This is a genomic window from Acinetobacter sp. 24-47-62 (assembly GCF_056779765.1).
This window is the reverse complement of sequence record NZ_JBWYIN010000017.1, coordinates 1-57,671: the sequence shown is the minus strand read 5'-3', so window position 1 is coordinate 57,671 and position 57,671 is coordinate 1. Positions and strand designations below refer to the sequence as shown.

General features: G+C 38.4%; 57 protein-coding genes (1 of these 57 running past the window's edge). 23 read left to right on the top strand and 34 right to left on the bottom strand.

Translation table 11 applies throughout. The features are described from left to right. The 6 genes from ppk1 to AC1M87_RS13280 form a co-directional block, all read right to left on the bottom strand. On the bottom strand, positions 1 to 2,032 hold the 5' portion of the coding sequence (ppk1, locus tag AC1M87_RS13305; RefSeq protein ID WP_481593964.1) for a polyphosphate kinase 1. It extends 35 nt beyond the left edge of the window; the window shows 2,032 of its 2,067 coding nt (coding positions 1-2,032); its start codon is at positions 2,030 to 2,032; its stop codon lies off the left edge, out of view. 177 nt (positions 2,033 to 2,209) lie between these two features. Beyond that, positions 2,210 to 3,301, bottom strand: coding sequence for a porin (locus tag AC1M87_RS13300; protein ID WP_481593963.1), 1,092 nt, complete (start codon positions 3,299 to 3,301; stop codon positions 2,210 to 2,212). 219 nt (positions 3,302 to 3,520) lie between these two features. Beyond that, positions 3,521 to 3,934: an HIT family protein gene (locus AC1M87_RS13295; protein ID WP_092768455.1), complete on the bottom strand. Its 414-nt coding sequence runs from the start codon at positions 3,932 to 3,934 to the stop codon at positions 3,521 to 3,523. A gap of 29 nt (positions 3,935 to 3,963) precedes the next feature. Next, a complete protein-coding gene (locus AC1M87_RS13290; protein ID WP_035266544.1) occupies positions 3,964 to 4,230 on the bottom strand; it encodes a YARHG domain-containing protein in 267 nt (88 codons plus the stop codon). Positions 4,231 to 4,313: 83 nt separating this feature from the next. After that, a complete protein-coding gene (locus tag AC1M87_RS13285; protein WP_481593962.1) occupies positions 4,314 to 5,183 on the bottom strand; it encodes an NAD(P)-dependent oxidoreductase in 870 nt (289 codons plus the stop codon). Between the two features lie 5 nt (positions 5,184 to 5,188). Beyond that, on the bottom strand, positions 5,189 to 6,283 hold the full coding sequence (locus AC1M87_RS13280) for an alpha/beta fold hydrolase (RefSeq protein ID WP_092768451.1): 1,095 nt from the start codon (positions 6,281 to 6,283) through the stop codon (positions 5,189 to 5,191). A 141-nt stretch (positions 6,284 to 6,424) separates the two neighbouring features. Between AC1M87_RS13280 and AC1M87_RS13275 the strand changes: the two genes are divergently transcribed. The 9 genes from AC1M87_RS13275 (at position 6,425) to trpB (ending at position 14,089) form a co-directional block, all read left to right on the top strand. Then, entirely contained in the window at positions 6,425 to 7,612 is a 1,188-nt protein-coding gene (locus tag AC1M87_RS13275) for an O-succinylhomoserine sulfhydrylase (RefSeq protein ID WP_481593961.1), read from the top strand. A 24-nt stretch (positions 7,613 to 7,636) separates the two neighbouring features. Beyond that, positions 7,637 to 7,966 carry a YbaB/EbfC family nucleoid-associated protein gene (locus tag AC1M87_RS13270; RefSeq protein WP_035266548.1) on the top strand — a complete coding sequence of 110 codons (330 nt, stop codon included), beginning with the start codon at positions 7,637 to 7,639 and terminating at the stop codon, positions 7,964 to 7,966. Between the two features lie 12 nt (positions 7,967 to 7,978). Beyond that, positions 7,979 to 8,575, top strand: coding sequence for a recombination mediator RecR (gene recR, locus AC1M87_RS13265; RefSeq protein WP_481593960.1), 597 nt, complete (start codon positions 7,979 to 7,981; stop codon positions 8,573 to 8,575). A gap of 209 nt (positions 8,576 to 8,784) precedes the next feature. After that, positions 8,785 to 9,927: a ribonuclease D gene (locus AC1M87_RS13260; protein ID WP_481593970.1), complete on the top strand. Its 1,143-nt coding sequence runs from the start codon at positions 8,785 to 8,787 to the stop codon at positions 9,925 to 9,927. Between the two features lie 129 nt (positions 9,928 to 10,056). Next, positions 10,057 to 10,362: a YcgL domain-containing protein gene (locus tag AC1M87_RS13255; RefSeq protein WP_035266558.1), complete on the top strand. Its 306-nt coding sequence runs from the start codon at positions 10,057 to 10,059 to the stop codon at positions 10,360 to 10,362. A 34-nt stretch (positions 10,363 to 10,396) separates the two neighbouring features. After that, positions 10,397 to 10,768: a hypothetical protein gene (locus AC1M87_RS13250; protein WP_035266633.1), complete on the top strand. Its 372-nt coding sequence runs from the start codon at positions 10,397 to 10,399 to the stop codon at positions 10,766 to 10,768. 29 nt (positions 10,769 to 10,797) lie between these two features. Further along, a complete protein-coding gene (locus tag AC1M87_RS13245) occupies positions 10,798 to 11,649 on the top strand; it encodes an AAA family ATPase (protein ID WP_092768445.1) in 852 nt (283 codons plus the stop codon). An 8-nt stretch (positions 11,650 to 11,657) separates the two neighbouring features. Further along, positions 11,658 to 12,845, top strand: coding sequence for a vWA domain-containing protein (locus AC1M87_RS13240; RefSeq protein ID WP_481593959.1), 1,188 nt, complete (start codon positions 11,658 to 11,660; stop codon positions 12,843 to 12,845). Between the two features lie 35 nt (positions 12,846 to 12,880). Beyond that, positions 12,881 to 14,089 carry a tryptophan synthase subunit beta gene (gene trpB, locus AC1M87_RS13235; RefSeq protein WP_481593958.1) on the top strand — a complete coding sequence of 403 codons (1,209 nt, stop codon included), beginning with the start codon at positions 12,881 to 12,883 and terminating at the stop codon, positions 14,087 to 14,089. A gap of 35 nt (positions 14,090 to 14,124) precedes the next feature. Here the strand turns inward: trpB and AC1M87_RS13230 are convergent, their stop codons facing one another. From AC1M87_RS13230 to AC1M87_RS13215, 4 genes are all read right to left on the bottom strand, one after another. Next, positions 14,125 to 15,033 carry a hypothetical protein gene (locus tag AC1M87_RS13230; protein WP_481593957.1) on the bottom strand — a complete coding sequence of 303 codons (909 nt, stop codon included), beginning with the start codon at positions 15,031 to 15,033 and terminating at the stop codon, positions 14,125 to 14,127. 174 nt (positions 15,034 to 15,207) lie between these two features. Beyond that, positions 15,208 to 15,639 (bottom strand): CBS domain-containing protein, encoded by a 432-nt coding sequence (locus AC1M87_RS13225; RefSeq protein WP_035266567.1) that lies wholly within the window; start codon positions 15,637 to 15,639, stop codon positions 15,208 to 15,210. A gap of 87 nt (positions 15,640 to 15,726) precedes the next feature. Further along, entirely contained in the window at positions 15,727 to 16,110 is a 384-nt protein-coding gene (locus tag AC1M87_RS13220) for a DUF2750 domain-containing protein (protein WP_035266570.1), read from the bottom strand. A 139-nt stretch (positions 16,111 to 16,249) separates the two neighbouring features. Further along, entirely contained in the window at positions 16,250 to 16,483 is a 234-nt protein-coding gene (locus AC1M87_RS13215) for an SEL1-like repeat protein (RefSeq protein ID WP_035266572.1), read from the bottom strand. Between the two features lie 225 nt (positions 16,484 to 16,708). On the opposite strand from AC1M87_RS13215, the gene AC1M87_RS13210 reads away from it, so the two are divergent. Both AC1M87_RS13210 and AC1M87_RS13205 read left to right on the top strand, forming a co-directional pair. Beyond that, a complete protein-coding gene (locus AC1M87_RS13210) occupies positions 16,709 to 17,068 on the top strand; it encodes a hypothetical protein (RefSeq protein WP_180028945.1) in 360 nt (119 codons plus the stop codon). Between the two features lie 106 nt (positions 17,069 to 17,174). Further along, entirely contained in the window at positions 17,175 to 17,495 is a 321-nt protein-coding gene (locus AC1M87_RS13205) for a hypothetical protein (protein ID WP_481593956.1), read from the top strand. Here AC1M87_RS13205 and AC1M87_RS13200 read toward each other — a convergent pair. Continuing rightward, positions 17,492 to 19,003, bottom strand: a complete 1,512-nt coding sequence (locus AC1M87_RS13200; protein WP_481593955.1) for a M16 family metallopeptidase — start codon at positions 19,001 to 19,003, stop codon at positions 17,492 to 17,494. The two genes, AC1M87_RS13205 and AC1M87_RS13200, sit on opposite strands and share 4 nt — an antisense overlap. Before the next feature lie 7 nt (positions 19,004 to 19,010). Further along, on the bottom strand, positions 19,011 to 20,315 hold the full coding sequence (locus AC1M87_RS13195) for a M16 family metallopeptidase (protein WP_481593969.1): 1,305 nt from the start codon (positions 20,313 to 20,315) through the stop codon (positions 19,011 to 19,013). Between the two features lie 255 nt (positions 20,316 to 20,570). Between AC1M87_RS13195 and ftsY the strand changes: the two genes are divergently transcribed. The 3 genes from ftsY (at position 20,571) to AC1M87_RS13180 (ending at position 23,236) form a co-directional block, all read left to right on the top strand. Continuing rightward, complete coding sequence (gene ftsY, locus AC1M87_RS13190; protein ID WP_035266635.1) at positions 20,571 to 21,650, top strand: signal recognition particle-docking protein FtsY; 1,080 nt, start codon at positions 20,571 to 20,573, stop codon at positions 21,648 to 21,650. 237 nt (positions 21,651 to 21,887) lie between these two features. Next, positions 21,888 to 22,481: a nitroreductase family protein gene (locus AC1M87_RS13185; RefSeq protein ID WP_481593954.1), complete on the top strand. Its 594-nt coding sequence runs from the start codon at positions 21,888 to 21,890 to the stop codon at positions 22,479 to 22,481. A 113-nt stretch (positions 22,482 to 22,594) separates the two neighbouring features. Further along, the gene (locus AC1M87_RS13180) at positions 22,595 to 23,236 is read left to right on the top strand and encodes a DUF2057 family protein (protein WP_481593953.1); all 642 of its coding nucleotides are present in this window, start codon (positions 22,595 to 22,597) and stop codon (positions 23,234 to 23,236) included. Between the two features lie 59 nt (positions 23,237 to 23,295). Here AC1M87_RS13180 and AC1M87_RS13175 read toward each other — a convergent pair whose 3' ends face one another. The 8 genes from AC1M87_RS13175 to AC1M87_RS13140 all read right to left on the bottom strand — a co-directional run bounded on the left by AC1M87_RS13175 (position 23,296) and on the right by AC1M87_RS13140 (position 29,014). Then, the gene (locus AC1M87_RS13175; protein WP_092768427.1) at positions 23,296 to 23,592 is read right to left on the bottom strand and encodes a cyd operon YbgE family protein; all 297 of its coding nucleotides are present in this window, start codon (positions 23,590 to 23,592) and stop codon (positions 23,296 to 23,298) included. A gap of 1 nt (position 23,593) precedes the next feature. Further along, positions 23,594 to 23,695 (bottom strand): cytochrome bd-I oxidase subunit CydX, encoded by a 102-nt coding sequence (cydX, locus tag AC1M87_RS13170; RefSeq protein WP_035266590.1) that lies wholly within the window; start codon positions 23,693 to 23,695, stop codon positions 23,594 to 23,596. 26 nt (positions 23,696 to 23,721) lie between these two features. After that, the gene (gene cydB, locus AC1M87_RS13165) at positions 23,722 to 24,867 is read right to left on the bottom strand and encodes a cytochrome d ubiquinol oxidase subunit II (protein WP_481593952.1); all 1,146 of its coding nucleotides are present in this window, start codon (positions 24,865 to 24,867) and stop codon (positions 23,722 to 23,724) included. A gap of 1 nt (position 24,868) precedes the next feature. Beyond that, complete coding sequence (locus AC1M87_RS13160; protein ID WP_035266593.1) at positions 24,869 to 26,449, bottom strand: cytochrome ubiquinol oxidase subunit I; 1,581 nt, start codon at positions 26,447 to 26,449, stop codon at positions 24,869 to 24,871. Then, on the bottom strand, positions 26,449 to 26,640 hold the full coding sequence (gene cydP / locus AC1M87_RS13155) for a cytochrome oxidase putative small subunit CydP (RefSeq protein WP_481593951.1): 192 nt from the start codon (positions 26,638 to 26,640) through the stop codon (positions 26,449 to 26,451). Before cydP ends, AC1M87_RS13160 begins: the two co-directional genes overlap by 1 nt. A 412-nt stretch (positions 26,641 to 27,052) precedes the next feature. Beyond that, positions 27,053 to 27,667, bottom strand: a complete 615-nt coding sequence (locus AC1M87_RS13150; RefSeq protein WP_035266601.1) for an OB-fold-containig protein — start codon at positions 27,665 to 27,667, stop codon at positions 27,053 to 27,055. Positions 27,668 to 27,684: 17 nt separating this feature from the next. Further along, positions 27,685 to 27,993 carry a Rieske (2Fe-2S) protein gene (locus AC1M87_RS13145; protein WP_171076765.1) on the bottom strand — a complete coding sequence of 103 codons (309 nt, stop codon included), beginning with the start codon at positions 27,991 to 27,993 and terminating at the stop codon, positions 27,685 to 27,687. Positions 27,994 to 28,009: 16 nt separating this feature from the next. Beyond that, complete coding sequence (locus tag AC1M87_RS13140; RefSeq protein ID WP_481593950.1) at positions 28,010 to 29,014, bottom strand: adenosine kinase; 1,005 nt, start codon at positions 29,012 to 29,014, stop codon at positions 28,010 to 28,012. Positions 29,015 to 29,272: 258 nt separating this feature from the next. On the opposite strand from AC1M87_RS13140, the gene AC1M87_RS13135 reads away from it, so the two are divergent. Then, a complete protein-coding gene (locus AC1M87_RS13135) occupies positions 29,273 to 32,212 on the top strand; it encodes an insulinase family protein (RefSeq protein ID WP_481593949.1) in 2,940 nt (979 codons plus the stop codon). Between the two features lie 73 nt (positions 32,213 to 32,285). Next, positions 32,286 to 33,377, top strand: a complete 1,092-nt coding sequence (locus AC1M87_RS13130) for a phospholipase A (RefSeq protein ID WP_481593968.1) — start codon at positions 32,286 to 32,288, stop codon at positions 33,375 to 33,377. A gap of 39 nt (positions 33,378 to 33,416) precedes the next feature. Here AC1M87_RS13130 and AC1M87_RS13125 read toward each other — a convergent pair whose 3' ends face one another. From AC1M87_RS13125 to AC1M87_RS13095, 7 genes are all read right to left on the bottom strand, one after another. Then, on the bottom strand, positions 33,417 to 34,052 hold the full coding sequence (locus tag AC1M87_RS13125) for a CoA transferase subunit B (protein ID WP_092768415.1): 636 nt from the start codon (positions 34,050 to 34,052) through the stop codon (positions 33,417 to 33,419). Positions 34,053 to 34,055: 3 nt separating this feature from the next. Next, entirely contained in the window at positions 34,056 to 34,760 is a 705-nt protein-coding gene (locus AC1M87_RS13120) for a CoA transferase subunit A (protein ID WP_092768413.1), read from the bottom strand. 78 nt (positions 34,761 to 34,838) lie between these two features. Further along, on the bottom strand, positions 34,839 to 35,771 hold the full coding sequence (locus AC1M87_RS13115) for a hydroxymethylglutaryl-CoA lyase (RefSeq protein WP_481593967.1): 933 nt from the start codon (positions 35,769 to 35,771) through the stop codon (positions 34,839 to 34,841). Continuing rightward, complete coding sequence (locus tag AC1M87_RS13110) at positions 35,771 to 37,765, bottom strand: acetyl/propionyl/methylcrotonyl-CoA carboxylase subunit alpha (RefSeq protein ID WP_481593948.1); 1,995 nt, start codon at positions 37,763 to 37,765, stop codon at positions 35,771 to 35,773. The genes AC1M87_RS13115 and AC1M87_RS13110 overlap by 1 nt, the downstream gene beginning before the upstream one ends. 13 nt (positions 37,766 to 37,778) lie before the next feature. Continuing rightward, positions 37,779 to 38,579, bottom strand: a complete 801-nt coding sequence (locus AC1M87_RS13105; RefSeq protein WP_481593947.1) for an enoyl-CoA hydratase/isomerase family protein — start codon at positions 38,577 to 38,579, stop codon at positions 37,779 to 37,781. Between the two features lie 12 nt (positions 38,580 to 38,591). Next, complete coding sequence (locus AC1M87_RS13100) at positions 38,592 to 40,193, bottom strand: carboxyl transferase domain-containing protein (RefSeq protein ID WP_092768407.1); 1,602 nt, start codon at positions 40,191 to 40,193, stop codon at positions 38,592 to 38,594. Positions 40,194 to 40,219: 26 nt separating this feature from the next. After that, positions 40,220 to 41,392 (bottom strand): isovaleryl-CoA dehydrogenase, encoded by a 1,173-nt coding sequence (locus tag AC1M87_RS13095; protein WP_481592299.1) that lies wholly within the window; start codon positions 41,390 to 41,392, stop codon positions 40,220 to 40,222. A 145-nt stretch (positions 41,393 to 41,537) separates the two neighbouring features. On the opposite strand from AC1M87_RS13095, the gene AC1M87_RS13090 reads away from it, so the two are divergent. The 5 genes from AC1M87_RS13090 (at position 41,538) to AC1M87_RS13070 (ending at position 47,351) form a co-directional block, all read left to right on the top strand. Then, on the top strand, positions 41,538 to 42,164 hold the full coding sequence (locus AC1M87_RS13090; RefSeq protein ID WP_092768402.1) for a TetR/AcrR family transcriptional regulator: 627 nt from the start codon (positions 41,538 to 41,540) through the stop codon (positions 42,162 to 42,164). A 102-nt stretch (positions 42,165 to 42,266) separates the two neighbouring features. Further along, a complete protein-coding gene (locus AC1M87_RS13085; RefSeq protein ID WP_481593946.1) occupies positions 42,267 to 43,958 on the top strand; it encodes an AMP-binding protein in 1,692 nt (563 codons plus the stop codon). 98 nt (positions 43,959 to 44,056) lie between these two features. Then, positions 44,057 to 44,731, top strand: coding sequence for a class I SAM-dependent methyltransferase (locus AC1M87_RS13080; protein WP_481593945.1), 675 nt, complete (start codon positions 44,057 to 44,059; stop codon positions 44,729 to 44,731). Between the two features lie 122 nt (positions 44,732 to 44,853). Beyond that, entirely contained in the window at positions 44,854 to 45,852 is a 999-nt protein-coding gene (gene cysK, locus AC1M87_RS13075) for a cysteine synthase A (RefSeq protein WP_481593944.1), read from the top strand. A gap of 182 nt (positions 45,853 to 46,034) precedes the next feature. After that, positions 46,035 to 47,351, top strand: coding sequence for a flavin monoamine oxidase family protein (locus AC1M87_RS13070; RefSeq protein WP_481593943.1), 1,317 nt, complete (start codon positions 46,035 to 46,037; stop codon positions 47,349 to 47,351). A gap of 60 nt (positions 47,352 to 47,411) precedes the next feature. Here AC1M87_RS13070 and AC1M87_RS13065 read toward each other — a convergent pair whose 3' ends face one another. Continuing rightward, positions 47,412 to 49,034, bottom strand: coding sequence for a long-chain-fatty-acid--CoA ligase (locus AC1M87_RS13065; RefSeq protein WP_481593942.1), 1,623 nt, complete (start codon positions 49,032 to 49,034; stop codon positions 47,412 to 47,414). Positions 49,035 to 49,147: 113 nt separating this feature from the next. Continuing rightward, entirely contained in the window at positions 49,148 to 50,503 is a 1,356-nt protein-coding gene (locus AC1M87_RS13060) for a flavin-containing monooxygenase (RefSeq protein ID WP_218947418.1), read from the bottom strand. A gap of 104 nt (positions 50,504 to 50,607) precedes the next feature. Here AC1M87_RS13060 and AC1M87_RS13055 point away from each other — a divergent pair, with 104 nt between their 5' ends. After that, on the top strand, positions 50,608 to 51,225 hold the full coding sequence (locus AC1M87_RS13055; protein ID WP_035270045.1) for a TetR/AcrR family transcriptional regulator: 618 nt from the start codon (positions 50,608 to 50,610) through the stop codon (positions 51,223 to 51,225). Between the two features lie 4 nt (positions 51,226 to 51,229). Here the strand turns inward: AC1M87_RS13055 and AC1M87_RS13050 are convergent, their stop codons facing one another. Continuing rightward, positions 51,230 to 52,102, bottom strand: a complete 873-nt coding sequence (locus AC1M87_RS13050) for an alpha/beta hydrolase (protein ID WP_481593941.1) — start codon at positions 52,100 to 52,102, stop codon at positions 51,230 to 51,232. A gap of 152 nt (positions 52,103 to 52,254) precedes the next feature. Here AC1M87_RS13050 and AC1M87_RS13045 point away from each other — a divergent pair, with 152 nt between their 5' ends. Further along, complete coding sequence (locus tag AC1M87_RS13045) at positions 52,255 to 52,923, top strand: phosphatase PAP2 family protein (RefSeq protein ID WP_481593940.1); 669 nt, start codon at positions 52,255 to 52,257, stop codon at positions 52,921 to 52,923. 4 nt (positions 52,924 to 52,927) lie between these two features. On the opposite strand, the gene AC1M87_RS13040 is transcribed toward AC1M87_RS13045, so the two are convergent. The 4 genes from AC1M87_RS13040 to pcaD form a co-directional block, all read right to left on the bottom strand. Next, the gene (locus AC1M87_RS13040; protein ID WP_481593939.1) at positions 52,928 to 54,241 is read right to left on the bottom strand and encodes an ATP-binding protein; all 1,314 of its coding nucleotides are present in this window, start codon (positions 54,239 to 54,241) and stop codon (positions 52,928 to 52,930) included. Positions 54,242 to 54,256: 15 nt separating this feature from the next. Next, positions 54,257 to 54,937, bottom strand: coding sequence for a response regulator transcription factor (locus tag AC1M87_RS13035; RefSeq protein WP_179999736.1), 681 nt, complete (start codon positions 54,935 to 54,937; stop codon positions 54,257 to 54,259). A 13-nt stretch (positions 54,938 to 54,950) separates the two neighbouring features. Beyond that, positions 54,951 to 56,612: a phosphoethanolamine transferase gene (locus AC1M87_RS13030; protein WP_481593938.1), complete on the bottom strand. Its 1,662-nt coding sequence runs from the start codon at positions 56,610 to 56,612 to the stop codon at positions 54,951 to 54,953. Between the two features lie 181 nt (positions 56,613 to 56,793). Further along, positions 56,794 to 57,573: a 3-oxoadipate enol-lactonase gene (pcaD, locus tag AC1M87_RS13025; RefSeq protein WP_481593937.1), complete on the bottom strand. Its 780-nt coding sequence runs from the start codon at positions 57,571 to 57,573 to the stop codon at positions 56,794 to 56,796. Positions 57,574 to 57,671 lie beyond the last annotated feature (98 nt).

Sequence of the window (57,671 nt, the reverse complement as noted above, 5' to 3'; positions counted from 1 at the left end):
CGATAAAAATTTCTTGATCATCAGTTGGGCATACCTTGTTCCATTGATGGTCTTGATCTAATTCCCAAGCACGTTGATTATCGTTCAGATAATTCAGTAGACCATCTTTAATAATCGTTTTCTTTAGTTTTTTATCTTCAATCGGAAAACAGGTTTCTACTCTTGAAAATAAATTACGTCCCATCCAGTCTGCACTTGAACAATATAATTTCTCATTGCCTTGATCTAGAAAATAGTAGACCCGTGTGTGTTCTAAAAAACGTCCTACAATGGATCTGACGCGGATATTTTCTGATAACTGTGGTACTTGAGGTCTTAATGAACAGATGGAACGAATGATCAGATCGATTTGAACACCTACATTTGACGCTTGATAAAGTGCCGCGATTAATTTAGGTTCAGTTAAAGCGTTAACTTTGATAATAATATGCGCTTTATGACCAGACTTAGCATGGTGGATTTCATTGGCAATGAGTTTTAAAAGCTGTTCATGCAAGGTAAAAGGTGCATGGAACAGCTTTTTAGGCTTTGCCATTTTTCCCATACCTGTCAATTCTTGAAAGATTTTATGGACATCTTCACAAATGTCATCATCAGTGGTCAGAAGACCGTAATCGGTATACATTTTTGCATTACCAGCATGATAATTGCCAGTTCCCAAATGAACATACCGTTTCAGATGATCTGCTTCTCTACGAACAACCAGAATCATTTTAGCGTGAGTTTTATAGCCCACGATGCCATACACAACAACAGCTCCAGCTTCTTGCAGGAGGTTGGCGACCATGATATTGGATTCTTCATCGAATCTAGCACGTAATTCAATAATCGCAGTAACTTCTTTACCATTTCGTGCTGCTTCTGCTAAGACCTGAACGATCTCTGAATCTGGTCCGCTGCGATAAAGAGTTTGCTTAATTGCCAAGACATTAGGGTCTTTTGCAGCTTCTTTTAACAGGTTGATGACGGGTGAAAATGAGTCAAAAGGATGATGTAAAAGGACATCACGTTGTTTTAATACATCAAATATACTTTTTGATTGTCTCAATATCTTCGGTATCACGGGTTGATAGGGTTTAAACTTCAAATCTGGACAATCAAAATCTGAAAATAACCGAGCTAAATTTACAGGGCCTTGAACACGATAGAGTTGTGAAGGTTCTAAATCAAATTGTTCAAGTAGATATTGGTTAATCGTTGCTGGGCAATTGTGATCAATTTCAAGTCTAACTTCACGTCCAAATCTTCGCGAAGATAGTTCATCTTTAAGAGCAACTGCTAGATCGTCTACATCGTCAGCTAAATTTAAGTCAGCATTGCGTGTTACACGGAATTGATAGCATCCTGTCGCTTTCATTCCTGGAAATAAGTCATTGATATGTTGTTGCAGAATAGCCGACAACAGGATGTAATGTTGCTTACCTTCGCATAATTCATCAGGAATTTTGACTGCCCTTGGTAAAGTTCTCGGTGCAGGTACGATCGCGAGCTCAATCTGACGACCAAAAGCATCTTTACCTTCAAGTGTGACAATAAAATTAAGGCTCTTATTGACTAAACGGGGGAAAGGGTGGGCAGGGTCTAAACTGATGGGCGTGATTACTGGTTGAATAAATTTACTGAAGTAGTTTTGAATCCATTCTGTATATTTATCTAAAATTCCATGATATTGGATAAATTCGATACCATAAGATTTAAGTTGAGGAATGAGCTCGTTATTAAGTATCTGATATTGTTCTTGAACCGCATGATGCGTTGTTTTAGATATTTGTTCTAAAATAATTTCATTGGGAATAGCATCAGGCGCAGTAGTTATTTGATTTAATTCGATCTGTTTTAAAAGTCCAGCAACGCGTATTTCAAAAAACTCATCTAAATTCCGAGAAAAGATGATTAAAAAATTTAGTCGCTCTAATAAGGGATGGTGAGGGTCTTTAGCTTGAGCTAAAACTCGTTTATGGAATTCTAATAATGTAAGTTCGCGATTAATGTAAGTGTCTGAATTGTGTTGAAAGTTTTCAAAAGAGTGCATAGAACCAATTATTGCTTTATAAGCCGTCAGGAAAGACCTTGCAGCGATGGTACGTTTGATGTGTGACAGTAATATTACATTGATTGGTATATATTCGATAAATATATATAATTGGATTTATTTTATTTTAATCAAAAAAGCACACAATAAGTGTGCTTTTTTTAACTCAATTAGGGCTTAGAAATCGTAACGGAAACCTAAAGATAAACCTAAAGCATCCTCACCTTTGAAACCCTTCACATTATTTGTACGTGCTTGTTCCCACGGTGTAAGGCTTGAGTTTTTGTCATTAAGCACAGTTGCGACGTTACCGTAAACACGAACTGCTTTATCAAGACGATGTTCAAGTCCTAAAGCAATGAGTGTTGCGTTCGCATCTTTAGCATCTACATCACGGTGCATCACTTGACCACGGATATATGTTTTTGGTGCAAATTTATAATCAGCTGCAACACCAATGACTTGTGCATCAGGATTTTTTACGTCATTGTCATGAGTCATATATTGATATAAACCACCAATATTTAGCTCAGGTGTGATTTTATAAGCACCAGCTAAACGGAAGCCATCACGTTCGCCGCGAGTCGCATCTTCTTCATAGTGTTCATAAGCAGCTGCGAAATCAACAGGACCTTCTTTATAGGTCAATGCAAGATCGTAAGCTTTATTCTTTTTAGAGTCGCCTTTCTTTTGAATAACTTCACCAGTATCTTCATCTACAATTGTTTCAGTGAAGCCTGGAGAATTGCTTTCGTGCAATGAAAGTGCTGCTAATACATTGAACCCATTTCCGAATTTTGGTGATTTATATTCGATGGTATTTTCATTACGCTCATCAAAACGTAAGTCACCAGCACGTGTTACATTACGTAAATCACCTACTTGATCGCCGAAAAAGTTAACTGGACCACGTGCTATTTTAAAAGGGCTATCAAAACGACCGACACGAGTTTGACCGAAATTACCTTTTAAACCAACAAATGTATCACGTGTTGCAAAATCAACACCTGAATTTTGTCCACCACTAGCAAAGTTGATTTCTTGTTCAATTTGACCAAAAACGGTCATATCGTTTTCTAGTTTTTGTTCAACTTTAAAGCCTAGACGAGATGAGTTAGATGATAGACCTACTTCATTATAATCTTTACCATCATCAAGGTAATCTAATGAAACATGCGCACGACCATAAATTTTAACGTCGGCTGCCATTGCGATTGATGGTGTAATTAGTGTTGCCCCAACTGCTAATGCACAAAGTGTTTTTTTCATTTCTAGCTCCAGTAAAGACTGATTTATTGTCCTAATAATCATGATCAGTAGTTTTTTTGTAACTACTGTTCTCTATTGGTGCTAAGTATTCATTACAAATAAGTCACTAATATTAAGAATTTATTTCATTATCATGAAAATGGATAGAAACAATTTATAGTAATCAAAGGGCATAAAACAAAAAAAAGGAGCCAAAGCTCCTTTTTTTATGAGGATCTGTTATAAAGCAGCTTTAATCTTCTCAGCCAAAGCCTTGATACGCTCTTGATCACCCATTTGTGCTGCGTGTTTACCCAGTTCATGAATTGAACTTGGAATAAGATGGAAGTGAACGTGAGGCACGGTTTGCCCAGCTGCAGCACCAGATAACTGCATCAACACTATACCTTTTGCATCTAGTGCTGTTTCAATCGCTTTTGCAATTTTTTGAACGATTTGAATCGTGTACGCTGCAGTGTTTGGATCTAAGTCGAGTAAAGTTACGGCAGGTGATTTAGGGATGACTAAAGTATGACCATCTGCCTGAGGCATAATGTCCATAAATGCAAGAACTTGCTCATCCTCATACACTTTAATTGCAGGAAGTTCACCACGTAGAATTCTTGCAAAAATATTTTGATCATCGTAAGCCATAACTATTCCCAGAATGTAATTAGATTGAATTATTTACAGTTCAATTCTTTCTGACGTTGCTTAATGGAGTCAAGCTTTTGTTGCTCTTTTTCTGAGAACTTAGGTTTAGTTGTATTGCAATTTTCATTGCCGAACTTTGCCTTAGTATCTGGATCTTTAAAACAGAAGCCTTTTGATGCATAGATGATGTTGTAATCATCTTTAAGTTTTTCACACTCTTTTGTAGTATCGGCAAAAGCATTAACCCCAGCTGAAACAGATACAGCAGTAATTAAACCTAATAAAAACTTATTCATGAGTATCCTCATTTAGAAATGGACATTTGATATTGTCACATTTCAATTATATGGGCTTTATATGTGAATTCAATGGCGAAAATTTATTCTAAGGTAATTTTGCTCCATGATTCGTACATTTTAACTGCTGTCGAAAAATCACTATTAGGTTCAGCTATTGCATTAGCAGCACCAATTAGACTTTGAGTAAGCGTAATGACAGGTGCGGATAATTTTGCTTGATGAATGAGGTCTACTGCGATACCAGTGTCTTTGCTCAGTAACGGTAAGGCAAAAGTATTTGGAAAACTTCGATTTAATACCCGTTGAGGCAATACATTTTCAGTCACACCACTTTTACCACTTGAAGCATTGATGCACTCTAATGCTTCATTTAAATCCACACCATGCGCTTTAAGTGCAGTAAAACCTTCAGCAGCGGCACATAAGTGGACAGCCAAGAGCATGTTGTTCACTGCTTTCACAGCAAAACCAGATCCTGAGTCTCCTACATGCTTAATCAGTTTACCCATGGCTTGCATCGCTGGTAATACAGCTTCAAAAGCAACTTTTTCACCACCTACCATGAAGGTTAAAGTCGCGTTTTCAGCACCAATAGTTTGTCCGCTAACAGGTGCATCTAGAAAAAATACACCTTTTGATTTTAAAAAAGCTTGTTGTGCTTTAGCTGCATCAGGCACGCCACTGGTGCAGTCTACCCAAATTGATCCAGGTTTAATGTCGACTTGATGAATGATCTCATTGACTTGCTGACTCGTTGGTAAGCAACTAAAAATGATATCAGCGTGGGCAGCTTCTTGAAGTGATACAGCTTGTGTTTGATATTCAGTTGCATGTTGTTTGGCTTTCTCGAAATTTCGATTCCATACCAAAACTGATTCATAGTGTTTGGGTAAATGAGCTGCCATACGGTAACCCATTGCGCCTAATCCAATAAATGCAACTGTCGTCATTTTCTTTACTCTATTTGTGTTGAACGCTCTGCTAACCAGTGAGCAAGTTCAGGCCAAAATTGATCGGCACTTTTTTGACTCGACATTAAACCTAAATGCCCACCAGGAATAAGAGTAAACGTGACATCACGACTATTTGTCAATTCAGTCAATGGTCTAACAGCATCAGCTGTGACCATTTGATCGCTTGAACCCGCGCCAATCATAAGAGAGCAGTCTATATTTTTTAATTCGATTTTCTTATCTTGAAGTTCGATATAACCATTTTTTAGCGGATTTCTTAACCAGACATTGAATAACATATCTTGGTTTACCCCAGCAGGATAATCAATCATATGATTGAGGAAATAACCTAAAGTGGCATGTTCATGCAAAAGTTTTTTATCATCAAGATTCAGTAATAATTGTTTATGGCCTTCATACCAACCTTTTGGATCTAAAATTTTAAATCCAATTGCATTTAAAATACCTGGGGAGTGAATGAGGCGCTTAGGAATACGACCGTTATAAACTTTATGTTTGAGTAGACGAGTTCTTTCAAGATAGCGATTCATCTTAGCATATAGCTTTCCGATACTACCTGAAGCAAAGCTATCAATTGGACTACCTAAAACGATTAGATTTTTTACATGGTTCGGCTGTCTGAGCGCTGTGTACAACAGAACAAATATTCCCGCCATACTCCAGCCATGTAAAGAAATTTGATCAGATTTAGCGTGTGTGCGTATTTGATCGATACAATTCGGGATTGCATCATCAATAAAACCTAAAAAGTTGAGATCGCGATCTTTATAGCTAAAGTGTCCCCAATCCAATAAATACACATCAAAACCTTGCTCTGTATAATATTTGATAAGAGAACGGTATGGATAAAGATCATAAATATCCATCTTGATCGCTAAAGGCGCGACAAAGACCAATGGCTCAACATATTTTTTATTTTCAGATGCGTAATATCGAATTTTACTCGATTTATGAGTACCTATCACTTCATACGGCGTTGCTTGAGATAAAACCAAAGATTTACCGTAAAAAATGCGTGTCCCTAAATTTTTTAACTTGCTTTGTTTAGAACGCCAGTTAGTTTTTAAATGTTCCATGAAGGTTGAAGATCTCATAAGCATGTGATTTGAACGAAGTCTAAGCGATATTTATATATTTTACCTTGACCTTAAATGCTTTGGGCGCTCAAAATGTTGGCAATTATTCACAAAGGCAGTTTTTAGGACTGATTTAGAGCAATGAGCCAGCAAGACGACATTGAATACCAACTTGATACATTAGCACTTCGTACAGGTCATACGCGCAGTTTTGAAGGTGAGCATGCTGAACCGATGTTTCTAACTTCTTCATTTGTATATGCAAATGCAGCAGAAGCAGCAGCTAAATTCTCTGGGAAAGAGCCCGGTAATATTTATTCTCGCTTTACAAACCCAACAGTCGCAATGTTTGAAAAAAGATTGGCTGCAATGGAAGGTGCTGAACGTGCAGTGGCAACAAGTACGGGTATGGCTGCGATCATGGCGGTGGCGATGTCATTCTTAAAGGCTGGTGATCATGTTGTATGTTCTCGAGCAGTATTTGGTTCAACCGTGGCCTTATTTGAAAAATACATTTCTAAGTTTGGTGTGACTGTCAATTTTGTTGATTTAACAGATTTAGATGCTTGGAAAGCTGCGATCAAACCAGAAACTAAACTACTATTTGTAGAATCTCCGTCAAATCCATTATCGGAAATTGCTGATATTCGTGCATTAGCAGATATCGCGCATGAAAATGATGCCTTACTCGCAATTGATAATAGTTTCTGTACGCCAGTGCTACAACAACCATTAAAATTGGGCGCGGATCTAGTTGTCTATTCAGCGACAAAATATCTAGATGGTCAAGGTCGTGCGTTGGGTGGTGCTGTCGTAGGTAATCATCAATTACTTGAAGAAGTTTTTGGCTACGTTCGTACAACTGGGCCTTCTATGAGTCCGTTCAATGCTTGGGTTTTCCTAAAAGGTTTGGAAACGCTTCGTCTACGTATGAAGGCTCATTCTGAAAGTGCACAAAAGATTGCTGAGTGGCTTCATCAGCACGATAAAATCGAGAAAGTATTCTTTGCTGGCTTAGCGGATCATGTAGGTCATGATTTGGCTAAACAGCAACAAAAAGGTTTTGGTGGTATCGTTTCATTCGTGGTAAAAGGTGGGCGAGAAGCTGCTTGGAAAGTGATTGATCACACTCAATTTATTTCTATTACTGGGAATCTTGGGGATGTAAAATCAACGATTACTCATCCTGCAACGACTACTCATGGTAAATTGTCTGATAAAGCGAAGGCTGCAGCTGGCATTGCAGAAGGTTTAATTCGTCTTTCAGTAGGTTTGGAAGACGTTGATGATATTATTGCAGACATTCAACGTGGTCTTGATTTAGTCTAATTTAAATTTGTTCGGAGTATACAAATGAACATTAACATGCTTATGCAACAAGCACAGCGCATGCAAAAGGAAGTAGAGTCCAACATCAAGAAAGCGAAAGAGGAGCTTGCACAGAAAGAAGTGCATGCTGAAGCTGGTGGTGGTTTGGTAAAAGTGACAATGACTTGCCGTAATGTGGTAAAACGCATTGAAATCAATCCAGAATTACTTCAAGACGATCCAGATATGATTGAGGATTTGATTGCAGCTGCTATGAATGACGCTGCACGCCAAGCAGAAGCAATTTCAGAAGAAACAATGAAGTCTGCAAATAGTGGTATGGGATTACCTCCTGGCTTGTCAGGTTTATTTTAAGGATATTGCCGAGTGTTCAGCGAACGGTTTGACCAACTCGTCCAAGCACTGCGAATTTTACCAAGCGTTGGGCCTAAGTCGGCTCAGCGCATGGCGTTGCATTTGATCATGAAGAATAAGCAGGGTGCTTTGGCATTATCTGAAGCACTTAGCGATGCCGCTGATCATATCCATGAATGTGCTATTTGCCACTCATTGACTGAGAATGAGGTGTGTGACATTTGTCTGTCGCAAGACCGAGATGATACCTTGCTCTGTGTGGTTGAATCTCCTGCAGACGTGATGGCAATTGAGCAAAGTGGAAGTTTCAGAGGCAAATATCATGTATTGGGGGGGCATTTATCTCCTTTAGATGGTATAGGGCCTGAAGAGGTTGGCATACCTGCATTAGTTCAACGCTTAGCTGAAGGTCAGGTAGCAGAGGTTATTCTCGCTACCAATGCAACGGTTGAAGGACAGGCTACGGCACATTATTTGGTTGAAGCTACACGTCATTTGAATATCAAAATGACGCGTATTGCTCAAGGTGTACCACAAGGGGGGGAGCTTGAGTATGTCGATAGTCATACCTTAAGCCAAGCAGTTCATAATCGTATGCAAATGAAATAAGCACAAATTGTGCTTATTTTTTTGATTAGAGAAATATCACTTTTCGGAATAGTTTTTTAGTCGAAAAAAATATTAAATTTTTCATGTTCTATAACTATTTACAGTGTATACATAGATTTGCTTGACGCTTTAATTGAAAATTTATATTTAAAATTGATAATTTAAGCTAAAATACATCTCGATACCAATCTAGCACATTGTTTTTTATGATGTTTCAATTTATCCAAGAGCAAAAAGAACTCGAGCATGTTTTGACACTAATGAGTCAACAAGATGTTTATGGTTTAGATACTGAATTTATCAAAGTTGATACACTATGGCCAAAATTGGGTGTCTTGCAAATCAATGTCGCAGATCAGGTGTTTTTATTAGACGGTACACGTCTAGATTTTTCGAGTTTCTGGCCTAAAGTTTTTGCTGCAAAGCAAAATATTTTCCATGCTTGTGGTGAAGATATTGATCTGATTTACCATTATTCAAAAGGCAATCATCTTAATAATGTATTTGATACTCAGGTGGCTTTGTCTTTTCTCGGACGCGGATTACAGGTCAGTTATCAAAATGCGCTTAAAGAAATTTTAAATATAGAAATTGATAAAGATCAAACACGTTCAGATTGGCTTGCACGTCCTTTAACTGAAGAGCAAAAAGCATACGCAGCGAATGATGTCTTATATATTATGAATTTAGCCGATGTGCTAAAAAATGAATTAGAGAAAAAAGGGCATTATCAGTATGTACTAGAGGACTGTAAGAGCCTCACGCTTGAGATTGCGACAGAAACACCGAAAGAGAAACTATACGAAGATGTCGGAAATTATAGACACTCTCGAAAGCAGTTAATGCAGCTACAATTGCTCAGTGTTTGGCGTGAAGAAATGGTGAAGGCTTTAAATCAGCCTCGAAGTTTTATTCTGAAAAATGCCACTATGATTGATTTGGTGGAAAAAAATCCAAAAAATACCTTCCAATTATCTCAAGTTAAAAATATTCGTCCGAATGTGGTTCGTGAGCACGGTAAAACGATTTTGGATATTATGGCGTTGCTGCCCCCAATGGAAGAATGGCCATTACGAATTGCTCGACCAATTAAACATTCATCTAAAGATATTACCCATGATGTTGATAACATGATTGGTAATCTTGCAGAAGAGTTGGTGATCCCCAAAGAAGTGTTAATGCGAAAAAAATGGCTTGGTGCTTTATATCAGCATGTGGTTTTTCATGGCGATGAACAAGATTTACCTCAGTATTTACTTGGTTGGCGTTATGATTTACTGACGAAGCCATTAATTGAGTTGCTTCATAAAGATGCACAATATTTGAGTATGCAAATGAAAGTCAATGAATGACTTCTCTCAAAATTTGATTAAAGAATTACCAGTCATCCTAAACTAGACTGATGCGTTAACAAACGCTAATGTTTCGCTGTTTTTTTTGATGTATGCTTTGCTTTGAGTTTAAAAGGTGTTGTTTGAATCATGTGGTGTGAAATCTACAAATCTAGTAAGAAAGACGAAATGTATATTTACGTTGCGCGTCCTGAACAAGCGGAAAACCAAGAAGCTGTTGATCCGTTATCAGTATTATCTGATGCAATGAAAAATGCATTTGGCCGAGCGACATTTGTGATGTCACTGGAATTACATGCAGAACGCAAATTGGCGCGTGCAAATGTTTTACATGTGATGGATTCAATTCAGACGAAAGGATTCTTTTTACAATTGCCGCCTGAAGGATTGATCAATCCTAATGCGGTAGAGCCAGAGGGACTACGCGGTGCGTGATAATCAAGTTGGAGGATGGGATCAGTTTGTTTCAATGTTGGATTCAATTCCAGAATATAACATTGCAATTACCGTCTATATTCTCGGAACTTTGATTATTCTGTGGTGTTGGTACGGCATAGCGAAACGCCTACCTTCACCTTTAGGTGGAGTGACATGGATTTTTGTGTTTGCTATTTTGGCAACACCAACGATTTCTGAAGGTCCCAATTCCGCCTTAGCACCCGCTACTTTTGGTTTGATCTTTGGGGTATTAACAAAAGATTCACCGTTGATCTGGTCCAATTTCTCATTGATTGCCTTTGTTATTGCTTTAGGGTTATTGGCAGGTTATTTCTGGTCTAAGTACGCTTCTAAACAAAAGAATCCGAGACACACATCGTCAGTGAAGACACCACCACTTTAATTATCCAAATAAAAAAATAAGGTTTCATTATGTCTGTTGATGCACATCAATTTACGGGTACTGATCAATATATCGCCACAGATAGTCTCAAGCTTGCTGTGAAGGCCGCTCGAGCGTTGCAAAAGCCTCTTCTAGTGAAGGGTGAGCCAGGTACAGGTAAAACATTATTGGCTGAACAAGTTGCTGATAGCCTGGGTTTAAAACTGATTACTTGGCATATCAAATCAACGACGAAGGCTCAACAAGGTCTTTATGAATACGATGCCGTTTCAAGATTACGCGATAGTCAATTGGGTGATGAGCGTGTTTATGATATTAAAAACTATATTAAACCAGGTAAATTGTGGGAAGCATTTACCTCTGAAGAACGTTGCGTTTTATTAATTGATGAGATTGATAAAGCAGATATCGAGTTCCCAAATGATTTGCTTCATGAACTAGACAAAATGTCATTCTTTGTTTATGAAACTGGTGAAACAATTACTGCAACACAGCGTCCAATTGTGATCATCACTTCAAATAATGAAAAAGAACTTCCTGATGCTTTTTTACGCCGTTGTTTCTTTCATTATATTGAATTCCCAGATGAACAGACCATGCGTGAAATTATTGCAGTTCATTTTCCAAGAATTTCAACGACATTGGTCAGTGAGGCACTTCAGGTCTTCTTTAAGCTTCGCCAAATACCTGGTCTTAAGAAGCCACCTTCAACTTCTGAATTAATTGATTGGTTAAGCTTATTGATGGCTGATGATATGCCTGAAGATATTTTAAGAAACCATGATAAGTCAAAAGCAATTCCACCGCTGTATGGTGCGCTCATCAAAAATGAGCAAGATGTGCAGCTACTTGAGCGCCTCGCATTTATGACTCGTCGATAGGTGATACTATGTTCGTAAGACTGTTTTACACCTTGCGAAAATACGGAATCCCCGTAACGACGCGCGAGCTGATTGATTTAAATCAAGCAATTAGTCTAGGTTTGGTTTTTGCAGATCAAGATGATTTTTATCAGCTTGTGAAGACAGTCATGGTCAAGGATGAGCGTTACTTCGATAAGTATGATCGTGCTATGAAGGATTATTTTCAGGGCATTCAAACCTTTGATGTAGATGATTTACTCAGTAAAGTTAATCAACTTCCTAAAGAATGGTTTGATTTAGAACTCCTTGAAAAACACTTAACGCCAGAGCAACGTGAAGCACTACAAAGAGCAGGTTCTTTAGAAGAGCTCATGAAAATGCTGGAAGAGCGTTTGCGTGAGCAACATAAAAAACACCAAGGTGGTAATCGTATGATTGGCACTGGTGGCACTTCACCGTTTGGAGCTTTTGGTGATCACCCAGAGGGGGTGAGAATTGGAGGGCCGGGACGTAAAAAATCTGCGGTGAAAGTGTGGGAACAACGTAAATACCAAAATCTTGATGATGATCAAATTTTGGGAACACGTCATATGCAAATGGCGTTGCGTCGTCTGAGAAAATTTGCGCGTCAAGGTGCTGAAGAAGAGCTTGATATAGATCAAACGATTCGCGAAACGGCTAAGCAGGGAATTCTTGATGTACAGATGGTGCCAGAGCGTCGTAATCGAATTAAAGTTTTAATGTTGTTCGATGTAGGCGGTTCTATGGATGCCTATATTGCACAATGTGAAAAACTGTTTAGTGCAGCCAAAACAGAATTTAAGACTTTAGAATATTTCTATTTCCATAACTGTCTTTATGATTACGTGTGGAAAGACAATCATCGCCGTACTTCGACAAAAATGAATACCTTAGATTTATTTAATACCTATGGTAAAGATTATCGAGTGATTGTTGTTGGTGATGCAAGTATGGCGCCATACGAATTAAAATCTGCTGGTGGTTCTGTCGAATACATGAATGAAGAGTCGGGTGAAATTTGGCTGCGTCGTTTGCGCCAGCATTATGAAAAGACGGCTTGGTTGAATCCTGAAACTGAGAATTACTGGCATTACACTCAAACGATAGGAATGATCAAAGAATTATTTGAAGATCATATGTATCCAATGACTTTAAAAGGCATTGAAGATATGACTAAATTCCTCTCGCGCTAACTTTTTTAAATTATATTCATCTAAAGGATCTTGATATGAGCTATCAAATCAATGGTGTGGCATTGCCAAATGAAGAAGGTTTTTTTGGTGAATATGGTGGTCAATTCATTCCACCTCATTTAAAAGCAGCAATGGATGAAATCAATGTTGCTTATGAAGAAATTCGTAAAACACCTGAATTTCAAAATGAGCTTTCAGAGCTGTTTGCGCATTATGTAGGTCGTCCAAGTCCTTTATTTCATGCCAAACGACTTTCAGAACAATTGGGCGGTGCTCAAATTTATCTGAAGCGTGAAGATTTGAACCATACAGGTGCACATAAAATTAACCATTGTTTGGGTGAAGCTTTACTTGCTAAATACATGGGCAAGAAAAAAGTCATTGCTGAAACTGGGGCAGGTCAACATGGTGTCGCATTAGCCACCGCTTGTGCCTTGGTTGGTATCCCATGTGAAATTCATATGGGTCAAGTTGATATTGAAAAAGAACATCCAAATGTCGTGAAAATGAAAATTTTGGGTGCGAATCTAATCTCAGTCACTCGTGGAACAGCAACATTAAAAGATGCTGTTGATAGTGCTTTCGAAGAGTATTTGAAAGACCCTGATAGCTTTATTTATGCCATCGGATCAGTCGTTGGTCCACATCCATTTCCTAAAATGGTGCGTGATTTCCAAGCAATTATCGGTGATGAAATTAAAGTTCAATCACAAGACAGATTTAACAAATATCCTGATTATATTGTTGCTTGTGTTGGCGGTGGCTCAAATGCAATGGGAGCATTCAGTGCATTCCTTAATGATGGTAGTGTGAAATTGATTGGTGTTGAACCAGCAGGACATGGTTTAGATACTGATCAACATTCGGCAACACTAACTTTAGGTAAACCAAGTCAACTTCATGGTATGGCGTGTTATGTGCTGGAAGATGAAAATGGCGAGCCATTACCTGTGCATTCAATTGCTTCTGGATTAGATTATCCTGGTGTGGGGCCTCAACACAGTTTCTTAAAAGATATTGGTCGTGTTGAGTACTCAACAGCAACTGATGAAGAATGTCTGAATGCATTCATGACTCTATCTCGAGTTGAAGGGATTGTGCCTGCATTAGAAAGTTCACATGCTGTTGCTTGGGCGATACGCGAAGCTCCACAATTGTCCAAAGATACCATTGTGGTGGTGAATTTATCAGGTCGAGGTGATAAAGACTCGGACTATGTGGCAGAAAAATTAGGTTTAAATTAACACATAAAAAAACCAGCTTAGGCTGGTTTTTTTAATTACATTTCTGGTGGTTCTTCATTCAAAGGCGTAAGAATATTTTCAAAGGAGGAAATTTCAATTGGAATGAGCGGCGTTTCGATTGAAAGATCTTGAGCAAGTGTTTCAGTCGCTTGTTGAGCTTGTTGAGCTTGTTGAGCTTGTTGAGCTTGTTGAGCTTGTTGAGCTTGTTGAGCTTGAACCATGGTTTTCATAATTTCATCAGCTGGTGCACTTAGTTCGTGTGCTTTTTTGCTGTCATATTTGGTGGCAAGTTCTTTTAAAATTGCGTAAGACAAATAACTCGTAAATGCTGGATTCTCAGATTTAGCCTTGGATGGAAGTAGAGAAACGCAAGCGGCATGAAATAAACCATGTTGTACGTATGTTGCATTGTATGCAGGATCTTTAGCTTTATCAGGATCACCTAAATAACCAATTTTGAAGCCAATTTCAGATGCAGCACAGGCATTGGTCACTTCAGAAGAGGGATTGCGATAGTCAGCATTTTTTTTGAAATATAGCACTTCTGCGATCGACATCATTTCATCTTGAATTTCTTTGAGTCGGCCATCTAAGTTTGGGACTGCAAAATAATTTTTTAACTTAAATAGTGTTACAGTGCCTTCGAGCCATTTTTGGGGTTGTTCTGTATAATTCAAATTTGTATAACAGGCAGAAGTTTGCAGGGCGGCTTCAACAAATTCTTTGTTTTTTCTTGGATTTTTCATATCTTGATCAGCCCCTAAATATCCCATTTTGTAGGCTTTTTCATAGTTATTACATGCAGGCGTGATAAGTGTCTTTTTTTGATATGTTTTTGCTTTTTTTAGCAGCTCTATTTGATTCTTTATCGTTGGTTCAAGTTCAGATGCATAAGTGGAAGCAGTTACAAATAAAGCGGTGTAACACAATAACTTTTTATACATCATCAGTCCTTAGGCAAAAAATTCCATAATGTAATGACTTTACTGATGCTGTTTAAATAGTTCAATGACTAAATAAAAGAAAATCATTGTAAAAGATGACCAATTTCAATCTATTGTTCAAAATTGAGATCATGATGGAATTATCAAAAAAGCCCCCGAGATGGGAGCTTAGCTTTATCCTGAAATATACTGTTGAAGTTGTTCGATCAACACTTTTTGGTCTTCCATCGCGGCTTTAACTAAGTCACCAATAGATACAATTCCGACGAGTCTATCGTCTTCTAATACTGGCAGATGGCGAATATGACGTTCTGTCATTAAATCTAAACACTCATCTACGGTGTTGCTTTTACTTACAGATAAAACCGTACCAGTCATAATTTCTGAGACTGTAGTTAAGTCAGATGTACGTTGCATAAGTGCAATTTTACGCGTGTAATCCCGTTCAGATAAAATTCCAACAAGTCTTTCATCCTGTACGACAACAACGGCACCAATACCTTTTGTTGCCATTAATGTGATTGCTTCTAAAACCGTAGCATCAGGTGTGATGGTAGAGATTTCTGAATTGTTTTTATTTTGTAGGACTTGAGCTACTGTTGTCATAAAGTTTCCTCTTGTTGGTTATTCGTCCATGCATAAGTTAATAACTGAAATCTAAAATCTTTACAATCGTTTTAGTGGAATTTTCTGCTAAATAGAAGGGCTTAAATGATTCTGAAAAAATAGCATCTGCATGTGTGGAATAGTGAGCTTAAAGTGGCGATCTCGATGATTGCACAGGGCAGGTGTGACTTTTAATCGCGTTAGGGTTGGGAGTAGTGAATTTTTAAAATCATCAGGCGTTATTTTTCGAGGCTGATAGTGCGGCCAGTGAATTTTTGCATAATGTAAAGCCTGCACTGAATTGAGCCAGAAGGGGAATATGTATTCTTGATTGATTGATCGGATGGCCCAACCTTGATGTTCTGGATTGTACAGTCCCCACAGTACTCCACAATACATCATGGTTTTAAGGATATTAACTTTGAGTAAAAAATGCTTTGAATTTGGTTGCAACTGTACAAAGGTGTTCATGATCGTTCAATGATTCAATACCAATGATGATAAGTTCAGTCTAATGTTTTTTTCTTAAAGTTTAGTTGCATTAATTTAAAGTTTGGTAAGCAAATATGTAATGAAAAAGCTAAAAAAACGCCACGAATGTGACGTTTATTTATGCTTGCATTGTGGCCATGTTTTGCCAATACTGTGCTTTCAAAGAATCACGTTCTACACGGAAACCTTGAAGATAGAGTTCAGCTAGAAACATCGCTGCTTTACCGTGACCCGCACGTGCTGCATTCTCAAGTTCTGAAACTGCGTCTGTAAAATTCATTTCAAATTGAATGGTATTTACAGCATTCGAATACATATGTTCGAGGTCTTGTTGAGAGAATTGTTTAATCATATAAAACTCCTTATTCTAATTATGATTAGTACTACAGTTATAAAGACCTAAATTAGGTCAAAATGGAATATAACAAAGTAATATTAAACTAATATTACAATTTGCGTTAATTGTCAAATAAATTTTCAAGATAAATCTTTTAAAAAATACTTACATGATTAAACTTTAATCATTTTATATTGGGTTTATGATAAAACTGTAAATAACTATAAAGGAGAATGACTTATGACTAATACCATTGATGGTTTCACATTTGGCAATCCACCAGAGCCATCCGATATTATTGCGCTTGCACATCATCATAAAAAACAACTTAATGAAGCAATTTTTCATCAAGAAATCCATTTAGGTCACTACTGTTTAGAGCAGCGTAAACGTGTGCATGATTACACGCAGACGCTTGATCCTGCAGCGAAAGCTGAATTTTATCGCTACTATGACGGCGAATTAAAACGTATCGCCGTCATTGACGAAGAACACCCTGATGATGCTGAAGGTGGTTTAAGTGTTTTCACTATTTTTATCGTACTCGCGGTGATCGCTGCTATCTTATATTTTGGTGTTGTGCAGAATGTAGTTTCTTAAAGGTGAATAAGCGCCATTGTTAGCATAATGGTTCTTGCTAAATTCAACGTTAACACTATATTTTTAAAGCATCTCGGATTACACTTAAGCTAATCCGAGGTTGTACATGCTCCATTTAAAAAAAATTTCGTCTGATCTTTTCTCACAATTAAATATTGAGCAGATTCAAAATGCTTTCATCATAGGCATTGTACTTTTTATTCTTATTGTCTCTAGTATTGCACTGAATCGTCCAATTAATTCAGCCCACTTTGAACAAGTTCAAGCGCTCGCGGCTCAAAATCGTTTAGAGCGAACGCATGAAATGGCAAATTTGTTACTTGCAAAACCTAAGATTAAAAATATTGAATTTTATCGTTTGCTGAATGCTTATCATATCGAGAATGCTCATATAAAAATTTATCCAGCGATTGAAAAGTTGGATTAGTTTTCAATCTTATTCAGATTGAGCCCAAGATTTTGATTCAGTATTTCTTCGATCTCCTTGGCAGTGACACGGTCAGAGACAGCAATAACAGTCATTTGATCGGGGTGTAAATGTTTTTGTATTGCATTTTGAATATCTTGGCGAGTTAATTTTCGAATCTGCTCCTGATACTCATTTAGATAATTGGAATTAAGTCCGTAAAAACCAATTGATGCGATTTGGGCATTAATATTTGCATTGCTATTTAAGGTCATTGGAAAAGACCGAAGAATACTTTCTTTATTTTCTTTAAGCAAAGAGTCAGTAATTGGCTGTTTTTTGAAGTCAATGAATACTCGATGTGCGAGCTTTAAGCTTTCGAGCAATTGGTCTTGTTGTGTCGCATATCCAAAACTAAAAACGCCAGGTACCTGTGGTGTAGTCAGCGTACTCGATGCGCTATAGGTGAGTCCTCGTTTAACTCGTAACTCTTTTGATAAGATTGAATTAAAACTCCCACCACCAAACATTCTGTTGGCAACTTCCAAAGCGGCACGGTCTGGATGTGCTCGTTCTAAAGATAAATGACCCAATAATGCATGTGCTTGTAGGCTTTCGCGTTTTAGTACTGAAATTTTAAAACCTGATTCACTGACGGGAGTTGGAAGGTCGGGCTGCTTTTGCCCTTGCGGTAAATTGATACTGATCAGTTCCGAGATCTGTTGAGCTTGATCTTGAGTGAGTTGTCCTGTGATTGCTATATTGGAATTTTGAGCGACAAGCAATCGATCTCTAAATTCTTTGAGTAATTCAGGCGTAATGTTTTTTAAACTACCGACTGTCCCAGCTGTTGGTTGAGTATATGGATGATCTCCATACAGCATACGGTACAGTTGTATTGACATTAGTCTGGATGGATTCTCTTGAAGTTGTTTTTGCCCAATTTGAGTATTACTGAGCGCGAGATTAATGCCTGATTGTTTAAAGGTAGCATGCTTGATTAAATGCAGTAGTAAGTTCAGTGCAGGGTCAAATTTTTCAGGATCATTTAATACTCTTAGTCGAACAACAAACATATCACGATAGGCGTTGAAAGAATATTTGGCGCCTAATCCCTCAAATGTGGTGGTAATCTGTTTGGCACTGAGCTGATCTGTTCCTTCAAGCATAAGGCGAGCTGCCATATTGGATATACCGTAAAGTCCTTGACCAATGACTTCATCTCGTGCAGAACCAGCATTGAATGTAATTTGAATGTCGACCATTGGCAGATCATTCGTTTCGACAAATAAGGTTCGTACATTTAAAGAGTTTGTAAGTTCTTGAACAAAAGGCGCTTTATAATTTTGGGAAGATTTTGTGATTTCTTTTAAGCTTAACAAGTTTTTAATCGAGCTTAGACCACTGGGATCGTCTTCAATGATCTGTTCAATTGGTTCCGCTTCTATAAGTTCCTCCGCATGCGACAGTGAACTCAACATGGCACTAAACAACACACTCGTTAAAAATAGAGAAGACAAATAATTCATAAAACGCCTAGTTGTTGTTTTTCTGTTCAGGATAAAGATGTAAAACGCTCAAATTGTCACGATTAAAATAAATATTGGCAATGCGTTGTAAATCATGCGGTGTGACTTTATCGAAGTAATCAGGGAGTTGATCAATCATGCGATAGTCTAGATCATTGATGCTGAGCAAACCAATGAGTCGAGCTTGCCCAATAATATCATCTTGGCTATACACTAAATTGGAAACGAAATTCGCCTTGACCCGATTGAGTTCTTTTTCATTGATCAATTCTGATTTGAATAAATCAAGTTCCCGCTGTATGCGTTTTTGCGCTTGCTCAAGACTAATACCTTCAGCTGGTATGGCAGAGATTAAAAATAGGCTATCCCCACGATTATATGGATCATAACTCACATTAATTGAGGTCAGAATTCGCTTATCTCGGATCAGTCTCTCTTGTAGGCGTGCTGAAATTCCGCCGTCCAATAGATTTTGAATAATGGTTAAAGCGTAGGCGTCTTGAGGGTTTTTTGCTGTTTTAATGGAATTGACATTCCAAGACATAAACAAGTTGGGTACATGTACAGCCTGATATTGCTCCATGAAGCGATATCCAATTCTTGAAAATTCAAGCACATCATTTCGTTCAGGAACGGATTTTTTTGGAATCTTATTAAAATATTTTTTGACTTCTCGAATGGTTTGTTCAGGATCTACATCCCCAATAATGACTAATGTTGCATTATTCGGCGCGTACCAAGTTTCGTACCATTGTTTTAAATCATTCAATTGAATGTTATTCAGATTTTTCATTAAGCCAATCACTGGTTGGCGATAGTGACTGGTCGGGTACGCAATCCATTTAAATCTTTCAAAAGCAAGGTTTCGAGGATTATCCTCTGTTCGTTGCCGTCGTTCAGCCATCACGACTTTAATTTCGGGTTCGAAATCTTCTTGGCGCAGAACTAAATTTTGCATTCGATCAGCTTCTAACTCTAATGCCAGTGGAAGATATTTTTTAGGATAGAATTGATAGTAATTGGTGTAATTTGTGGATGTGAATGCATTGACACTACCACCATAAATTCGACTAAGGCGTGTAAATTCATCATTCGGTACTTTTTTAGTGCCTTTGAACATCATATGTTCTAGGACGTGTGAAATGCCGAGTAAATTCCCTGACTCGTCACTACTGCCGACGGCATACCAGATTTGGCTAATTACTACAGGTGCGCGATGATCTTCTCTAACAATGACTCTTAAACCATTGTCCAGTGTTGTTTCGACGGTATTTCGAGAGAGTTGAGCAGTTTGTTGATTTGCAAATGTCATTATCGGTGCTGATGTAATCGCAGCAATGATGATTGTCTGTTTGAAAATGAGTTGCAGAGAGAATTTGAGCCGGCTGAGAGACACAATTAATCCGAATAATGACTTTAAAATTATTCTTGATGATGTCGTATATTTATTCAAGATTGAACTGTTGCAATTTGGTTGATCGTTTTAAAAGTAATTGCAGATCGTGAATTTAAAGCAATCTATGCTAAACTCCATTCTTTTAATCGCAATGCTTTTCAAGGAATCGGCATGCAAGAACAGCAAAATAAATTCTTGATTGATGCGGATATTGGTGATGACGATGTCACCTTACCGAGCCTCCCGGCCGTTAATGTGCCTATTATCGAAAACAATGAAGTAGAAAAGCTGGAAACGGTGCCGGCCGTTGAAGAAACAAAACCGAAAGGTGGTTTCTTCAGTCGTATGAAAGAAGGCTTATCAAAATCTCGTAAAAATTTAGCTGATGGAATGATGAATATTCTAGTCGGTGGTAAAGAGATTGATGATGAGCTGCTCGAAGAAGTTGAAGAGCAATTATTGGTCGCAGATATTGGGGTAGAGGCGACGAAAACAATTATTGCCAATTTGACTGAAAGAACTGCGCGTGGCGATTTGATCTACTCTCATTCTCTCTATAAAGCTCTTCAAGAAGAATTAGTTGCTTTATTAGCACCACGTGTCAAACCGTTACATATCGATCCGAATAAAAATCCCTATGTGATTTTGGTTGTAGGTGTAAATGGTGTAGGTAAGACAACCACGATTGGTAAACTCGCAAAACGATTGCAAGGTGAAGGTAAAAAAGTCATGCTCGCGGCAGGCGATACTTTCCGTGCTGCGGCGACTGAACAGCTACAAATTTGGGGTGAACGTAACGATATTCATGTCGTTGCACAAGGTCATGGTGCAGATAGTGCTTCTGTAATTTTTGATGCTTTTGAAAGTGCACGAGCGAAAGGGATCGATGTATTGATTGCAGATACCGCAGGGCGTTTGCATAACAAAGGTCACTTGATGGAAGAGCTCAAAAAAGTAAAACGTGTTATGCAGAAAATTGATGCGACTGCACCGCACGAAGTGATGCTTGTTGTGGATGCTGGCACAGGACAGAACGCGATTAACCAAGTTGAAATGTTTGATGAAGCTGTAGGTTTAACGGGTCTAACTATTACCAAATTGGATGGTACGGCAAAGGGTGGTGTGCTATTTAACATTGCGAGCCGTACACATGTGCCAATCCGATTTATTGGTGTAGGTGAAAAGATTGATGATTTGAGACCTTTCTCAGCAAAATCATTTGTCGCTGCATTATTTGATAACGAAAAATAATCATTCTTGGGTTAATTTAAAAAGCTCCATATACGGAGCTTTTTTTATAAATATTTAAAATTCATAAAGTTAATCAAATATGAGAAAGCCGAATCTTTTGACTCAATACATTAAATACGCAATTTGTTCCAAAAATAGAACACTTTGTTATAAAGATAAGGCTGAAAAGGTTTCGTAATATGAATAAGATAGCATCATCGTTAGCACACAATGAATGTTAAAAATAAGGAATAAGTTATGTCTTTTCTAAATCAAATTAAAAATCGCCGTACCATCTATTCAATTGGTAAGAATGTTTCTTTAGACAATACTCAGATTGGAGAAACCATTAAAGAAGCGGTACGTCAAAGTCCATCGTCATTTAACTCACAGACATCACGTGTTGTAACACTTTTTGGTGAGTCACATGACAAATTTTGGAATATCGTTTTAGAAACTTTACGTAAAATTGTTCCTGCAGAAGCATTTGAGGGAACTCAAAATAAGATCAATAGCTTTAAAGCGGGTCATGCAACTGTATTGTTTTATGAAGATCAAGATACGGTGAAAGGTTTACAAGAGCAATTCCCACTTTATGCTGAGAATTTCCCAATCTGGTCTGAACATTCAACAGCTATTGCTCAATTTGCGGTTTGGACTGCATTGTCAGAAAAAAATATTGGAGCATCATTACAACATTACAATCCAATTGTGGATGAAGAAGTGTCTTCAACATTTGAAATTCCAGCTTCTTGGAAACTTCGTGCTCAGCTTGTGCTCGGTTCAATCGAAGCGCCCGCTGGAGATAAAACGTTTATTGATGACGAGATTCGTTTTAAAACTTTTAATTAATCCAAATCATATAAAGGCACTTCGGTGCCTTTTTTTATGACGAGTTCTGTCATTAAATTGTCATCGCTTGGTAGCATAGTAGTCATATCTAACAATCTAATATTGAGTTATTTATGAAATTAAAAATTGCGTCTGCATTGATATTTACGGGTTTGAGCAGTCAAATTTTTGCAGGGGCGACCTTGGTGGTTCCAGAGGAACTGGTCGTAATTTCAGTGAATAATCAAGAGGTTAAATCAGGACTATTTAAATCAAAAAAACAATACCAAATTGATGTGAATCAACCTTTGGTGAATGTTCGATATAATCAATACTTTGAACTACCTTTAAATAATCATGAGATCGTAAAGTCGGATATTCTTACTTTGAAATTGCCAACCCTAGAGGATAATAAGTCATACAAATTGGATTTAATTCATCCACCACGAGATTTGGACCAAGCAAAAACATTCGCCAAAAATCCTCAATTGGCAATTTATAATCAAAATAATCAACTCATTTCAAATAATCTGATTGTTCAAATGACCTCGCAAAGTTTGCTAGGCGGTACGATCAATCAGATATTGCATAATGAGCCACAAGCTAGCCCAATGATCAAGTCAAGTTCATCATCAATAAATACTCAAACAGTGGAACAAGCTGACATTAAAAATACAAATTCAAATACTCATGTTGGTCAGACGTTGATTGAAGTATGGAAAAATTCTTCAAAGCAGGAACGTCAAAAATTTATGACTTGGCTTGCAACGCAATAAAACATTTAATATTTCATAAACAGATATAAAAAAGCCCTCATAGAGGGCTTTTTTATAAATTAAGTGAACAGCCAAGTATAGTAACCATAAATCATCAATGGCCATGCTACAAATGGACTAAATAAATACTTCCATATCCAATAACGTGGTATAAACCCTACGCCATGGATAAATCCACCAGATATTCCAATCATAATCAGCATCATGGCACGATGACTGTAATTACCACTTGCATCCAACATCAGACTTGGGTGGATGAGTAATATGGTAGCGAGAGGCAATGCCATCAGAAATGAAATGATCATTGCGAATGAGTATTTACGTTTTTCAGAATTTGACATTGCAAGCTCACTCATTTCATTCACCATCTAAGTCTTGATGTTGTTCCATGTAAATGGCTGCAAGTACACTCGCGAAACATGCCATCAACACACCTAGTATCCATGCGAAGTACCACATAATTATCTCCTAACAGTGATTCGGTTTTAATACAGACTATGCGTGTGGTCTTGAATATGTTTCTTGGTGATCACACCCCACATTTTGTAGTAACACCAAGTGGTGTATGCCAAGATCAGCGGAACAAAAATACACGCAGCAACAGTCATTACTGAAAGCGTCATTTGGCTAGATACTGCATCCCACATCGTCAAGCTAATGTTTGGATGAATACTAGATGGCATCAGGAATGGGAATAGGGCAAAACCAGCAGTGAGAATTGTGCCAATCACAGCGAACGATGTACCCAGAAAACTAAGTCCCGCTTTATTTTTAGACGATGCTAAAACCACAATTATTCCTCCGATAATCGCCATTACCGGTGCCAATATTGTGATTGGATAAATAGAATAATTGTTCATCCAGCCATGATTGGCATTAGTGAGTACTTCTTTAGCAAGTGGATTAGCAACACCATTCGTATCATAAGGTGTTACAAGCGTGTAGCCTTCGATATTGCCGAAATACAACCATGCACCAGCACCGAGAAAACAGATGAGAAAAAGAATACTCATATATCGTGTAGCTTGAGCAGAGCGTGTTCTTAATGCACCTTCAGTGCGTAGCATTAACCATGCACCACCATGCGCAGCAAGCATCGTCAAACTGACCAATCCACAGACCAAGGCAAATGGATTTAAAAGTGCAAAGAAGCTTCCTGTGTAAGTTGAACGAACAGTTTCATCAAGTGTAAAGGGGATGCCAAGGAACATATTGCCAAATGCAACACCAAAAACGAGTGCTGGTACTGCGCCGCCAATACATAAGCCCCAATCCCAAGCATTACGCCATTTAGTATTTTCGAGCTTAGAGCGATAGTCAAAACCAACAGGTCTAAGGAATAAAGCAAATAATACGAGTAACAGCGCCCAGTACATACCCGAGAAAGCTGTTGCATATACCATTGGCCAAGCTGCGAAAAGTGCACCACCCGCCGTAATAAACCAAACTTGGTTTCCATCCCAATGTGGTGCAATCGTGTTGATAGCAGCACGACGCTCTTCATCATCTTTACCGACGAACGGCATCAGTGCCATAGAGCCCATATCAAATCCATCAGTCAAAGCAAACCCAATAAGGAGGACGCCGACCAATACCCACCAAATGATTTTGAGAAGTTCATATTCAATCATGTTAAATCTCCTCAGTTGACTTATTGGCTGCTGCTAGTTTTTCGAAATGATACTTTCCAGTATGTAAAGAGCTTGGTCCTAGTCTTGAGAATTTGATCATTAAATACATTTCTATGATGAGCAGCACTGTATAGAAAGCAGCAAGTGCTAAAATTGAACCCCATACATCCGCTGAACTAATACTTGATGCAGATAGGTGAGTTGGTAAAACTTCACCAATAGTCCATGGTTGACGACCAACTTCAGCAACGTACCAACCTGTTTGAGCTGCAATCCATGGAAGTGGAAGGGCGATCAGTGCAAACTTGAGCAACCAGGTTTTATTTTCAGCATTACGTTTCATGACAGCGTACGTTGCAAGAATGAACAACAAGAGCATCAAGAAACCTGACGCCACCATCGCTCTAAATGCCCAAAATAAACTTGGAACATGAGGGATAGTATCTAAAGCTGCAGATTTAATTTGTTGTTCAGTAGCATCAACCACAGTTGGTGTGTATTTCTTCAACAATAAACCATAACCCAAATCTTTTTGAGTCTCGTCAAATGCAGCTTTGAGTTCTGGTGATTGATCTCCAGCACGAAGTTGTTCAAGCTGTGCGTAAGCGACCATACCATTACGGATACGTTGCTCATGTTGTGCGATTAAATCTTTGATCCCTGTGACTTGTTCAGTTGTAGAGCGAGTCGCGATTAAACCCATGACATATGGAATTTTCACAGCATAGTCTGTTGTTTGCGTCTCGGGATTGGGGATACCAAATAATGTGAATGCAGCTGGTGCTGGATGTGTATCCCATTCTGCTTCAATTGCAGCGAGTTTGGTTTTCTGAACATCACCTAATTCATATCCTGATTCATCACCCAGTAAAATTACGGATAATGTCGAAGCAAGACCGAAAATAGCAGCAATGGCAAATGAACGACGGGCAAAGGCCAAATCACGTTTTTTAAGTAGGTAATAACTTGATATTGCCAATACAAAAATTGCACCAGTCACATAACCCGCAGAAACAGTATGGACAAATTTAACTTGTGCCACTGGGTTAAATATTAGTGCGGCAAAATCTACCAGCTCCATTCGCATGGTTTCATAGTTAAATGCGGCCCCGACAGGGTTTTGCATCCAACCATTTGCAACCAAGATCCAAAGTGCTGACATATTAGAGCCTAAAGCCACTAACCATGTCACACATAAATGTTGGACTTTAGAAAGACGTTCCCAGCCGAAAAAGAATAAACCAATAAAAGTAGATTCTAAAAAGAAGGCCATTAATCCTTCGATTGCTAATGGCGCACCGAAAATGTCACCTACATAATGTGAGTAGTAAGCCCAGTTTGTACCAAACTGGAATTCCATCGTTAGTCCAGTGGTTACCCCTAAAGCAAAGTTGATCCCGAATAACTTACCCCAAAACTTGGTCATGTCTCGGTAAATCTCTTTACCTGTAATGACATAGGTGGTTTCCATGATGGCAAGGATAAATGCCAAACCTAGAGTGAGGGGTACAAATATAAAGTGATACATTGCGGTCATTGCAAATTGAAACCGCGATAGATCGACCACGCTTTCAGAAATCATCAACGTGTCTCCTTCATTTTAAGTTCGCTGCCCGTAATTCGTTCAGCGACTTGATGGTCAAAGTTTTTGGGAATGGTAGGTGTATCAAACCAGATATTTTTAATCACGATAAGAATGATTACTTTGATAATAAGAATCAAAGTAATCTCTTTGATTAAATTTTTATTTAAACTTGAAGGTTTAATCATCATATTTAAATGCATTATTTAAATCTATTCTTAATATTATTATCTTTTTTTTATTTAAAATAAACACTTCATAGTCATAAATATTTTTAATATAAAAAATATAATAAAAACAGTTATTTATAATTTATATTTTTAATAAAATTAAATCTAACTAAAATGGTTATATTTAAAAATAAAATAGACTAAATTACTTGGTATTAATATTTTAATTCCAACTAAAATAATATGATTTTTGTTTTAAAGCTTATTAAATTGGTTGGTTTTAAATCTGATTAAAATGGTTGGTTATAAGGATTTTATTAATTTTTATATAATCGTTGAGTTGGTTGGATTTAAATTTAATAGGCGTCACAAAACACCTTGAATGAACTATTTTCAAATCAAATGCATATAATTGAAGTGGGGTAATAGCTAATTAATGCTGATCAACATTGAAAAGTTGATTTGTTTTTGCAATTTTTTTAGCAATAAAATGAGATCTTTTTGCACGGATCAGGAGGATTTGAGATTGAAATTCAAGTTCCCCAAACTCTGGTTCAACTTGTACATAATGTAATTGACCGAATTCATCGCGAACGCGTGCTTGAGCAGAGAAGCCAGGTCGTGCATTACCACTGGAAACAGTTGCTAGTCGACCAAGCAAATTTGAGTGCTCGGATTTGTACTTGGGTTTGATCACTTGATCCAAACAATGAATCATAAATACCGTAAAGAAGATTGCGATAATTAAAGCGGGTAATAAAACATAGTACCAAGCTAGAAAGGTTTTCTGGCTTGCAAATACAATGAGCTGAAGAAAATATCCAGCAAAACTAAAATTGATCAGAAAAAAAACAAGAATGAGAACTTTGGAAAATTTAACTTGAAGCAAAGGAAGGCGAATAAGCCAATAAGGTGTTAATTTTTTTATAAATTGACTAGGTCTTAAGCCAACAAAATAGCCTAAGGTTTCAGCCATGCTGAGCATTAGCAATGCAAACACGCACATATGAAATGGCATTAAATCAATTTCCATTAAAAATGCCAGCATGTCATTCACCTCATGACTTAAGATTCTAAGTAAATTCCACCATCAGAATGAACTTTAATCTCGACTTTTTCTAAAGATTCACCTTGGCATGGGCCTGAAATGCACACACCAGTTTCTACATCAAATAAAGCACCATGAGTAGAGCATTCAATGAACTCTTGATCACGATCTAAGAATTGATTTTCAAGAAACTCGAGCTCAACTTGCAAATGTGGGCATACATTTTGATACGCATAGAAGCAACCATCTCGTTGCGTAATGAAAATGTTGTCACCATTTTCAGTTTCAAAAGATCGAGATTCTCTTTCAGGAATGTCTTCAGTCATGCAAATTTTATTCATTTTATGCGACTTCTATTTGAAATTCTTTAAGAAGTTTAGCGTAATCAGCTACGTCTAAACGTGGACCAAATTGAGCAACCACTTGGCTTGAGATTAAAATAGCCAATTCAGTCGCTGTTTGTAAATCTTTACCAGCATTTAATGCATATAAAAATGCACCAGAGAAAGCATCACCAGCACCGTTCGTGTCTAAAGCAACAACTTTACGTCCTTTCACTTGAAGTTCAGTTGATTCCGTTGCTACAAGAGCGCCGTCTGCGCCAAGCGTAATAATGACGGTAGAGCTTAATTTTTTAAGTGCAGCAAGAGCATTTTGTAAGTCATCAGTTTGTGTATACATCAATGCTTCTTGTTCATTACAGAATAGAACATCTACACCATCATCTAATAATTCGTCCAAGCCTGTACGCGCGTACTGCACCATAGCAGGATCAGAGAGCGTTAACGCAATTTTAACATTATTTGCTTTCGCAATTGCACGCGCTTGCTTCACGGCAGCTCGTGCCGTATCACTCGTAGAAAGGTAACCCTCTATATATAACCATTTAGCGGTTTTTAGCGCTTCAAAATCAATTTGCTCATTACTGAGTTCAGCTGTAATACCTAAGAAAGTATGCATGGTACGTTCTGAATCAGGACTGACCAAAACCATGCAAGTCCCAGTTACGCCTTCACTGATCGAACGTTCAGAGGTTTGTATTCCTGCATCATTTAGACCTTTTAAGTACAACGCTCCAAGATCATCATTCCCGACACGGCATCCATAAAACGCTTGACCACCTAAGGCACTAAAAGCCACTGTTGAGTTAGCTGCAGATCCCCCAGAGGCTTGACCTTTATATTCTTGAGAATTTTTTAAGTTTTGAAATAGACGGGCTTGAGTTTCCCCATCTGTAAGCTGCATAGTACCTTTTTGCAAATTTTGCTCTAAAAGAAATTCATCAGATACTTTGAATTCTTGGTCAATGAGGGCATTGCCAATCGCAAAAAGGTCAACTTTAGCCATGTCTAAATTCACATCACGAAAAAAGAAAACGATTTTACACCAATGCGATTGAATTCAGTAGCGTATAGCTTGATTTTCAAGCTTTAACCCACATTTAATCGAAATGAATCATTTAATTCAGATATAGTTTTATTGATTTAGTTTTAATCTGACTATTTTACTCGGAAAATAGTTGGAGTTTGTTGTATAAATGATGAATTGTATTGAACTATCAGTATAATGATCTTTGTTAAAATTTATGTAAATTAAGGAGCACACATGACCGTAGATGTTACTGAAACCATTCAAAACACCGTTCATCCCGCGTTTCAGTTGGTACGTCAACATCATGTAGCCGCACTCGATATATTAGTTTCAGAATACCGTCATAAAGAAACTGACGCTGTGCATTTTCATCTAGCAACTGAACATGATGAAAATGTTTTTTTAGTTGCTTTCCGTACACAACCGATGGATTCAAAAGGCGAAGCACACATTCTTGAGCATACTGCATTATGTGGTTCTGAAAAATTTCCTGTACGTGATCCATTCTTTTTAATGATCCGTCGTTCTCTAAATACGTTTATGAACGCATTTACAGCTGCCGATTGGACAGCTTATCCATTTGCGACACAGAATAAAAAAGATTTCCAAAACTTACTTTCCGTCTATTTGGATGCAGCATTTGCAGCCAATTTAAACCCTTTGGATTTCGCTCAAGAAGGTATCCGAATTGAGTTGGAAAATGGTGAGCCTGTTTACAAGGGTGTGGTTTTTAATGAAATGAAAGGTGCAATGAGTTCGCCTTCAGATCAGTTATATCACCAACTTGCTCATCATTTATTCCCTAAAACGACTTACCACTATAATTCAGGTGGTGATCCTAAGGATATTCCTGATTTAACTTACGAAGAGTTAGTCAGTTTCTATAAGTCACATTATCATCCAAGTAACGCTATTTTCATGACTTTTGGTAATCAATCTGCCTATGAGTTACAAGAGCAGTTTGAAACTTTAGCGTTATCTAAGTTTAAGAAAGGTCAAACCTTATATTCGACACCAGAAGAGCGTCTAGAAGCACCTATTGAGGTGACAGAGACTTACGCGGTAGATGCTGAAGATTTGAAAGATAAAACCTACCATGTACTGGCATGGTTACTTCCTGAATCTAGTGATATTCAACTTCGTTTAGGCTTACGTTTGGCTGAAGGGATCTTATTGGAAGATTCTGCTTCACCATTACGTCACTATTTAGAAACGTGTGGTTATGCTCAATCTACAGGACCAATTTTAGGTCTTGATGATTCTAACTATGAAATGACTTTCTACTGTGGTATTCAAGGTTCAAATCCTGAACATGCAGAAACATTCAAAAACGGTGTGTTGAATGTGCTGAACGAGGTTGCCTCGAAGCCTGTAGATCAGTCATTGGTTGATGCGATTTTGCATCAAATTGAATTACACCAACGAGAAATTGGTGGAGATGGCACGCCTTATGGTCTAAGCCTCATCCTCAATGGTTTAAGCAGTGCAATTCATCATAATGATCCAATACATGTTTGGGACGTAGATTCGACCATTGAGCAAGTGAAAGAGCAGTTGAAAGACCCGATGTGGTTGCCTAATCTGATCAAGACCCATTTGATTGATAATCCGCATCGTGTACAGATGACGCTTGTACCAGATGCGAATAAGTCGAAATTAGAGGCTGAAGCAGAAAAACAGCGTTTAGCTGATATAGGCGCACGCTTAACAGATGATGAAAAAGCGGAAATTGTACGCCAGACTGAGGCATTAAATGAAAGACAGGCAACTCCTGATAACTTAGATTTATTGCCGAAAGTTGGTTTAGACGATATTCCTGCCGAACTTCCAGTCGTTCAAGGTCAATTGAGAGAAATCATTTCTAATAACTTAGATACACCCTTGAACTTATACCATGCTGGTACTAACGGAATTTATTATCAACAAGTGATTATTCAAATTCCTGATCAAGTCGTGAAATCACCTTACTTTAACTTACTCTCCGTGCTCATGGGGGAGGTTGGTGCAGGTCAATATAATTATTTAGAATTACAGCAATTACAAACAGCGGTAAGTGGTGGCCTTGGTATGGGGGCATCTCTACGTAGTAAAGTTGATGATAAAGGTAAAATTAGCGCATTTTTAACGCTGACAACCAAATCGCTTGCCCACAAACTAGATACGATTCAATTGTTAAAACTGGCATTTGAGAAACTGCGTTTTGATGAAAAGGACCGTATTATTGAACTTTTACAACAGCGTAAGACGCGTTGGGCATCCCGTTTGTCTGGTTCTGGACATAGCTATGCCATGCAGATTGCTTCTCGTAATATGAGTGCATTGGCATTGCGTTATTATAATAATACCGGCTTAGGTGCGCTTAATTGGCTGAGCGAGCTTGTTCAAAGCATTGAAACAGATGAACAAGCATATGCGAACCTCATTCAAGAGTTGCAAAATATTCACCGTTTGTTGTTACTCGCGCCTAAACAGTTCCTACTGGTCTGTGAAGAGCAACAGTCTGAACGTTTAATTGAAGAAATTCAAAATGTTTGGGATAAACTTGAAGTGAAGCGTGAGCCAGTGCGTCTTGCTGAAGTTAATTTTGAACAAACGCAAAATGACGAAGCATGGCTGATTCAATCCAATGTCCAATTCTGTGCTTCTGCTTATCCAGCAGTTGAAGTTTCTCATCCGGATGCAGCACCGTTAATGGTGCTTGCGGGTTATCTACGTAATGGTTTCCTACATAGTGCAATCCGTGAAAAAGGAGGCGCTTATGGTGGTGGTGCAAGCTATGATGGCAATGCTTGTGCATTTAGATTCTATAGTTATCGTGATCCACGTTTAGCAGAAACTTTCCAAGATTTTGAAGCAAGTATTGATTGGTTATTGAATACTGAACAAAAACCACACCAACTTGAAGAGGCGATTCTTGGTCTTGTATCGAGCATGGATAAGCCTGGTTCTCCAGCAGGTGAAGCAATTACTGCATGTTATGCATTATTGCATGGACGTACGCCTCAATTCAGAAAAACTTTACGAGAGCGTTTGCTCAATGTAACGTTAGATGATCTAAAGCGTGTAGCAGAAACGTATTTAGTGAATCAAAAACCAACGAAGGCTGTTGTAGCACCAATGGCTAAAAAAGAGCAACTTGAAGAACTTGGGTTTTCAATAAAACAAGTGAATTAAAATTAAAAATGGGGCTTAGCCAATGCGAAATAGAATAAAACGTTCACCAATATGGTTGGGTGTGTCGTCGTTTATGTGTTTGCCTACACAGACAGTTTGGGCAACAGATGTGGTACCAGCGAATCCAGCGTCACCACAAGCGTGCGTTGCACTTGATTCAAATGCAGAGCGTTTAGCCTGTTATGATGCATTGTTCAAAGCCCCTGAACTTGAGCAACCTGCGTATGTTTCTGAGCGTCAGGCCGCGCGTGAAATACCAGCACCGCAGGTTGAACCTCAGGATTTAAAGTCTAAAATTGAGCAAAAAGTTGAAAACTTGTTTTCAGTGGAAGGTTCTGTAATTACACCAAATTCATCATTGCTTGATAAACGATGGGAATTGGCTGAAGACAGTAAATTAGGTACATGGAATATACGTGCACATCAACCTGTATATTTACTTCCTGCATTTTGGACGTCTGATAAGAACGAATTTCCATCGAGCCCAAATCCTCAAAACACCGTAGAAGATGATCAAAATTTAAAGTCTTTAGAGTCCAAGTTTCAAATTTCACTCAAAACTAAAGCTGTTGAAAACTTAATCGGGAATAATGGCGATATTTGGTTGGGTTATACCCAGTCATCTCGTTGGCAGGTTTACAACTCTGAAGAATCACGACCATTTCGTGAAACGAATTATGAACCTGAAGCAAGTATTGTGTTTCGAACCAACTATGAATTTTTAGGTTTAAATGGTCGCTTACTCGGTTTAACGCTAAATCATCAATCAAATGGACGTTCGGATCCTTTATCACGTAGTTGGAACCGTGTGATGCTGAACTTAGGATTTGAGCGTGATAATTTCGCTATGATGATTCGACCTTGGTATCGAATCGAAGAAGATTTTAATGATGATAACAATCCTGACATTAAAAACTACATTGGTCGTGGTGATTTAACGACTTTTTACCGTTGGAATGATCATGATTTTAGTTTGATGTTAAGACATTCACTTAAGGGTGGGGATGATTCTCGAGGAGCTGTTCAATTTGATTGGGCATTTCCAATCAGTGGCAAACTTAGAGGTCATTTTCAATTATTCGATGGGTATGGTGAGAGTTTGATTGATTATAATCATCGTGCTACCTATGCGGGTATTGGCGTCTCTTTAATGAATGCTTTCTAAATAAAAAAACCACGTTTAGGCGTGGTTTTTTTAGCGATCTTATTGCGATTGAATTAGGGGAACTCCAGTCACTTTCTGTATCTCATCAAAGTTGACGTCATGAGCCAGTTCTATCAATTTTACCCCTTGAGGCGTGATATCCAAAACCCCTAGATCTGTAATCACGCGATGAACGACTGCTTTACCTGTAAGGGGCAGTGAACATTGCGGAACAATTTTTGGGGTGCCATCTTTGGCACAATGTTCCATCAGCACGACGACTTTTTGTACGCCAGCCACCAAATCCATTGCTCCTCCCATACCTTTGACTTTTTTCCCTGGAATCATCCAATTCGCAAGATCACCTTGCTCAGAGACTTCCATAGCGCCAAGTATAGCTATATTCACGTGCCCACCACGGATCATGGCAAATGAATCAGCACTGGAAAAGAATGCAGCGCCTGCTCGCGCCGTAACAGTTTGCTTACCCGCATTAATCAGGTCAGCATCTACGGTTTCTTTTGTTGGAAATTCGCCAATTCCCAGCAAACCATTTTCAGATTGGAGCCAAACATTGATATTTTCAGGAATATAGTTCGCAACCAATGTTGGCAATCCAATCCCTAAATTGACATAAAATCCATCTTCGAGTTCCAAGGCAGCTCGTTGTGCCATTTCATTACGCGTCCATGCCATAACTTATGCCTCCGCCTTTAAGGTCATTTGTTCGATTCTTTTTTCTGGTGTGGTGTTAAGAACGATACGATTTACATAAATGCCAGGCAAATGTATTGAATCGGGATCGAGCTCACCGATCTCTACAATTTCCTCAACTTCAGCGACTGTAATTTTCCCAGCCATCGCACAAACGGGATTAAAATTTTGAGCTGTTTTCCTAAAGATTAGGTTACCTGCCTTATCTGCTTTATACGCTTTGACCAAAGCGACATCTGCAGTTAAAGAGGGTTCTAAAATATATTCTTTACCATTGAACTCACGTACTTCTTTACCTTCTGCAATCAACGTACCTACGCCTGTTTGGGTAAAAAATGCAGGAATCCCAGCTCCACCAGCACGGAGTTTTTCAGCCAAAGTGCCTTGAGGGGTTAGCTCGACTTCAAGTTCACCATTTAAGTATTGTCGCTCAAATTCTTTATTTTCTCCGACATAGGAAGAGATCATTTTTTTAATTTGTTTTGTTTCGAGTAGTAATCCCAAACCAAAACCATCTACACCTGCATTGTTTGAAATACAAGTCAGCTCTTTAGCTCCTGTTTGTTTCAGGGCAGCAATCAAAGCCTCAGGAATACCACATAAGCCAAAACCACCAACAGCTAAGGTTTGACCATCTTGAATGATATCGTTCAGTGCACTTTCAGCACTTTCATACACTTTGTTCGTCATTGAACACCTCATTGTATTTTTATTTTGTTCATCCTGAATCAGCTTCTGATCTTCATTATTTCATAATGCTGATACGTACTAAGCACATTTTTTTTGCCAATACGCATTGGCATAGTTAGATGGATTGTTTCGTTGCAAAACTTGACTAATGTTACGACTCGCAAGCATCAGGGCATCTAGGTCAATGCCAGTCTCATAGCCCATATTGGACAAGAGATAAAATAAGTCTTCAGTGGATACATTACCCGAAGCACCTTTGGCATAAGGACAACCGCCAAGTCCTGCAATCGATGAGTCAAATATGCGGATGCCTTGTGTCAGTGATTGATAGATATTGGCAATTGCCATGCCGTAGGTATTGTGAAAATGACCTGCTAAAAGTTGTGTTTCAATTCGTTCCAAACATGCATTCCAAACTTTGGCAACTCGATCAGGTGTAGCTGTGCCGATGGTTTCACCCAAGGATACTTCGTAGCAACCTAGATCGATTAACTTTGCACTGACTTCAGCAACCTTAGATGGATCAATTGGACCTTCATAAGGGCAGTCGACGATACATGAAACATATCCACGTACTTTAATATCATGTTGTTGAGCAAGCTGTAATACATCAGCAAACTTCTCAAAACTTTCCTCAATTGAACAATTTATATTCTTTTGAGTGAAGCTTTCAGAAGCAGCGGTGAAAACCGCAACTTCTTTACAGCCTACAGCTAAAGCTGACTCGAATCCCTTAAGGTTTGGTGTCAGTAAGCTGAACTGGATATCTTCATCATGTGGTAGGCTAGCATAGAGTTGATCACTTTCTGCCATTTGAGGTACCCACTTTGCAGATACACAAGAACCGACTTCGATATTCTTCAAGCCAGTTTTCATCAAATCAAGAATAAGATTGCGTCTGTCTTCGAATGTTAAAGGTATTTTTTCATTCTGAAGACCGTCACGAGGTCCAACTTCAACGATTTTCACAAAATTATCGTGATTTGGTGTGGTTTGATTGGTTGTTTTCATCATGCCGCATTCTCCTCAGCAGCTTGAAACTCAACCAGCTCATCACCAGCTTTCACTTGATCACCTTGTTGGAAATAAGCTGCGACTACGACACCATCAAATGGTGCACGTATAGCGTATTCCATTTTCATTGCTTCTAACGTTAATAACACTTCATCTTTTTTTACACGTTGATTTGCTGAAACAAATACTTGTGTCACTGCACCCGGCATTGGTGCTTTTAGATTTGAGTCAGATGAGGCTTGATCATCTGTATTAAAATTAGGTTTGATGAGTTCAAATTTAAAAGTCTGCCCATTTTTAAAGAGGGTGACCGCATCATTGGTTTTTTTGAAACTGATTTTCTCTTGACCAAAAGAGGTATAGATCGCTATGAGATTTTCATTGAGCAACTGACCTGAGATAGCGTAGCTTTGGCCATCAAGCTGTGCTTCGAACCCTTGCGAAGTTGAGATAAATTCAACTTGATACGTTTGTCCGAGATGTTCAAGTTTTATCGGTGTACGCGCATCAACATTATTTCTCCAAAGGGGTTTTGCTTTCCAAACTGGATGGCTTGTACGCTTGGATTCATTTAACTGAGAATGCAGTTCAATAAATGCTGCTGTGACAATTGTTTCAGCCGAAGAAGGGGTAGTGGTTTTAAATAGGAACTCATCTTCACGCTGAATTAAATTGGTATCTAGATTGGCATTTTTGAAAGAGTCACATGCCACTAAGCGATCTAAAAATGCAATATTGTTGCCTAAGCCTTCGACATGAAAGTGGCTCAAAGCATGATGCATCTGGACGAGTGCTGCTTCACGATTTTCTCCCCATACGATGAGTTTAGCAATCATTGGATCATAGAACGTTGTGATCTCATCACCTTGCACAATGCCACTATCAACACGGACACATTCATTTTGAGTCGGATAATGAAGATAATTAATTTTTCCAATTGCTGGGAGAAATCCTTTCTCTGGCTCTTCTGCATAAACACGAGCTTCAAGTGCATGGCCATGAATTTTTAATTCAGACTGTTGTTTTGGCAAAGGTTCACCATAAGCAACACGTAATTGCCATTCAACCAAATCTTGTCCTGTGATCATTTCCGTCACAGGGTGTTCAACTTGAAGGCGAGTGTTCATTTCCATGAAGTAAGCTGTACCATCTTGCTCAACAATGAACTCAACCGTTCCAGCACCGACATAGTCTACTGCTCGGGCAGCATTAATCGCAGCTTCACGCATCGCTTCGAGTTTAACTTCGGCCATTTTAGGGGCTGGGGCTTCCTCTAGGACTTTTTGGTGACGGCGCTGCACAGAGCAATCACGTTCAAAGAGGTGAACATAATTGCCATGTTTGTCACCAAAAACTTGCACTTCAATATGACGAGGATTGACAACATAACGTTCAATTAGAACGTCATCATTGCCAAAGCTTGATTTCGCTTCACTTTTGCATGAGTTCAGTGCAGGAAGAAAGTCTTCAGCACGCTCAACTAAGCGCATGCCTTTACCACCACCACCTGCACTGGCTTTAATCAGCACAGGATAACCAATCTGATCAGCTTGTTGTTTAAGAAAATCTGCATCTTGATTGCTGCCATGATACCCAGGTGTGAGTGGTACACCTGCTTTTTCCATCAATGCTTTAGATGTTGCCTTTAAACCCATGGCTAAGATGGCAGCCACTGGAGGCCCTATAAAGGTGATGTTGTTTTTTTCACAAGCTTCCGCAAATTGATCATTTTCAGATAGGAAACCATAACCTGGATGGATGGCTTCAGCTCCTGTTTTAAGTGCAGCTTGAATAATACGATCTGCTTGTAAATAACTTTGTGCAGCAGGGGATTCACCAATATAAATAGCTTCATCGGCTAATTTGACATGCTGCGCTTGGGTATCTGCATCTGAGTAAACTGCAACCGTTGCGATACCTAATTTTTGTGCACTACGAATCACACGACATGCAATTTCGCCACGGTTTGCAATGAGAATTTTTTTAAACATATTGAATTCCTTTTTATTGTTCTGCCGTTGCTTGAATCCATGCTGGGCTTTGTTTATTTAAAAAAGCAGTTAAGCCATTTTTGGCTTCATCACCTTGACGTACGTGCGCAATGTGTTGGGCGGTTTGAATCAGTAAATCTTCTGTGACTTCTTGATGATCAACTAAACGAATCAAATACTTTGATGCAGCTTGAGCTTCAGGGCCACCAAGCAAAATTGCATCAATGATTTCCGATACGGTGGCATCCAACTGTTCTGGCTGACAAACTTCATGGACGAGACCAATATGCTTTGCTTGCTCTGCAGAAATACGTTCAGCCGTGAGAAAGTATCGAGATGCTTGACGAGCACCGATGGCACGGATCACGTATGGACTAATCGTTGAAGGTGCTAAACCTAATCTCACTTCTGAAGTGGCAAACTTAGCATCAATGGAAGCCACACAAATATCGCATGCTGAAGCAAGCCCCATGCCGCCGCCAAATGCAATACCATGGACACGTGCAATAGTCGGTTGTTTCAGCGTGGCTAAACTTTGTAACATTTTGGCAAGTTTCAAAGCATCCTCTTCATTTTCCACTTTTGATGCTTGACCTGCTTGCTTCATCCAATTAAGGTCCGCACCTGCAGAAAAGCTTTTACCACGACCTGCCAAAACGACAACACGAACGTCATCATCAGCATTTAAAGTTGTGAAACAGTGATTCAGCTCTTCTATCACTTGTGTATTGAATGCATTGTGTAATTCAGCACGATTAATCCAAACGGTCGCAACTTGGCGTTCAATTTCAAGCTGTAAAAATTCATAACTCATGTCATTTTCTCCTTACATGCGGAACACGCCGAACTGAGTTGGTTCAATGGGTGCATTCAATGCAGCAGCCAAACTCAGACCTAAGACATGACGTGATTCTGCTGGATCAATCACACCGTCATCCCATAAACGTGCAGATGCATAATAAGGATGTCCTTGCTTTTCAAATTGATCACGATAAGGTTGTTTGAATTGATCTTCTTCTTCAGCTGACCAAGTTTCACCACGTTGCTCAATTTGATCACGCTTAATCGTGGAGAGAACACTAGCAGCTTGTTCACCGCCCATCACGGAAATACGTGAATTCGGCCAAGTCCATAAGAAGCGAGGAGAATATGCTCGACCGCACATTCCATAGTTGCCTGCACCAAAAGAACCACCGACCACCAAGGTGATTTTAGGAACATTTGCGGTCGCTACTGCCATGACCAATTTAGCTCCATTTTTGGCAATACCTTCATTTTCATATTGGCGACCGACCATGAAACCGGTGATATTTTGGATAAAAAGCAGTGGAATATTGCGTTGCGTACACAGTTCAATGAAATGCGCACCTTTCTGAGCAGACTCTGAAAATAAAATTCCGTTATTGGCAATGATTCCGACCTTCATGCCGTAGATAGATGCAAAACCTGTAATTAAGGTTGTACCAAAACGAGCCTTAAATTCATCAAGTCTTGAACCATCCACGATACGTGCAATCACTTCACGGATGTCAAAGGGTTTGCGTGAGTCACTCGGAATGACACCATAGAGTTCTTCAGCACTATAAAGTGGTTCTTCAATTTCGGTCTTAAATGCTTTCGGTTCGATATTTAGGTTTTGAACAATATTGCGTGCAATTTGAATCGCATGTTCATCACTTTCTGCAAGATGATCTGCGACACCAGATAAACGGGTATGAACATCGCCACCACCAAGGTCTTCAGCAGTCACCACTTCACCTGTTGCAGCTTTTACCAAAGGTGGACCACCGAGGAAAATCGTGCCTTGATTGCGGACAATAATCGTTTCATCGGACATGGCAGGGACATATGCGCCACCCGCAGTACAACTCCCCATAACCACGGCTATTTGTGCAATACCTTTACTCGACATGCGTGCTTGGTTGTAAAAAATTCGTCCAAAATGATCGCGATCAGGGAATACTTCATCCTGCATTGGCAGAAATGCACCGCCTGAGTCGACCATATAAATACAAGGAAGATGATTTTGTTCAGCAATTTCTTGCGCACGTAAATGTTTTTTTACAGTTAAAGGATAATATGTACCCCCTTTAACTGTTGCATCATTGGCAACGATCATGCATGTCACACCATGCACTTGACCAATACCTGCAACCACACCTGCGGCTGGTACATCGTCAGCATAAACTTGATAAGCAGCGAGTTGACCAATTTCAAGAAAGGCAGTTCCTGCATCAATGAGTTGATCAATGCGCTCACGCGGTAATAGTTTTCCACGTGCTAAATGCTTCTGACGTGCTTTTTCTCCACCACCTAAGGCAATGGTTTGAGCTTGTTTTTTTAAGTCTGCGACCAATTCAAGCATTGCAGCTTGATTGATTTTAAACTCTTCACTACGTGGATTGATTTTACTTTTAATTTCGTTCATCAATGACTTCCTTGTATTAACTTGAATTATTTGGTTTCGTTGAATAACTCACGACCAATTAACATGCGTCGAATTTCAGAAGTTCCTGCACCAATTTCATAAAGTTTGGCATCACGCCATAATCGACCTGTGTTGTAATCATTGATATAACCATTGCCCCCAAGGGTTTGAATTGCTTCTCCAGCCATCCAGGTTGCTTTTTCAGCTGAGTAGAGAATGGCACTTGCTGCATCTTTACGTAAACCACGATCATGATCAGCTTTATCACATGCTGCACCCACGGCATAAACCAAAGCCTTGCTCGCCAACCATGTAGAATACATATCCGCAATTTTGCCTTGCATGAGTTGGAATTCACCTAAACATTGACCGAATTGCTTACGTTCATGGATGTATGGGATGACCACATCTAAACATGCATCCATAATGCCTAGTGGTCCACCACTGAGAACTGCACGCTCGTAATCCAATCCACTCATGAGCACTTTTGTACCGTTACCCACACCACCCATGACGTTTTCTTTAGGCACTTTGACATTGTCAAAGAACAGGGGATAAGTATTTGAACCACGCATTCCGAGTTTGTCTAAGTGACTCCCATGACTAAAGCCTTCCATGCCTTTTTCAATAATGAAAGCAGTCATGCCTTTGGCACCAGCATTGATGTCAGTTTTGGCGTAAACCACCAGCACGTCAGCATCTCCACCATTGGTAATCCACATTTTTGAGCCATTAAGTACAAAGTGATCACCATGCTCTTCAGCACGTAATTTCATACTAACGACATCTGAACCCGCATTTGGTTCAGACATTGCCAAAGCACCGACATATTCGCCAGAAATTAATTTAGGAAGATATTTTTGTTTTTGTTCTTCGCTACCATTACGGTTAATTTGATTCACACAAAGATTTGAATGTGCCCCGTATGAAAGTCCAATGGAAGCAGATGCTCGTGAAATTTCCTGCATGACAATGATATGAGCCAAATACCCCAGATTGACACCACCGTATTCTTCACTCACGGTAAGTCCAAGTAACCCCATATCACCAAATTTTTTCCATAAGTGAGCTGGAAATAAGTTGTCTTGATCAACTTGTTGAGCAATAGGTGCGATTTCCTTTGCACAGAATGCAGCTACAGAATCACGTAAAGCGATTAGTGTTTCGTCTAGTCCAAAGTCGATACTCTGTAAATTCATTTTCATTCATCCTAAAATTTAATTTTTATTTCCAGTGAAGCATTTTGTCCTTGCTTGAGAAATACAATACAGTTATTTTTTAAAAAAGTGAATATAGATTCAGAAAATGATTTATAATTCATTTTAGTTGATTGGGTGAACAATTATGAGTTATAAAAGATCCACTTTGATGCAAGAGCGTATGGAGCAAAATCGTCAATCGATATTGCAATCCGCGCGCGAACTTATTGCGGGTGGTGGTTTTAAAGATGCACAAGTGCAAGCGATTGCAGATAAATCTGGTGTCTCGAGTGGTTTGGTCTATCGCTATTTTGAGAACAAAAATCAGATTTTGATTGAAGTGCTTTCACAGGCCATCAAAGGTGAGGTCGATATTCTGAATCAGATTGCAAAAAATGATTGGACTTCGACTGAGAAGTTGACAAAGGCCGTCACTGCTTTCGTAAAACGTGCTCTGAATAGCCCTCAACTTGCATATTCACTCATGTTTGAGCCCGTAGACCCAACGATTGAGCATGAACGTTTTAGAAGTAAGCAACTGATAAAACAATCCATTAAGGAGATTCTTGCCGAAGGAAAGGTCAATGGTGAGTTCGAATTTGAAGATTTAAATACAGCTGCATTATGCGTGGTTGGTGCGATGACATTCGTTGTGATTGAACCTTTAAATCCATCGCGTAATGTGATGTTTGATGACGGTTATAAAGGTTATTTCGTTAAGCAAATTGCAGACTTTTGTGTCAATGCAGTTAAGGCAAAGGAGGAAAATTAATTTAATTCACACAAAAGGATGTCATGTTTAAACGAGTAATCGCGTAATTAATAACGAAATATTGGATTGATATAAGAAAATAGAATCAAGGAGTATGATTCAATGACGCAATTACGACTCAGTTATGCCTATGGCACCAGTGAGCAACCCTTATTGGGTATGACCATAGGCCATAAATTTGATCAAGCATGCCTACAATATGCCGATCAGGATGCTGTGGTCAGTGTGCATCAAAATGTACGTTTGACCTATCAGCAGTTACAAGAGAAAGTAAATGCTTTTGCATGTAGTTTATTAAAAATCGGTTTAGAAAAGGGAGATCGTCTAGCGATTTGGTCCCCTAATTGTGTGGAATGGACGATCGCACAATTTGCAGCCTTCAAGGCTGGAATTATTTTGGTCAACTTAAATCCTGCGTATAAAAGCTACGAGCTAGAATACGTACTCAATCGAGTATCTTGCAAAGGATTGATCATTGCATCGACCTTTAAGACGACCAATTATCAAGAAATTTTGACGCAAATTGCACCAGAAATTTTACATACGACCAATGGCGTTTTAAATGCTGAAAAATTGCCGCATTTAAAGTATTTGATCAAAATAGATGATCAACAACATACTGGGTTTTATCGCTTTAGTGATTTATTGGTTGAACCGACTTCAGAGCAGTTAGATCAACTTAACGAGATAGCATCTGGTCTTCAATTCGATGAAACCATCAATATCCAGTTTACCTCCGGAACGACAGGTAGCCCCAAAGGGACCATGCTGACACACAATAATATTCTGAATAACGGGTATTTTGTGGGAGAGGCAATCAAACTGACTTCTCAAGATCGAGTTTGTATTTCTGTACCGTTATTTCATTGCTTTGGTATGGTGATGGGTAATCTCGCCTGTATTACACATGGATCAACCATGATCTATCCATCAGCTGTATTTAATCCTCTTGATAGTCTTAAAGCGATTGAACGAGAGAAATGTACCGCGGCATATGGTGTGCCTACCATGTTTATTGCCATGCTTGATCATGAGCAATTTGACGAATTTGATTTGACTACATTGCGTACTGGCATTATGGCTGGCAGTCCATGTCCAAAAGAAATCATGAAGCGCGTCATTGAGCGTATGCATATGCGAGATATCACGATTTGTTATGGCATGACTGAAACAGCGCCAGTAAGCGCACAAAGTTCGATCACAGATTCGCTAGAACAACGAGTGAGCACTGTTGGTCGAGTTCATCCACATATCGAAATTAAAATAGTCGATGAACACGGTAAAGTAGTGCCTCGTGGCAAACTCGGTGAGTTGTGTGTACGAGGATACTCAGTCATGCTGGGCTATTGGGATGAAGAAGAAAAAACCCGAGAAGTCGTAGATGTCGCAAAATGGATGCATACCGGTGATATCGCTGAAATGGATGATGAAGGCTTTATCAAAATCAAAGGCCGTATTAAAGATGTCGTGATTCGTGGGGGGGAGAATTTATTCCCTAAAGAGATTGAAGACTTCTTATATAAACATCCTGCTGTTAGCGATGTCCAAGTGATTGGACTTCCTGACCCGAAATATGGCGAAGAATTATGTGCTTGTATTATTTTGCATGAAGGACATGAATGTTCTGAACAAGTGATCAAAGATTACTGCAAAGCCAATATCTCACATAATAAAGTGCCACGATATGTACATTTCCTTAAAGAGTTCCCAATGACTGCTTCTGGTAAGGCTCAGAAGTTTAAACTCCAAGAATATATGCGTGAGCAACTCAATATTTTTGATGAGAGTGCTTAATCGTCATTGAGTGATATTTTTAACTTTAAGCATAAAATAACAAAGCCGAACTTAGTTCACTAAGTTCGGCTTAATTTTAAAAATAGTCGAAGAGTGAGATGGCAAAGAATTTTGATCACCCAAAAATCGTAGAAAACTATGATGAACATATCAGGCAGCTCATACCAGGATATGAACTGATGCATCTACATATATTAGCGCTGCTTGAAACTCATCTCAAAGAAGAGGCTAAAATTGCGATTGTCGGGTGCGGAACTGGATATGAACTGAATTATTTATTAGATCATTTTACAAAGGCGGAGTTTGTTGTGTTTGATCCATCGGCAGCGATGCTTGAAAAAACAAAACAGATCGTTCAGTTTAAGCAGCAAATGCACCGAGTCATAATTCTGCAAGGTGACACGACGGTGCTCCAGAAATATCCTGAAAATTTTGATGCAGTATTGAGTATTTTGGTTTTTCATTTTGTTTCACATGCATGCAAAAAGAGTTTTTTAGGTGATATTTACCATGCTTTGAAACAAGATGGCGTGGTTCTGAGTTTTGATCTGATGCAATTCGAAGAATCAAATGATCAGTTAGTATTAAAAAATTTGGTGACAAAAATAGGATTAAGTGAAAAACAAAGTCAGGTCATGTTGGAAAGAATACATGATGACTTTAATTTAATGACGGTGAAAGAGATGAAGAATCTATACCTTCAGGTTGGTTATCAAAATTTAAGAACTTTTTGTCAAATGTCTAATTTTTATGGATTAAAAGCAGTAAAGTGATAATTTCATATTTAGAATAACCTATTCATTTTATCTTATATGAAAATCCTACAAATGGTTATATATCTAAAATGAAAAAGGATTATGATAAAAGTATTGTTTTATGAATATAAGGATTGTTCATGACCACAGACACTCAATTTCCACAAACTTCTAATCGTGGAATCGCGGTATACAGTAATAACGCTGAAGCGATTGGTAATACACCGCTTATTCGCATTAATCGTGTGATACAGGGTGGAGCTACAGTTCTTGCTAAAGTGGAAGCACGTAACCCAGCATTTTCAGTAAAATGCCGTGTTGGTGCAGCTTTGATTGCGGATGCAGAACAACGTGGTGTGCTTAAAGCAGGAATGCATATTGTTGAACCTACGAGTGGTAATACTGGAATTGCGCTAGCTTTTGTTGCTGCTGCTAAAGGTTATGACATCACACTGACTATGCCTGCAAGTATGAGTATCGAGCGCCGTAAAGTACTCAAAGCATTGGGTGCTCATTTAGTATTAACCGATCCAGCTAAAGGGATGAATGGTGCTGTTCAAGAAGCAGAACGTTTAGTTGCTGAGAACCCAGAGCTTTATTATTTACCTCAGCAATTTGAAAACCCAGCAAATCCTGCCATTCATGAAACTACAACTGGACCTGAAATTTTTGAAGCAACGGGTGGTAAGGTTGATATTTTAGTGGCTGGTGTAGGTACGGGAGGTACGATCTCTGGTATTTCGCGTTATTTTGAGAAAGTTAAAAATCAAGCCCTTTACTCAGTTGCAGTTGAACCAGCAGACTCACCAATTATTGGACAAGCGAAGCGTGGCGAAACACTCACTCCGGGACCACATAAAATCCAAGGCATTGGTGCAAACTTTATTCCTAAAAACCTAGATTTAGATTTGGTGGATGAAGTTATCGCGGTTGAAAATCAAACAGCAATTGATTTTGCTCGTCAATCTGCAATCAAAGAAGGGATTTTTGTGGGTATTTCAAGTGGTGCAGCATTAGCGGCCGCTCATGAACTTGCTCAACGTCCTGAAAATGCAGGTAAAACCATAGTGGTGATTTTACCTGATGCTGGAGAGCGCTATTTATCTTCAGTTTTATTCGAAGATATATCAGCAGATTAATGAGAAAGTCAAAGCATTCTAAAAAAACGGTCTTCATGGCCGTTTTTTTGTGATTTATTCGATTCAAACAATTTTAAACTCTTCTTAAGTTACCAATCATTTTAAATTTATTACATCACACGACTATTTTCACAGTTTTGAACGCGATATCTTTAAGCGAATTTTTTCTAATAAAAAAATGAATGAACGACTTTAATCATCCTATTTATATTATCGGCGCTGGTGTTGCAGGATTAAGTTGTGCTCAGCATTTAAAATCAGCAGGATTTAATGTTGTTGTTTTAGAAGCACGTGATCGTATAGGTGGGAGAATACATACACAAAACATTGATGGTCATTGTTTTGACCTTGGTGCATCATGGATACATGGTATTGATAATAATCCGATATGGAAAATTGCAGAGTCCAATCGGATAAGTACTCAAGTTTTTAATTATGATCAAGTGGATTATTTTCATGCCAATGGTCAGCCATTTACCGAACAAGAGAGCTTAGAATTTGAAAAATGCCTTCGTGATGTTCAGAAGGTTTTTCAAAATAAATCAAAAGAGCAGGATATCTCCGCTTTTGAGCAACTTGAGAATGTTTTAGGAAAGATACGTTTTCAACTTCATTATTTTGATCGAGACGTCATCACACAAAAAATTAAGCAGTATTACTCAAGGCTTGCCAATGATCCTTTTGCGACTGATTTAGAGCAATTAGCCCATAATTTTATGGATTTTGAAGGCTACTTCTCAGGCGATGAAGTGATATTTCCAAAAGGTTATGAACAGATTGTTAAAGTTCTGGCTACTGATTTAGAGATTCATACGAATGCAGATATTGTTGAAATCGATCATGACTCTCATCAAGTGCAGATAAAAACAGCATGTGGACAGCTTTACATAGGTTCTCAAGTTGTGGTGACAGTTCCACTCGGTATTTTAAAGCAAGATAAAATTAAGTTTGAGCCGCCTTTGCCTAGTGGATTAGTCCGATCGATTCAAAAGCTGGGTTTTGGATCTTTCAATAAAATATTTATACAATTTTCAAAAGCTCTAGAATTTAATGGGAATGCACTTAAACACAATACGGCATTTTTTTGGGATGAGCGTGAGCTGTATAGTATTTTAGATTTTAGTCGTTTATATAATAAACCGACTTATCTACTTCTCGTTGGAGGTACAAAGTCAGAATGGGTTGATCAAGAAACGGATCAACAGGTGCATGAATATATCAAGAAAATATTGAAGATTTGCATGCACTCCAATGAAATTCAGAACATCATAATTACCCGCTGGGGGAGTGATCCGTTTAGTTTAGGTTCATTTAGTTTTCCAAAAGTTGAACATACTAAAGATGATGTAGAGATCTTTAAAAAAGAGCATCCAGCGCAAGTATATTTTGCAGGTGAACATTGTCATACCGATTATGCAGGCACTGTGCATGGTGCATATCTGTCAGGTCGTGATACTGCTAATTTAATTATTCGTAATGGCTTAAATATAAAGCTGTAACTGATGTACAGTTACAGCTTTATTTAGTTAGTATGAGTGAGTTGAGAAATTAACCTGAACTCACATTAATACATATCCATATTCTTCGCGAAGTTTTCTTTTTAGCATTTTTCCAGTGCCGCTAAGCGGTATGGCATCGACAAAAATCACTTTATCTGGAGTTTGCCATTTAGCAATTTTATCAGCATAGTAATCAATGAGTTGTTGTTCAGTGATTTGGCTATTAGGATGTTTAACGGCGATTAAGACAGGTCTTTCATCCCACTTTGGATGTTGTGCTGCGATGACCGCAGCCATCGCAATTTCTGGGTGACCCATTGCGATATTTTCAAGCTCTACAGAAGAGATCCATTCTCCACCAGATTTAATCAAGTCTTTGGCACGATCACTAATATGCAGATAGCCATCAGCATCTATAGACGCAATATCTCCAGTATCAAACCATCCATCACTGGTCAATGGTGAGTCGGACTGACCAAAGTATTTGTCAACAATCCAATGTCCTTTGATTTGTAAATTACCAATAGTCTCACCATCATGTGGAACAAGATCGGTTCCTCTTTCTTCAGACACTAAACGAATCCTGACTCCAAACGGCGGGCGACCTTGGGAAAGACGTAGTTTTGCTTGTTGATCCTGAGAAAGTTGTTTATGTTTAGCTTTGAATTGATTGGCAGTGCCAAGTGGACTAGCTTCAGTCATCCCCCATGCATGAATGGTTTCACAATCATATACATCACGGAATGTGGCTAACATGCTAGGTGGGCAAGCCGAGCCACCAATGACATTACGTTTTAAAGAGGTCAGTGAACTGTTCATTGCTTTTGCAGCGACCAACAAGCTTTGCCAAATGGTAGGAACACCAAGTGCAACAGTCACTTCATATTGATCAATGAGTTTAACTAGACTCTCACCATCAAGACCCGGCCCTGGTAATATAATTGAAGCACCTACCATCGCTGCGGCATAAGGTGTTCCCCATGCATGAACGTGAAACATCGGAACTACAGGTAAAATAATGTCTTTGGCTGACAGATTGAGTGAGTCAGGTAAGCTGGCCGCTAAACTGTGAAGAACAGTTGAGCGATGAGAATAGAGAGCACCTTTAGGATTGCCTGTTGTTCCAGAGGTATAACATAGTGAACTAGCAGTGGTTTCATCAAATTCAGGCCATGTATATTCTGCAGTTTGACCCGCAATTAAATCATCGTAGAACAAGACTTCGGGTAAGGCTTGACGAATCTTTTCATCAGGTGCATCTAAGCAGATGAAATGTTGCACCAGTGGAATATGTGCTTTTATTCCTGTAATCAAAGGTAGGAATGTTTTATCAAAAATAATCGCTTTATCTTGTGCATCATTAATAATGAAAATCAGTTGTTCTGGAAATAATCTTGGGTTAATGGTGTGACAGATTAAGCCACTACCAGAAATAGCATACCAAGCCTCTAAATGACGATGATTGTTCCAAGCTAATGTTGCAATACAATCGCCGTGAATGAGTTTAAGTTCATTTAATGCCTTTGCACCACGTTTAGCATTATCCGATACATCGCCCCAATTGGTTTCGTAAAGTGAGCCATCGGTGTTTTTTGAAACGATCAGGGTGTCTTTATGAAATTCAGCAGCATGTTCTAGTAAACTGCTGATTAATAAAGGTTGAAACATCATACGTCCGTGCATGCAAAGCTCCTGCTATTGATCATTTAAGTTTTTATTTTGAGTTGATTATATTTATGTAAGGTGAGTGCTCACGATTAACGTAACACTCACTGATGACCTAGAAATACACTAAATTATGCAGTCAGTAAAGAACCAACTAATTTACGGATTGAAACCAAAGGTTTACGCTCTGGAATGATGACACCAGCAGTTTTAAGGTCTGACACGAGTTCAGCGCGGAAGTCATTATAGTCAACCTCTGCTGCATGACGTTGACCGCCTTCAAAGTTGTAATGTGGATGATCTAACTCATGCTGAATCGCTTTTTTCATATCAGCAGGACGTTTATATTTTCCTAAGATTTCCTGACATGCCAAATTGGCTTGATGATCTGAAATTGGCCAAATACAACCTAGTGGCTGGAATAAACCAATGAAATAAAGATTGTCATGTTCTGCATGCATCATTTTACGGTAAAGCGGTAATTTTTCAGCATGTTGGAAATCTATAAAATCTTTATCGAAGAAAGGGAAGACGGTCCAGAAACCAGTACAACAACAAATAATATCAAACTCTTGTTGAGTACCATCGACGAATTCTACAATTTTACCATTGAGACGCTTGATCGCTGGTTTTGGTTTGATTTTACCGTGACGCACATAGTCAATGAAGTCGGAGTTCGCCGTTGGATGTTGTGTCAGCATCGGTTTGTCATTTACAGGCAAGCCAAAATCTGCGTAATTTCCACTGAATGCTTTTACCAATTTGGTCAGAATTTTTTGGCGCATTTTGGGCGGAAGTTTTTCCATTGACTTGACGAGTATGTCTGCGGGATGTCCAAACATAAATTTTGGAACAAACCATTGTGGACTGCGCATCGATATATACACATCTTTTGAGACACGTGCTGATTCTACGGCAACATCACAGCCTGAATTACCTGCACCAATGACTAAAATTTTCTTTCCACGCCAGTCGTCATTTACACCTTTAAAATCATGTGAATGCATCCACTTGCCAGTAAATTCACCTTCATACTCAGGGTATTTCGGTTTCCAGTGATGACCATTTGCAACCATTAAATAGTCATATATTTTCTGTTGTTCTTTACCTTGATCATCGGTGTAATCCACCACCCATTTTTTATTTTCATTTTTATGAATATGGTTAATAGTGTGATGAAATTTAATCTTGTCATATACACCAAAATGTTTGGCATAATTTTCAAAATACTGCTGTAGATGATCATGTCGTGGATAATCAGGGTAACTGTCTGGCATTGGATAATCTTCATATTCAGACATTGTACGCGAGCTAATAATGTGTGTATTCTCATAGACTGAAGAATGACCAGTTTTAGAATTAAACACCCAATTCCCACCGACTTTGTCATTTTTCTCGAAGATATCGTATGCAATACCATTTTGTTGACAATTTTTAGCAGCCGTAATTCCTGACGGACCTGCACCAATGATACAGACTGTGTTCATATTCATATCCTTGAATGATGTTCTTTTTATTCATAACCAACTATAGTTGGTTTTATGACTATAATCGATTTATTTTTAAACAGCAAGACAGGGGATTTGTTTAAATGCTTTTTGATGAAATTAAGCTTCCTGTACAAAAAAGAAGTAAAGCAAGGTTAGAACTTGTACTAGAAACAACAAAGAAAATATTAGAAGAACAAGGCATCAATCACTGTACTATTCCCGAAATTGCAGCACAGTCCGATCTTCCTAAGATTACGATTTATCAATACTTTCCAACAGTTAATCATTTGTTCAGCATATTGGTGAAACGTTATTTAGATGAACTGCAGGCCTATGTTTTGTTTAAAAATGAGTGCTATCAAACTTGGTCAACACGTGATATTTGTTTTGATCTAATTTCTAAGGTGGCTGAGTTCTACAATTCAAATCCTGCTGCAAGTATTTTGATTTTGGGTGGGCCAGTACATGTTGATGGTTTTAATTTACAGGAAATCGTCATTGAGAAGATTGCTCATGATTTACAAGCGGTATTTGAGCAGAAAGTACATCCGCTGAAATTGAATAGAAAAGAGGAAGCGGTGTATTTGGTTGAAATGGTTTTTGCATTAATGAAACACAGCTACTATCAGCATCAACAAGTCACTGATGACATTCTAAAAGAATGCCATTTCATCAGTGAATTTTACTTAAGCAGTAAGGGATATAACTACCAACTTTAAAAGTTTATTTTAGTTTTTCCAAAAAATGTTGATGCGCTGCGATGAATTGATCAAAAACGGGCGAATGGAATAGATCGAAGTGACCGCAGACGAACTCACGATATTCACCTTGTTTTAGTTTTTGTGCGAGTTTACGTGTTGCTTTGATAGGAATAAGTGAATCTAGTTCCGCACCTGACACAAAAACAGGGCATTGAATTTTATGAACGATCATTGTTGGTCGGTATAAACCAATAGTTGCAACGATTCGAGCTGGTACAGCATTTTTCCAATGCATCCCATCTGGGATCAGTCGATAATAGGCATCATAGCAATCTTCACCCGCCAAAATAGCAAACCGATCTTTTGCAACTACAGGCATGGTTTTGACTCTACCTATTTTTGCTAGGGCTAAATCTTGTAATGCAATCATGGTTGCAGGCAATAAATATTTTTTCGGATACAGCGTCAAGCTCGCTAAACCATCAACGTGTGGAAAATTAGAGATCACTGCTTTAAAGGTGTGTTCACTTGCTAATGTTAGAACATGCGCACCACTGAACGAATACCCCCATAAAATGATATTTTTTTTCGAGATGTAGAATCGGGTTTGAATATAGTCGATAACGACTTTCCAATCCTGAAGTTGACTATTTTTATCAACAAGATGCTGAACAGGACCACTGCTTAATCCAAAACCAGAATGATCAAATACGCATACGTTATATCCCAATTCTGCATAAGCTTCAGCGAAAGAGTTTAAGCCACAGCTTTTTTCTCCACCCAAGCCATGAGCCATAATGATGATACTAGAATCTTTTGTGATCGGCACTGGCATATAAAAATCCGCTTGGATTTGATAGTTGCCATTCGGAATAAGTAATTCTTGAGTTTGCATCGTGGTTATCCTTAACACTTTTTTATTTTTAAAACCCAACTCAGGTTGGTTTAAGCATATCGTTATGCAGTATAAAAGTCTATTTGATGTCAAATCATTCAGAAAATTTTAAGCCTGATTGATTTAAATACATTTTTATTCGATGTATTCGTATGAGTTTTTTCTATCGCAAGCAATGTATCGCCTTAATCTTGAGCTATTTCATTTTGGTCAATCTATTTCCAGTACATGGTGCAGTCGACATGAAATTGATTCAATTAGGCTTAAATTCAAAAGGAGTGTTCTATTTAAAAGATGCATTTTGGCCAAGTGTAGTCGGGCATGAATGGGTTAAATATGTGCTAATCGCGATGTACTGCAGTATGCTGATATATGCAGTCATGGTTGCTCATCCCAAATCGAGAAATCAAAGTTTGGAAACCTCTAAAAATTACATCACAATTTTTGCAATTGCTTTAATTTCAATTATTTTAATAGCGTTGTTCAAATCACAGTCGAACTTAATGTGCCCATGGGATGCAGCTCAACCTCAGGGAATGACAATTGTCTGGAGTCTCAGTAGTAAAGTTGGGCATTGTTTTCCTGGAGGTCATGCTTCTGCAGGTTTTGCATTATTGAGTGGGTATTTTGTGTTCAGGAACAAAAAAACAAAATTAGCTCAATTTTACTTATTGAATGCAATTCTCTTGGGAATGCTTATGGGATGGACGCAAATGCTTAGAGGTGCACATTTTTTTAGTCATAATCTTTGGACAGGTTGGTTGATTTGGATGTTCAATGTTGTAATATTTAGTCTAAAAGATAAGGTTAAATTAGCCTAAGCAATTAATGTAGTTTAATTTCCACTCTCACCAATAAACCACCTAATTGAGGGCTGCGATCAAAGATAAGATTACCCCCCATACGTTCTACCGCTTTTTCAACAATTGATAAACCTAAGCCACTACCAATTTCTTGATGTTGCTCGACTCGATAAAATCTTTTTTTAATACGTTCATACAGATCTGCTGAAATTCCTGGGCCACTGTCCTCGACTTGAATGATAGCTATATCATTCTCTTGAAATGTAGAAACGTTAATGATGCCATTGGGGGGCGTGTATTTAATCGCATTCTCTATTAAATTGGTTAATATTGAATCTATAGCAGATGAGTAATTTATAATTTGAACGTATTCATAACGTTCCATACCTAAATCGATTTCTTTGGCTAAGGCTAAATGAATCAATTGCTCAATAGATTGATAAGCACGTTCATCTAAACGAATACTCACTTTTTTCTCGTTACTGGCATTTAATGAATCTTGTTGAGCGAGATTTAAAAGCTGACCGACCAAATGCTGAGTTCGGTGTAAACCATTATTCATTTTGATTAACGATTCGTGATGGGGGAGCTCTTTGAGTAAAATTTTAGTTTGAAGATTTAATGCTGTAATTGGTGTTCTTAATTCGTGAGCGGCGTCTGCAATAAATTGTTTTTGTTCTTGTTGGGCATCAGAGATCCTTTGAAATAATTGATTGATCGCTTGAATGCTGGGTACTAGCTCAATAGGGTACTGTTGAGGGTCGATTACGGTCAGCTCATTTGGTTTACGTGTACTTAATTCGGATTTAAATTGCTCAAATGGAGCAAAATTTCTTCTAATTATAAAACCTAAGCCATAAATCGCGAAGGGCATAATGATTAAATAAGGTAAAAACATGTTGATTGCGAGCTCTATGGCTAAAGCTTGTCGAACAGAGTCTTGTTGGCTCACTTGAACTTGAACAGTTTTCAATGGAATCACATAGGTATGCCATTTACCATAATGATTAGTGTGATGATAAAAACCTGACTTAGCGACTGGCTCAACCAACTGTTTAAAATTTTCGTGTAAATGTGATTGTTGGTCATAGGCCCAAACATCTACAAATAAATCTTCTTCATGGTACTGTTTTAAATGTGAAAATTTACTCTTTACAGGATCTGGATTAAATTTTGCAACGCGCTCTGCCAGATTTTTCAGCTGAGCATCAAGTATTTCATTTGTTTCTTCTAAAGCTGTTCTATAGGCTGAAAAAACCAATATACATCCCATTACCACACTAAAAATTGAGGTAAATACAACAAGTTGCTTTTGTAAAGAGTAGGGCTGCGTCATGTATCAATTCTTGTTTTATGGTGTAGGCTGACCTAGTCGATAACCTAATCCTCGCACATTACGAATAAAATTTTTACCTAATTTTGAGCGTATGCGATGAATATAGACTTCAATGGTATTACTGCTGATTTCATTTTCAATATCATACAGTTTTTCTTCAAGATTAGACTTCGAAAAAATCTTATTTGGATAAGTTAAGAGTGGAATTAATAAAGCCCACTCACGGTTTGAAAATTCAACCGTCTGATTTTCAAAACTCGCGATATGTTGTTCAAGATCTAACCTGAGTCCGCCAAATTCTAAAATTTGTTTTATCTGAGATGTATTTTGTTGAGATGCACGTCTGAGTATGGCGTGAATACGCGCTAATAACTCCTCAAACTCGTATGGTTTTACTAGATAATCATCAGCGCCTTGATTTAATCCATCGATACGGTGCTGAAGTTGATCTCTTGCTGAAATAATGAGTACAGGAATTGAAGGAAATAGTGAGCGAAGATGTTTGAGTACTTGCATGCCATCCATCATAGGTAATCCAAGATCGAGCAGCACTAAATCAAATGCTTGTTGATTTAATTGTTTTAAGCCATCGATGCCATTATTGACCCAGACTACTTCAAATGATTGATATTGGAGCAACTTTTGAGATGACTCTGCAATCATAAAGTCATCTTCAATCATCAGGATTTTATTCATATTAGGCTCTGTTCTATAATTGAGGTTTGCATTGTTGGCTGAGGTCTAATGCGGGTTGTAATGTTGTAGTATGAATATTCAATAAACTTAGCATGGTGTGAAAGACATTGTCTTGGCTAAGTACATCATTTTTCTGAGATTCAATGCATCGTACAGTTGACGCTTCATGTTTTCGCCATGCTGTTGAAAACCACATGATCATCGGAACATGAGTTTGTTGTGATGGTGCAATTTGATAAGGCGCGCCGTGTAAATACATTCCATGTTCACCCGTGGATTCACCATGATCTGATAAATACCATAAAGCGGATTGAAATTGAGTTTGTTTGTTTAATAAATTGATTGTCGAAGCGAGAATATGGTCTGTATATACAATTGAATTATCATAAGTATTGATCAGAGCTTGTTGACTACATCCCTGAATTGCGCTGGTGTTACAAGTCGGCTGAAAGGGTGTGTATTGATGAGTGGACCGTTTATAGTAAGCTGGGCCGTGACTTCCCATTTGATGGAGTACGATAAGTCTTGGCGTTTTATCATTTTTGGGAATGGCTTGAATATAGGCATTAAGGCTATCAATCAATATTTCATCTTTACATTCCCCCTTAGAATCGCACCATTGCTTATGAATAGATTCGGGAATTTCATAACGCTCAACCCGATTACAAACCTCTTTGCATCCTGAATTGTTATTGATCCACGTTACTTTGTAGCCCGCACGTTGAATAATATCGAGTAAGTTCTCCCGTTGTCTTGCGACTTTTTCTGTATATGCTTGTCGAGTCATACCAGAAAATAAACAAGGTACGGATACCGCCGTTGCAGTACCACAGGAACTGACGTTACGAAAATTGATTATATTTAATTTGCTTAATTCTGGATTTGTAGCTCGATCATATCCATTCAACTGAAAACTTTCTGCACGTGCTGTTTCTCCTATCACTAAAACCATCAGTTTTGGAGTTTGATGGGTCGCCGTTTGAATAAATTGGTGTGCATCACGTCCGTAGGGTTGAATTATAGTATTTTTGGGAGGTTGAAGATGTTTATAATAACTGAAGGAGGCTGCAACGACATTTTGAGGGCTGATCATTCCTTTCAACTCTCTGTTTTCTCTAAAAATAGCTGCATAGTCAACATAATATAAATAAGCGCAACCTAACACTAAAATTAAACTGATTGCACTGTGTAACATTTTCCTGCAAAGGGTATGAGAAAACGTTGATTTTTTGATATTCACCCAATAAATAAAAAAAAGAGGCGCTAAAATAAAAAATACAACCCAAATAAATAATCTTATATTTATCAGATCAAATGCTTCCATCGTATTGGTTTGCATCATATTTTGAATCTGATCAGCATTAATAATAATGCCTAAACTACTTACAAAATATGCAGACATACCGCCTAATACAATCCAGATACTTGCAAATATCTTTACGTTCAATCTCCAATGAATAAGATTGAAAATAAAAAAATAAGCAGCTGTGATTAAGACAGATGAACCTATTAAAAAAAGAATTGCTGGGTAACCTTGATAAGGTGTGAGTGAAGTAAGTTGTTTGTAGAACGCAATATTTAAACCAATGCCAACCCATACTGAGAGTACTAAATTGAATAGTGCTAGGCTTATCGTTGGTTTTTTCCATTGCTGAATGATAGATGTGTAGCGCATACGATGAGTTCTAATATTTAACTACGCTGAGATTAGGTTTTATTTCTTAAAATTTACTGAATAAATGATTGAAGCCTAGGACATAAAAAAGCCAGACTGGTGGAGCAATCTGGCAAAGCGTCAAGATGAGTCACCCGTGACAGGTGATGTTTCCTGAGTTCAGGTTTGAGTTGTTCTAAACTTAAGCCTGAATAAATTCAGCCACAGCTCGGTTAAACGCCTGTGGTTGTTCAACATTAGAAATGTGCGAAGCATTAATCTCAACAAGTTGACTACCCGCAATCGCTGCTTGCATAAACTGACCATCTGCCACAGTGGTCACAGGGTCTTGTTGACCTGCAATAATCAATACAGGAATCGAAATCTGTTTGAGTTGTTCACGCACATCCGCCTTAGCCAAAGCTTCACAGCAGCTTGCATAACCTTCAGGGCTGCCAGCTCCTAAGTCGTTTGAAAGTTTTTCAATCACTGCTGGGTTGCTTTGGATAAAGGGATCTGTAAACCAACGACCTGCAGCCGTTGATGCAATCGGTGCTAAACCTTGTTCACGAACCAATATGGCACGATCATTCCAAGCATTTTCATTGCCAATTTTAGCGGCGGTATTACACACAATCACATGACTAAAGCGTTGAGGATGATTGATGGCTAACCATTGGCCTGTCAAACCACCCATCGAAATACCACAGAATGCAGCTTTTTCAACATTCAAATGGTCGAGTAAATTCACCACATCTTGACCAAGTTGATCAATGGTATATGGACCTTGAGGCGCGTCCGATGCACCATGACCACGTGTGTCATAACAAATCACATAATGAGAAGCTTTAAAAAACTCAATTTGTGATTGCCACATGCTGAAATTTGTCCCTAAAGAGTTAGAGAAAACAAGAGCAGGCTTGCTTGAATCACCAAAAGTTTGATAATTGATTTGCGCATCATTTGAAGAAAAAGTAGGCATAGAATCTCTCCCGACCTCCCTTGAGAAAAGGGAGGGGGTTTTTAATAGTTAAACACGTTCGATAATTAAAGCGATGCCTTGACCCACACCGATACACA

Bases quoted from the DNA above. Each gene is read 5' to 3' on its own strand.
- AC1M87_RS13200 (WP_481593955.1), bottom strand. From the start codon at position 19,003: ATGAATTATTTGTCTTCTCTATTTTTAACGAGTGTGTTGTTTAGTGCC.
- AC1M87_RS13045 (WP_481593940.1), top strand. From the start codon at position 52,255: ATGAGTTTTTTCTATCGCAAGCAATGTATCGCCTTAATCTTGAGCTAT.
- AC1M87_RS13110 (WP_481593948.1), bottom strand. From the start codon at position 37,765: ATGTTTAAAAAAATTCTCATTGCAAACCGTGGCGAAATTGCATGTCGT.
- AC1M87_RS13145 (WP_171076765.1), bottom strand. From the start codon at position 27,993: ATGACTGAAGACATTCCTGAAAGAGAATCTCGATCTTTTGAAACTGAA.
- AC1M87_RS13160 (WP_035266593.1), bottom strand. From the start codon at position 26,449: ATGATTTCTGAAAGCGTGGTCGATCTATCGCGGTTTCAATTTGCAATG.
- AC1M87_RS13250 (WP_035266633.1), top strand. From the start codon at position 10,397: ATGTTGGATTCAATTCCAGAATATAACATTGCAATTACCGTCTATATT.
- AC1M87_RS13285 (WP_481593962.1), bottom strand. From the start codon at position 5,183: ATGACGACAGTTGCATTTATTGGATTAGGCGCAATGGGTTACCGTATG.
- AC1M87_RS13130 (WP_481593968.1), top strand. From the start codon at position 32,286: ATGTGTTTGCCTACACAGACAGTTTGGGCAACAGATGTGGTACCAGCG.
- AC1M87_RS13120 (WP_092768413.1), bottom strand. From the start codon at position 34,760: ATGACGAACAAAGTGTATGAAAGTGCTGAAAGTGCACTGAACGATATC.
- AC1M87_RS13135 (WP_481593949.1), top strand. From the start codon at position 29,273: ATGACCGTAGATGTTACTGAAACCATTCAAAACACCGTTCATCCCGCG.
- AC1M87_RS13100 (WP_092768407.1), bottom strand. From the start codon at position 40,193: ATGAACGAAATTAAAAGTAAAATCAATCCACGTAGTGAAGAGTTTAAA.
- cydP (WP_481593951.1), bottom strand. From the start codon at position 26,640: ATGATGATTAAACCTTCAAGTTTAAATAAAAATTTAATCAAAGAGATT.
- pcaD (WP_481593937.1), bottom strand. From the start codon at position 57,573: ATGCCTACTTTTTCTTCAAATGATGCGCAAATCAATTATCAAACTTTT.
- AC1M87_RS13240 (WP_481593959.1), top strand. From the start codon at position 11,658: ATGTTCGTAAGACTGTTTTACACCTTGCGAAAATACGGAATCCCCGTA.
- AC1M87_RS13040 (WP_481593939.1), bottom strand. From the start codon at position 54,241: ATGACGCAGCCCTACTCTTTACAAAAGCAACTTGTTGTATTTACCTCA.
- AC1M87_RS13290 (WP_035266544.1), bottom strand. From the start codon at position 4,230: ATGAATAAGTTTTTATTAGGTTTAATTACTGCTGTATCTGTTTCAGCT.
- AC1M87_RS13195 (WP_481593969.1), bottom strand. From the start codon at position 20,315: ATGACATTTGCAAATCAACAAACTGCTCAACTCTCTCGAAATACCGTC.
- AC1M87_RS13030 (WP_481593938.1), bottom strand. From the start codon at position 56,612: ATGCGCTACACATCTATCATTCAGCAATGGAAAAAACCAACGATAAGC.
- AC1M87_RS13270 (WP_035266548.1), top strand. From the start codon at position 7,637: ATGAACATTAACATGCTTATGCAACAAGCACAGCGCATGCAAAAGGAA.
- AC1M87_RS13180 (WP_481593953.1), top strand. From the start codon at position 22,595: ATGAAATTAAAAATTGCGTCTGCATTGATATTTACGGGTTTGAGCAGT.
- AC1M87_RS13185 (WP_481593954.1), top strand. From the start codon at position 21,888: ATGTCTTTTCTAAATCAAATTAAAAATCGCCGTACCATCTATTCAATT.
- AC1M87_RS13280 (WP_092768451.1), bottom strand. From the start codon at position 6,283: ATGGAACATTTAAAAACTAACTGGCGTTCTAAACAAAGCAAGTTAAAA.
- AC1M87_RS13085 (WP_481593946.1), top strand. From the start codon at position 42,267: ATGACGCAATTACGACTCAGTTATGCCTATGGCACCAGTGAGCAACCC.
- cydB (WP_481593952.1), bottom strand. From the start codon at position 24,867: ATGATTGAATATGAACTTCTCAAAATCATTTGGTGGGTATTGGTCGGC.
- AC1M87_RS13225 (WP_035266567.1), bottom strand. From the start codon at position 15,639: ATGACAACAGTAGCTCAAGTCCTACAAAATAAAAACAATTCAGAAATC.
- AC1M87_RS13105 (WP_481593947.1), bottom strand. From the start codon at position 38,579: ATGAGTTATGAATTTTTACAGCTTGAAATTGAACGCCAAGTTGCGACC.
- AC1M87_RS13275 (WP_481593961.1), top strand. From the start codon at position 6,425: ATGAGCCAGCAAGACGACATTGAATACCAACTTGATACATTAGCACTT.
- AC1M87_RS13080 (WP_481593945.1), top strand. From the start codon at position 44,057: ATGGCAAAGAATTTTGATCACCCAAAAATCGTAGAAAACTATGATGAA.
- cysK (WP_481593944.1), top strand. From the start codon at position 44,854: ATGACCACAGACACTCAATTTCCACAAACTTCTAATCGTGGAATCGCG.
- AC1M87_RS13035 (WP_179999736.1), bottom strand. From the start codon at position 54,937: ATGAATAAAATCCTGATGATTGAAGATGACTTTATGATTGCAGAGTCA.
- AC1M87_RS13090 (WP_092768402.1), top strand. From the start codon at position 41,538: ATGAGTTATAAAAGATCCACTTTGATGCAAGAGCGTATGGAGCAAAAT.
- AC1M87_RS13300 (WP_481593963.1), bottom strand. From the start codon at position 3,301: ATGAAAAAAACACTTTGTGCATTAGCAGTTGGGGCAACACTAATTACA.
- AC1M87_RS13140 (WP_481593950.1), bottom strand. From the start codon at position 29,014: ATGGCTAAAGTTGACCTTTTTGCGATTGGCAATGCCCTCATTGACCAA.
- AC1M87_RS13125 (WP_092768415.1), bottom strand. From the start codon at position 34,052: ATGGCATGGACGCGTAATGAAATGGCACAACGAGCTGCCTTGGAACTC.
- AC1M87_RS13205 (WP_481593956.1), top strand. From the start codon at position 17,175: ATGCTCCATTTAAAAAAAATTTCGTCTGATCTTTTCTCACAATTAAAT.
- AC1M87_RS13070 (WP_481593943.1), top strand. From the start codon at position 46,035: ATGAACGACTTTAATCATCCTATTTATATTATCGGCGCTGGTGTTGCA.
- AC1M87_RS13175 (WP_092768427.1), bottom strand. From the start codon at position 23,592: ATGAGTGAGCTTGCAATGTCAAATTCTGAAAAACGTAAATACTCATTC.
- AC1M87_RS13050 (WP_481593941.1), bottom strand. From the start codon at position 52,102: ATGCAAACTCAAGAATTACTTATTCCGAATGGCAACTATCAAATCCAA.
- AC1M87_RS13260 (WP_481593970.1), top strand. From the start codon at position 8,785: ATGTTTCAATTTATCCAAGAGCAAAAAGAACTCGAGCATGTTTTGACA.
- AC1M87_RS13220 (WP_035266570.1), bottom strand. From the start codon at position 16,110: ATGAACACCTTTGTACAGTTGCAACCAAATTCAAAGCATTTTTTACTC.
- AC1M87_RS13230 (WP_481593957.1), bottom strand. From the start codon at position 15,033: ATGTATAAAAAGTTATTGTGTTACACCGCTTTATTTGTAACTGCTTCC.
- AC1M87_RS13150 (WP_035266601.1), bottom strand. From the start codon at position 27,667: ATGCTGGCATTTTTAATGGAAATTGATTTAATGCCATTTCATATGTGC.
- AC1M87_RS13245 (WP_092768445.1), top strand. From the start codon at position 10,798: ATGTCTGTTGATGCACATCAATTTACGGGTACTGATCAATATATCGCC.
- trpB (WP_481593958.1), top strand. From the start codon at position 12,881: ATGAGCTATCAAATCAATGGTGTGGCATTGCCAAATGAAGAAGGTTTT.
- AC1M87_RS13095 (WP_481592299.1), bottom strand. From the start codon at position 41,392: ATGAATTTACAGAGTATCGACTTTGGACTAGACGAAACACTAATCGCT.
- AC1M87_RS13060 (WP_218947418.1), bottom strand. From the start codon at position 50,503: ATGAACACAGTCTGTATCATTGGTGCAGGTCCGTCAGGAATTACGGCT.
- AC1M87_RS13210 (WP_180028945.1), top strand. From the start codon at position 16,709: ATGACTAATACCATTGATGGTTTCACATTTGGCAATCCACCAGAGCCA.
- AC1M87_RS13055 (WP_035270045.1), top strand. From the start codon at position 50,608: ATGCTTTTTGATGAAATTAAGCTTCCTGTACAAAAAAGAAGTAAAGCA.
- AC1M87_RS13295 (WP_092768455.1), bottom strand. From the start codon at position 3,934: ATGGCTTACGATGATCAAAATATTTTTGCAAGAATTCTACGTGGTGAA.
- ftsY (WP_035266635.1), top strand. From the start codon at position 20,571: ATGCAAGAACAGCAAAATAAATTCTTGATTGATGCGGATATTGGTGAT.
- AC1M87_RS13215 (WP_035266572.1), bottom strand. From the start codon at position 16,483: ATGATTAAACAATTCTCTCAACAAGACCTCGAACATATGTATTCGAAT.
- AC1M87_RS13255 (WP_035266558.1), top strand. From the start codon at position 10,057: ATGTGGTGTGAAATCTACAAATCTAGTAAGAAAGACGAAATGTATATT.
- cydX (WP_035266590.1), bottom strand. From the start codon at position 23,695: ATGTGGTACTTCGCATGGATACTAGGTGTGTTGATGGCATGTTTCGCG.
- AC1M87_RS13115 (WP_481593967.1), bottom strand. From the start codon at position 35,771: ATGAAAACAACCAATCAAACCACACCAAATCACGATAATTTTGTGAAA.
- AC1M87_RS13065 (WP_481593942.1), bottom strand. From the start codon at position 49,034: ATGCACGGACGTATGATGTTTCAACCTTTATTAATCAGCAGTTTACTA.